The sequence below is a fragment of the Collinsella sp. HCP28S3_G2 genome (assembly GCF_052065125.1).
GTDB lineage: Bacteria > Actinomycetota > Coriobacteriia > Coriobacteriales > Coriobacteriaceae > Collinsella.
Map to the genome: position 1 here is coordinate 1 of NZ_JBQHUO010000007.1, position 57,671 is coordinate 57,671.

Here is a 57,671-nt window from a genome sequence, read left to right on the forward strand (position 1 = left end):
AGTTTGCTGCTCTACAGTCCTGCGCAAGACGGAAAGCACATTAAGTGCTTTCCTTTGCGTGCGGAACTCGCGACAAACTTAACCCGCCCCGGCCCCCGATGGCCCCAGACCTGCCAAAAAGGGACAGGTTTATTTTGGTCGGTTTTATCTGGGGTAATGCCGCGCATGCGATTATCTAAAGATCTGAATTCAGATAACTGAATAGACTATCTGACAAAATCGAAACCCGCACCAACCAGCGCTTTTGCTATTCCCGGCGGGGGCCGCGGGTAAAGTTTATCGCGAGTTCCGCACGAGCCGGAGAGCACTTAATGTGCTCTCCGTGCGAGCAGGACTGTAGAGCAGGAAACTTTATCCGCGGACCCCGCCGGGAATAGTAAAAGGGCGACCCCTGTCCAGAGTCGCCCTTGTTGAGCCGCTTATGTGTAGCTGTTACTCGGCGTCGTGGTGACGGCGGGGCTTGCGGCCTCCGTTGTCGCCGGGACGGCGCGGACGGTCGCTGCGCTCGGAGCGCTCGCGACGCGGACGCTCACGGCGCTGGAAGTGCTCACCGTCGCCCTCGGAGGCACCCTCGGCACGAGCCGGGGCCTCGGGCTTATCCAGACGATCGAGCGAAATCTTGCCGCGATCGTCGACCTCGATGACGACGACCTTAACCTCGTCGCCCACGTTGAGGACATCCTCGACCTTCTCCACGCGACCCTTGGCAACGCGGGAGATGTGCAGCAGGCCGTCCTTACCGGGCAGCAGGTTAACAAAGGCGCCGAAGGGCTGGATGGAGACCACGCGACCGGTGTACTCCTCGCCCGGCTCGGGAACCTTGATGATGAGCTTGATGCGCTCGACAGCCTGGTCGACGGACTCGCCGGTGCCGCCGACAAAGACAGTGCCGTCCTCCTGGATGTCGACCAAAGCACCGGTCTCGTCTTGGATGCCGCGGATGACCTTACCGCCGGAACCGATAACGTCGCGGATCTTGTCGGTCGGAACCTGGATGGAGACGATGCGCGGAGCGGTGCTGCGCGTGGTGTGGCGCGGCTCGGGGATCACATCGAGCATCTTCTGCAGGATGAAGGCGCGACCCTCCTTGGCCTGCTGCAGGGCGCGGGCCAGGATGTCAAAGGTAAGGCCGGTGGCCTTGTTGTCCATCTGCAGAGCGGTAATGCCCTCGGTGGTGCCGGTGACCTTAAAGTCCATATCGCCCAGGAAGTCCTCGAGACCCTGGATGTCGGACAGGACCACGGTCTTGCCCTCCTCCTGGATCAGACCCATGGCGATACCGGAGACCGGGCGCTTAATGGGCACGCCACCGTCCATAAGGGCGAGCGTGGAGCCGCAGGTCGAAGCCATCGAAGAGGAGCCGTTGGACTCCATGACCTCGGAGACCACGCGGATGGCGTAGGGGAACTCGTTCTCGTCGGGGAGCACCGGAAGCAGGGCGCGCTCGGCCAGGTTGCCGTGGCCGATCTCGCGGCGCTTGGGGCTACCCATGCGGCCGGTCTCGCCGGTGCAGAACGGCGGGAAGTTGTAGTGGTGCATGTAGCGCTTGCCCTCGGTGGGCTCGATGGTATCCAGACGCTGGCCCTCGTTGAGCATGCCGAGCGACAGGACGGAGAGCACCTGGGTCTGGCCGCGCTGGAACAGGCCGGAGCCATGAACGAGCGGCAGGTAGTTGTCCTTCACCATAATGGGGCGAATCTCATCGGCGGTACGGCCGTCGACGCGCTCACCGGTCTCGACGACCATGGTGCGCATGGCCTTCTTCTCGAGCTTCTTGAGTGCCACGGGGATCTCGCGCTCCCAAGCGGCCTGCTCCTCCTCGGTGAACTCGGCACGGATGGACTCCTTCAGAGCCTCGACCTTGCCGATACGGGAGAGCTTGTCGGCGTCGCGAAGGGCGGCTGCCATCTCGTCGTAGTGGGCGAAGATGCGCTCCTGGACCTCCTCGACGGGCTGGTCGAGCGGGTACTCCTTCTTGACGATAGCGCCGTTGACCTGCTCCCACTCGGCAACGAACTCGTCCTGAGCCCGGCAGAAGGCAGCGAGGGCCTCCTGGCCAAACTTCATGGCGGCGAGCATATCGTCCTCGGAGATCTCATCGGCGCCGGCCTCGACCATCGAGATGAAGTCGGCAGAGCCGCCCAGCTCCAGGTCCAGATCGGAGTTCTCGCGCTCCTCATAGGTGGGGTTGACGATAAACTCGCCGGTCTCCACGTTGCGGCCGATGCGCACGCACGCAAGCGGGCCCTCGAAGGGCACGCCGCCGAGCGTCATAGCCAGGGAGGCACCCATGACGTTGATGACGTCGAAGGGGTTGACCTGGTCGGCGACGAGCGAGGTGGCGACGATGTGCACCTCGTTGCGGAAGCCGTCCGGGAAGCTCGGGCGAATAGGACGGTCGATCATGCGGGCCGTGAGCGTGGCCTTCTCGCTGGGACGGCCCTCGCGCTTGAGGTAGCCACCCGGGATACGGCCGGCAGCGTACATCTTCTCGTTGAAGTCGACGGTCAGCGGAAAGAAGTCGTAGTTCTTGCGCTCCTTGGAGACGACCACGGTGTCGAGCATCGTGGTGTCGCCCTGCTTGACCAGACAGGCGCCGGTGGCCTGCTTGGCGAGCTCGCCCGACTCAAAGGTGTAGGTCTTGCCGTACAGCTCAAAGGTCTTGGATACGAGTGTCATTGTTCTCCTTTACCCCGCAGACCCCTTGCCTGCGGGCTTCTCATGTGACGCGGGCCCCCTGCCCCCGCCACGCTTCAGAGCGTGATTGTTCACGCCCTTACACAAAAAGAGCGCCCCGCTGCGCAGGACGCTCTTAGCATGTACAAATCCTTACTGGATGTTGTCGCGGATGCCCAGAGCCTTGATGAACTCACGATACTCGACGACGTCGTTCTTCTTGATGTAGGAGAGAAGACGACGACGGCGACCGACGAGCATGAGCAGACCACGACGGGTGTGGAAGTCCTTCTGGTGGGACTTCATGTGCTCGGTCAGCTCCTTGATGCGCTCGGTCAGGATGGCGACCTGAACCTTGGGGTTGCCGGTGTCGACCGGGGTGTTACCGAACTGGGCAGTCAGCTCCGCCTTGCGCTCTTTGGAAACAGTCATTGTTTCACCTTTCGTTTCGCGTCGCCCGCGGGCGACTCTATTCGCCTCGGACTGGGAAGCCGCCGGTGGAGCGAGCATCCAAGGTCGAGGTACCAACAGGTCGGTATGTTACCACAAGCGGACCGCGTATGCCCATCATCACCGACCCAACATGAATTCCATCGCGCGAAGACGCTGATCGGTGTGCGTGGCAGCCCAAACATGCGAAAGCCCCAGCAAAAAGGCGGCAGTATGGGGATCGACCCTCTCGGCCATGAGCGCATCGAAGGTCATTGACATGAGGGCGCGCAGCCATGCGACCTCGCCGGTCGACACCAGCTCGGCACCCGGAACGCTCGACGCGCACGACCCGCACATGAGCCCGCCCGCCTGGGGCGAAAAATACGACAGCATAGGGTCTCCGCACAGTACGCAGGCCGAAAAATCGGGTCGATAGCCAACGTGCGACAACAGCTTAAAGACATATGCCGCCACAAGCAGGTCCATATGTGCCGTGTCGAGCCTGCTGCCCACCAGGGCAAGTGCTCGCTGCGTAATGGCAAAGGTAAACGGGTCCTCGGCGTCCTCGAACGAGCACACGCGCGCGACCTCGGCGATCGCGCTTGCGGCGCAGGTCGTCTCGTAATCGGGCGCGGCGCCGAGCGGCGCCTCCATAAGCTCGGCCTGAGAAACCACGTCGAGCGACCGTCCGTGCGCGAGCAGCATATCGACGGTACAGAACAGCTCGCAGCGCGCCGCCAGGCGCCCGCCGGGTTTGCGCGCGCCCTTTGCCACGGCACGGACCTGCCGACCCCGCTCATCAAGCATCGTCAAGATCAGATCGGTCTCCTTGAGCTTGGTCTTATCGAGGACGAGTACCTTTGTGCGATATGTCCGTGAGCCTGCCATGAGCGCCGTGCGCCCTTAGTCCTCGGCGTTGTAGCCAAAACGGCGAATCTGGGCCTCGTCGTCACGCCAGCCGGCCTTTACCTTCACGTCCAGCTCCAAAAAGACCTGCGTGCCAAAGATGCGCTCAAGATCGCGACGGGCGTCGATGCCGATATGCTTGATCATCTCGCCGCCCTTACCGATGATGATGCCCTTTTGGCCCTCGCGCTCAACGTAAATAGTGGCATGCACGCGCAGCACCTTCTTGGTCTGCTCGAGCGCATCGCAGATTACGCCAACGGAGTGCGGAATCTCATCACGGGTGCGGCGCAAGACCTTCTCGCGCACAAACTCGGCAACGAGCGTCTCGTCGGAAGCGTCGGTACCCATGTCCTCGGGGAACCAACGCGGGCCCTCGGGCAAAAAGTGCGCAACGGTCTCGATGAAGGCATCGACGTTGAAGTTCTTGACCGACGACGTCACGATCTCATCGTCATATTCCATGAGCACGTGGGCGGCCTTAAGCTGCTCCATGACCTGTGCGGGGTCGGCCTCATCGGCCTTGGTGAGTACCAGGACCTTCTTGGAACGGGCGCATCTGACGCGCTCGGCAACCCAGGCGTCTCCCCTGCCGATCGGTTTGGTGGCATCAATCAAAAACGCGACGACATCGACATCGTTTAGCTCGAACAGCGCGCTCTTGTTGAGCTCGGACCCTAGACCGTCCTTGGGTTTGTGAATACCCGGGGTATCGACAAAAACCAGCTGGTAGCCGGGGCGATTGACGACGGCGCGCATGCGACGGCGGGTCGTCTGGGCCACCGGCGAGGTGATGGCGACCTTTTTGCCATAGCAGGCGTTGAGCAGCGTGGACTTACCGGCGTTGGGGCGACCGACCAGGGCCACGAAGCCGCTGCGGAAACCGGGCTCAACGTCGCCAAAGCCCGCGAGGCTGTCGTCCTCGTCGCACAGGGCGTCGAGCTCCTCGTCACTCATGCCCTCAAACGGGTCGAACTCCTCGACCTCGCAAGCCTCAGTCGCTTCGGCATCCACAGCATCCAGGGGCTCGTCGTCCAGCGTTTCATCGATAGGCTGCATATTGTCGGACATGAAAATCCCTTTCTAAATAAAGCCGAGCGCGTGGGCAAATACCAACAAGCCCACAATCGCGGCGGTGATGGAAAGAACGTATACGGAGGCGGCGGCGATATCCTTTGCACGCTTTGCCAGCGGATGGAATTCCTGGGTCGCCAAATCGACAATCGCCTCCATGGCGGTGTTGCACAGCTCGCCGTGAATCACCAGGCCGCAGCAAATGATAATCGTAGCCCACTCGGCAATGTCGAGCCCCACGATGCAGCCGGCAATGACAGTGCACACACCCGCCACGAGCATGACCTTAATGTTACGCTCGGTCTTGACGGCGGTAACGAAGCCCTCCATGGCGTAGGAGAACGACTTTAAAAAGGACGGATGGTCCTTGTTCGATCCGGGAATCATAGACGGCTCCTAGTCGTGGGCATGGTTGGTGATGGGGCCGACGTGAACCAGCTTGGGGTCCTCGCCGCGCTCGAGCGCCAAATCGCGCAGGATGGCGTCCTCGCGGGCCTCCATGACCTCGGCCTCGTCGTCCACGATATGATCGTAGCCCAGTAAATGCAACATGCCATGCACGAGCATCAGGCGGCACTCATCGGCAGGGCTATTGCCAAAGCCGGGGGCCTGACGGGCAATGACCTGCGGGGCCAAGATGATATCGCCGAGCTCGAGCGTCTCGTCGGCTGGGATATCCTCGTCAAAGGCCGAGTCGCATTCAAACGAGAGGACATCGGTGGTACGGTCGATACCGCGCCACTCGTGGTTGAGCTCGCGCATCTCATCCTCATCGACATACGAAAGGGAAATCTCGACTTTTCGCTCAACGCCCTCGGCAGCAAGCACGACCTCGCAGATGTGCTCTACCTCCTGCGCGTCAAGCAGCGTATCGAGCTCGGCATCGTTGCTGATCAATACACTCAACGGGACTCCTTTCGGTCGCGCACGCGTTTCTCGCGCACGTCATCATAAGCATCATATGCCTCGACGATTCGCCCCACCAAGGCGTGACGCACCACGTCGGCACGCTCGAGGTGCGAAAACGCGACATCGTCGACACGACCCAAAATCTGCTCAACGTCGGCAAGACCGCCGCGACGACCTACCAAGTCACGCTGGCTCAGGTCACCGGTAATCACAAACTTGGAGTTAAAGCCCAGGCGCGTCAGGAACATCTTCATCTGTTCGGGCGTGGTATTTTGAGCCTCGTCGAGCACCACGAAGGCATCGCTCAGCGTACGACCGCGCATGTAGGCAAGCGGGGCGATCTCGATCACGCCACGCTCCATAAGCTCATCGGTGCGCTCGCGATCCATCATGTCAAAAAGGGCGTCGTAGAGCGGACGCATGTAGGGATCGATCTTTTCCTCGAGGGTACCGGGCAAAAAGCCCAAGTTCTCCCCCGCCTCGACAACCGGACGCGTCAAGATCAGACGGCCCACCTCGTGACGCTTGAGCGCGGCAACGGCAAGCGCCATGGCCAGATAGGTCTTACCGGTACCAGCAGGACCCAAGCCAAACGTGATGGTATGCGAGCGGATGGCATCCACATAGCGCTTTTGACCGAGCGTCTTGGGGCGAATGGCACGACCGCGATACGAAAGCAGCACATCATCGCGAAGCGACGTAGCCCCGTACTCACCGTCGCGCAAGACAGCCAGGCAGCGAGAGACATCGTCGACAGACAGCGTCCGTCCGGCGGCAACCTCGCGAAAAGCATGCTCGAAAAAGCGCGCCACGAGCTCGACCTCGTCCGGGTCACCGCACACGGCGATACTGTCGCCACGGGCGACCACGTGGGCGCGAACCAAGCTCTCGAGCGCACGAAGGACGCCGTCGCCGGCACCCAAAACGCGCGAGGGATCAATTCCATCGGGAACGGTAAGTCTAATCTTCGAGGCTTCCATGAACCTCCCTGCGTGCATGGACCAAGCCGGAATCATCGACTCCGATGATAGCAACATCGAGCAGGCACGGGGCTGTGAGTCCGCAGGTATCGTCAAGACGGGCATGATGGAACGAACCGAGCGTCAGGTTGTCGCCATACTCGAGCACGGCACGCTCGACGGTGCCCACGCGACGGCGGGCGTCGGCAATGGCGAGTTCCTGCGCCGCGGCTCGCATACGACGGCTGCGCTCAGCCATAACCTCGGGCGGCACCTGGTCGGGCATATCGGCAGCAAGGGTACCGGGACGCTTGCTATAGCGGAAGACATGCATGCGCGAAAAGCCCACGCGACGGCACAACGCCAGCGACTCCTCAAATTCCGCGTCCGTCTCGCCGGGAAAACCGACGATGACGTCGCACGAAAGGGACGCCTGAGGCAAGTTGGCGCGGATCATACGCACCGTCTCCTCAAATGCCTCGGCGCTATAGGGACGGCCCATGCGATGCAGGGTCGCCGTGCAGCCAGACTGCACGGGCAGGTGCAAAAACGGGGCGATGCGCTGCGGATAGCGCGCCATGACCTTAAGCAGGGGCTCGGAGATATCCATGGGCTCGACCGAGGAAATGCGCACATGAGGAATAGACGTACGCTCCATGATTGCCTCGAGCAGCTCATCGATCTCGACGTGTTCGTCGGTCGCACTCTTGCCATCGTAGGCGCCCAGGTTCACGCCCGTCAGCACCACCTCGGGCACGCCGGCCTCCTGAGCCTCACGAACTTGTTCGAGCACAGACTCGACCGGCACGGAGCGCTCGGGGCCGCGGGCCTTCCACACAATGCAATAGGTGCAACGATGGTTGCAGCCGTCCTGGATCTTCACACCCAGACGCGAGCGACCGAGCGCATCGACCACATCGCCGTCGCTACAGGCGGCCACACTATCGGACTCAACGCCCAGCACCTCGCAGACGCGTTCGGCGACATCGATCTTAGACGGCTCCGCGATCACGCGGTCCGAAAGCTCCAGAAGCTCCTCGGGGTGCAAATTGACAACGCACCCGGTCACGACCACATAGGGCTCTTTTGGATGAGCCAGCGCATGGCGGACGGCCTTACGGGTCTTGGCCTCGGCCTCGCCCGTAACGGCACAGGTGTTAATGACAATCAGCTCCGCATCCTGAGGCTCCACCATTGCAAAACCCAGGCGCATAAGATCGGCAGTGATACGGTCGGACTCAACCCGGTTGACACGGCAGCCGAGGTTGACAACAGAGATATGAGGTGCGAGCACGCGGGCTCCTTAATCGAGGATGTCGTCGAGAGCGCTCTTAATGCGATCGGTCACCGATTTCTTGCCGGAAGCGACATCGTCGCCCGACTCGGCGGCGAAAGCCTCGAGCAGCTCGCGCTGCTTGGCGGAAAGGTTCGTGGGGACGAGCACGCGCAGCTGAACGATCAAGCGTCCACGCGAGCCGCCACCGCCGATACGGGGCATACCGTAGTTGTTGACACTCACGGTGTCGCCGTACTGCGTACCGGCGGGGACGCACACCTTGACGACCTCGTCGGGTAAAATGCCCTCAACCTTAATCTCGCAGCCGAGCGCAGCCTGCGCAATCGAGATATCGCTCACGAGGTACAGGTCGTCGCCGTTGCGTTTAAAACGCTCGTGATCGGCGACGCGCACGTTGACGATCAGGTCGCCCGAGGGCTCACCACGAAGGCCCGCCTCGCCAAAGCCGCTCACGCGCAGCTGACGACCGGTCGAGACGCCGGCGGGGATATCGATGTCGATCTTTTCGTGCGAAGGCGTGCGGCCCTGACCGTCGCAGGTCTCGCAGGGATGGTCGATGACCGTACCTTCGCCATGGCAGTCGGGGCAGGGCGAAGAGGACTGAACCTGACCCAGGAACGAGCGCTGGACCGTCGTGACATAGCCCGTGCCGTGGCAACGGCTGCACTGCTTTTCGGCCGCACCCTCGGCCCTACCGGTGCCATTGCAATCCTCGCAGGGGGCAAGGCGGTCATAGCTGATCGTCTTTTTGCAACCGAGCGCCGCCTCCTCAAGGGTCACCGAAAGGGAGATGGCCATATCGCGGCCGCGACGACGCTCGCGGCGATTTCGGGCGCCACCGCCGGCGCCGCCGCCAAAGAACGACGAAAAGAGGTCGTCCATGCCCATGCCGCCAAAGATATCGTTAATGTCGACATAGCCGGAGCCACCGGGGCCGTCGGGCGAACCGTAGCGATCGTAGTTTGCACGCTTCTGCTCGTCGGAAAGAACGGAATATGCCTCGTTGAGCTCTTTGAACTTGGCCTCGGCATCGGGGTCGTCCGAAACGTCCGGGTGTACGATACGGGCCTTCTTTAGAAACGCGCGCTTAATCGTCCGCGCGTCGGCATCCTTGTCGACGCCAAGTACCTCGTAGTAATCCCTATTTTCCGACACGACCGAATCCTTCCGACTTTCATTATTGTCACAGTGCGTCCTATACCCAAGCTGGGCCGACCGCAAACAAAGGGTTTGATGTTATTGCATTGCGTAGGGCGAAAGCATGGCACGTTGCGAGCAGCTCGCAAACCAAACCGACACGAGAGCAAACATAAATCCGTTGGCAAAACCGTTGGCAAACTGCATCGCGCCGCGCTTCCACCACAGCAGGCTGCGGTGAAGCACGCCGTCCGAGAGCACCATGAACAAGCCCATGGCAAACGGAACAAAGCACATCATGGCAAAGGCCGAGAACACGCCCGAGATGGCCGACAGCACCAAAAAAGGCGCCACGATGCCCATCAGGTAAAAACCGGTACGAGCCTTGCCCTCCAGGCGTTCGGCCTCGACATGGGCGCGCCCGACCAAATCGCCGCCCGAGGCACCGTTGGTGCCTGCGTGACCCATGCCGTCAATATGGACCTCGTCGCCATCATGCGTGCCGGCAGGAAACTCAATCGTCTGCTCGGAGGTCACACGGGTCCGCCCGCTGCCACCGCAATCGGGGCAGGGGTCGGCGACGACCTTACCGGAACCGCCGCACTCGGGGCAAACCGACTGGAACGTGCCGGCACCAAACAGGAAGGACAGGTCGACGTCGATGTGGCCGCGACCGCCGCAGCTCGGACAGGTATGTGCATGCTCGGACGAGACAGAGCCCGAGCCTCCGCAATGACCACAGGTATCGAAGCGCGTATAGCGGACGGTCTTGCGGGCACCGCCCTTGGCCTCCTTGGCGTCGAGCTTAATATCGACGACCACGTTGGCGCCGTTCTCGGGATTATAGGCAGCCTGGCTGCGACGCTGCTGGCCCCAGGCGCCACCAAAGGGAAAGCCGCCCTCAAAGGGATTGCCATAGCCTGCGCTGCCGGCGTAGCCGCCGCCATAGGGCGAAGCAGAAGGAGCGCCGGCGAAGGGATTGCCCGAGCGCATGGCATCATAGCGCGCACGCTTCTGCTCGTCCGAAAGCACGGCATAGGCCTCGGAAACCTCTTTAAACTTTTCCTCGGCATCCGGCTCTTTGTTGACGTCCGGATGGAGCTTGCGGGCCTTTTGCTGAAAGGCCTTCTGTATATCACGCGAGGTGGCGTCCTTGGAGACACCCAAGATCTCGTAGTAATCTTTTTCGTTCATCGTCGCCATGCGCGGCAACCTCCTGCTCACAGCAGCGTATATATTGCGGTAATTCTACCCGAGCGGCCTAAGCTAGACCCCAAAACAGCTCGAACAGCATATTTCCATCGAGCCAGCCCAAGTGGGTGGGCGCTAAACGGGCGCGGGCGCGACCTGCTACAACATCTTTTGAGGTGATGCGTCCCGCATGCCCCTCGACATCATCGGGCACCCAGGTGGCAAGGCCCAACTCGAGCGCACGGTCGCAGGACGCCGCCAGCTCGTCTGCAGGAATCACGCTTGCCGAGCGAACCAACAGGTCGGGCCCAATGCCACGCGTCATGCGACAGGCGAGCATCAAATCCTCCGCCGCCGCCTCGCGCTGCGACAGATACTCGGCATCAAACGTCGTCGCGGCATCGTCGCGTTGCACCAGACGCACGCGATACGCATCGCCGCGAGCGGGCACGTCGGGATAAAGCCCGGCCAAGCGATCGAAATCATCGGCGTCGAGCATGCCCGCGGCAGAGCGACCCAGGCCCAGATAGCCCCGTCCGGTCCAGTAGGCAATGTTGTGGGCGCACTCATGATCGTCGAGTGCATAGCTTGCCACCTCATACGGGTGATAGCCGGCCGCGCCCAGACGCTCGCGCGCCGCTTCCATGCACGCAGCCTGAAAATCCTCGTCGGGCTCGAGCGACTCGTCGTAACACGCCATGCGGTAGAGCGGCGTGCCTTCCTCGAGCGTGAGCGGGTACACCGACACATGTTGCGGCGCCGCTGCCAACACGCCATCGAGCGTGCGCTTCCAACTCGCTGCGGTCTGCCCGGGAAGGCCGCACATAAGGTCGCACGACACATCGAGCCCAGCGTCCTTAACCGTCGTGATGGCAGCGAGCGCCCGATCGGCATCGTGAATGCGGCCGATGGCAGTGAGTTCGGTGTTATCGAGCGTTTGCACACCCACAGAGACACGTGTGACACCAACCTTGGCAAGCGCAGCGGCAAGCTCGGCGGTCAGCGACTCAGGATTAGCCTCGCAGGTAAACTCAACGGGCTTGCACCACATGCAAATACGCCGGGCAAGCTCCACCAGACGCTCTCCCGCCAGCGACGGTGTGCCGCCGCCAACATAGACGGTGCGGACTTGCGCAAGCGCCCCGGTGTCTCCAAAGGCATCAAGGCGCGTATACAGCTGCTCAAAATAGGCATCGAGCGCAGCGCTCAGGTCGCACGGAGCAAAACTGCGTGAGTCAAAGTCGCAGTACCGACACTTTTGAGCGCAAAACGGCACATGCACGTACAGCGCGGTAACGGCCACCGTTAGGCCTCCAGCGGATGGGCGGGCACCGACTCGCCAGCGGCAAGTGCGGCCTCGCAGGCCACCACATCGCGCTCGATATCATCGACCAATGCCATGAACTCCTCATATGTGGAGCAACGCACCACCTGGGCACGCCAGGCGGCGGCATGGGGCATGCCCTTTAGATACCAACTCGCGTACGTACGGGCACGCGACATGAGCGGCAGAAGCTCATGCGTCAGCGTGAGATGCTCGCGCAGGGCGTCCAGGCGCTCGACAGAGCTGCGCACCGGCACCGGTACGCCATTGAGCGCAAGGGCGCGAGCATCACCAAAGACCCAGGGATTACCGTAGATACCGCGTGCGATAAACACCGCGCTGGCACCCGAGTTGCGCAGATGCTCCGCGGCATCCTCGGCCGAGAACACGTCGCCCGAACCGATGACGGGAATCTCGACAGCATCGGCCACCTCATCGACGACCGACCAATCGGCCTGACCCGTATAGAGCTGCGTGGCACAGCGACCATGCACCGCCACAGCAGCGGCGCCCGCCCCCTCGAGCATCTGGGCAAACGTCGCGGCATTGCGATCTTCGGCGTAAAAGCCTTTGCGGATCTTAACGGTCACGGGCACGTGCGCCGCGCCCACCGCCGCCTCGACGATCTTTTCGGCCAGCTCGGGCGTGCGCATGAGCGCCGAGCCCTCGCCTTTGGTGACGACCTTGCGAGCCGGGCAGGCCATGTTGATATCGATCAGCGACAGGCGATCGCCCACACGCTCCTCGACGGCAGCGACGGCGCTCGCAAATTGATCGGGCTTGGAGCCAAAGAGCTGTACGCAGATCTGCTGCTCCTCGTCTGCCGGCAGCACCAGGCGCCACGTCTTATTGCTGGCATAGGCAAGGCCCGCCACGCTCACCATCTCGCTATAGGCAAGATTGGCGCCGCGGCGGCGGCACATGATGCGATAGGCGGGATCGGTCACGCCGGCCATGGGAGCCATAAGGAACGGCTGCTCGGCATAGGCACCCAGCAGCCGCGTACTGTATTCGGAAAGCGCCATGGAACTACTCGTCCACCTTGAGGATCGCCATAAAGGCCTCTTGCGGGACCTCGACCGAACCGATGGCCTTCATGCGCTTCTTGCCCTCTTTCTGCTTCTCGAGCAGCTTGCGCTTACGCGAGATATCGCCGCCATAGCACTTGGCCAAAACGTCCTTGCGGCGCGCCTTGACGGTCGAGCGGGCAATGATCTTGTTGCCGATGGCACCCTGAATGGGCACCTCGAACAGCTGGCGCGGAATAATATCCTTAAGCTTGTCGCACAACCCGCGGGCCAGCCCATAGGCCTTGTCCTTGTGCACGATAAACGAAAGCGCGTCCACCTCGTCGCCCGAAAGCAGGATATCGAGCTTGACGAGCTCGGAGGGACGATACTCGTTGAACTCATAATCGAGCGACGCATAGCCCTTGGTGCGGCTCTTGAGCTGGTCAAAGAAGTCCAGGATGAGTTCGGCGAGCGGCATGTCGAAGCGCATCTCGACCGATTTGCTCGTGAGGTGGATCATGTCGGTCGTAATGCCGCGGTGCTCGATAGCGAGCTGCATGACGGCTCCCGTATACTCGGGCGGGCAGATAATCTTGGCCTTGAGGTAGGGCTCCTCAATGCGCTCGATGCGCGTAGCCTCGGGCAGATCCTGCGGGCTGCGGACATCAATCATCTCGCCGTCGGTCTTGTAGACGTGGTAGTCCACCGAAGGGCTCGTGGCGATGAGGTCCAGGTTGAACTCACGCTCCAGGCGCTCCTTGACGACCTCCATATGCAGCAGGCCCAAGAAGCCAACGCGGAAGCCAAAGCCGAGCGCCACCGAGGTCTCGGGCTCCCACACCAACGAAGGGTCGTTGACATGCAGCTTATCGAGAGCGTCACGCAGGTTCTCATAATCCTTGTTGTCGATCGGGAACAAGCCCGTATAGACCATGGGCTTGGCCTCACGGTAACCGGGAAGCGGCTCAGGGCAGGGATTCGATGCCCACGTGAGGGTATCGCCCACGCGAACGGCCTCAGGGTTCTTCAGGCCCGTGACCACGTAGCCCACCTCACCGACCGTCAGCGCGTCGACCGGAGTCTCGGCGGGACGCTTGACGCCCACGCCATCGACCAAAAAGTCGCCCTCAGCCTGCATCATGCGCAGGGTATCGCCCTTCTTGATGGAGCCGTCAAAGACGCGGACCGTGGCGACGACGCCGCGGTACTCGTCAAAATACGAATCCAGGATGAGCGCCTTGAGCGGCGCCGTCGCATCGCCCTTGGGCGGTGAGATCAAAAAGACGATGGACTCCAGCAGATCATGGATGCCCTCGCCGGTCTTGCCCGATACGCATACGGCATCGTCGGCAGGAATCGCAAGGTCATCCTCGATCTCGGTCTTAACCTCGTCGGGGTGTGCCGACGGCAAGTCGATCTTGTTGATAGCGGGCACGATATCCAGGTTGGCGTTCATGGCGAGCGTCGCGTTGGAGACGGTCTGCGCCTCGACGCCCTGCGTGGCGTCGACGACGAGCACCGCACCCTCGCAAGCGGCAAGCGAACGCGAGACCTCGTAGGTGAAGTCCACGTGGCCCGGCGTATCGATCAGGTTGAACTGATACGTCTCGCCATCGTCGGCGTCATAGGAAACGCGAACGGCATTGGACTTGATCGTGATGCCGCGCTCTCGCTCGATATCCATGGTGTCGAGCAGCTGCGATTCCATGTCGCGCTCGTCGACGGTATGGGTGAGCTCGAGGATGCGATCACTGATCGTGGACTTGCCATGGTCGATGTGCGCAACGATCGAGAAGTTGCGGATGTGGGAAATGTCAATTGAAGTATTCATGCGGACTATCTTACCCGAGCGGTACAAAAAATGGAGCCTGTTCCATAAAACAGGCTCCATTTATGCGCGTAATCTGTGTGGTGTGAAATTTACAACTTAGGCGTTGATGCTGTTCACGAGCTTGGCAAGACCGGACTTGCGGTTGGAAGCCTGGTTCTTGTGGATAACATGCTTGGCGGCAGCCATGTCGAGACGCTTGGTGACGGTCTTGAGGGCAGCCTGGGCCTTCTCGGCGTCGCCCTCGGCGACGGCGGACTGGACGTGCTTGGTCAGCGTCTTGAGCTCGGACTTGACAGCCTTGTTACGCATGCGAGCTGCCTCATTGGTGCGGATACGCTTCTTCTGAGACTTGATGTTTGCCACTTCTGGAGTTCCTTTCGAGTTCCTTGCAAAAAATGTATGACACCTCTGAGACACGGTGAGGTCATGCAAGCGCCTACTATAGCACGCTCCCCCTCAAAGGGATAGAACGAATTTGTCAAATAGACAGGTATCATCACGATTTTCTCAAGATGTTCGTAATCCAGAGCAAAAGCGCGTTCTGAGAATCGGCCGAACCCTTAAGAGCGAGCTCAACATCGACCGCACCCTCGAGCGCCGCGACGAGCTCCGCCATCGAAAAGCGGCGTGCCCAGGTCAGGTGATTCTTAACCTGCCAGGGTTGAAGCTTGAGCGTCGCGGCAAGCTCGCGACCCTGCCCACGCGCATCGAGCGCCTTGGCGACGATAAGCTCGCGAATGCGTCCGCACAGCAGCGTGTAGGTCCACACATAGCTCTTGGCGGGTAGCAGCCCAAAGAGCTCAAGCGAGCGGCGCATATCACGAGCCGAGACCGCGTTGAGAAAATCCCAGGGCTGAACTTCGGCCGTGCGCACGATCCAGCGTTCCACATCGGCAAGCTCAATTTGCGGCGCATCGACCATCTGGGCAAGCTTGGCCAAGTCGTTATCGAGCATGCGAGTGTTTTCACCCGAACGCGAGACGAGTTCCTCGGCGGCCGCCGTCGAGATCGACTTGCCGTGCTGCGTCGCCATCTGCTGCACGCGGCGCGGTAGCTCCCAGCGCTTGGTGCCGGAGCAATCGATCACGGCCTTCTTGTCGATCTTGGCGATCGCCTTATACAGGCGCGTGTTCTTGGCAAGCGAGTCGGCGATGATGAGACAGACCGTTGTGGGGCTTGGACTCGCTAAATACTCGACAAGCGGCTCCGAGACCGCCTTGGCGAGCTTTGAGCAGCCGTCAAGGATTACCAAGCGAAACTCGCTGCCCATGGGAAAAGTGTTGAGCGATCCGATAATGGACTCGATATCGGGGTCCTTGGTCATGTCGCGCTCGTCGAGGTTGAACTCGACCATACCCGACTTTTCCAGACGTGCTTTCATACGCGAGACGGCGTGGTCGCGCTTGACTCCGTCGGTACCGACGATCAGATATGCCGGCAGCAGACCGGTTTCAGACATCGCGCTCCCCTCCCGCAGGCTCTCCTGTTCGTACCGTGCCATTCTATCCCACGGGTTGGTCCCGCGCCAACGGCAGCATCACGGTCGCTGACATCGCATGGCAAAACCGGCCGCAGTCGGCGAGACGGTAATGTCGCCTCTCTCGATAGTGCATGCGAACGCGCCGCCCGCATCGCCAACGGCATCGATGCAGGCATCGGATGGATGGCCGTAGCGGTTGCCCTCGCCCGCGCTCGCAATAGAGAGCTCGGGCTTAAGGGTTTCCAGCAGGTCTGTATCGACAGAAACTTTTGAGCCGTGATGCCCCAGCTTGAGCACATCGATATCACCCACCTCCTGTACAAACTCGCACTCCTGATCGAGCTCGGCATCACCAGTGAGGAGCATACGCAGGCTTTTGCCTTCCTGAGCATAGGAGAGCAGCAAGACAAGCGAGTCCTCATTGCCCTCACCGTCAACCGTATCAAACGGCCACATCACACGAGCCCGAAATGCGCCGATATCGACTGTGTCTCCGCGAGCCACCTGCCGATACGTGACGCTTGGGCGATTCAGCACATCAGCAGGCGCACTGCCCAGCGCATCCGCCGCAACCGCAATGGTTCCTACCGAAAACCGATCTAGTACGTCGGGAAGACCGCCCCAATGGTCTTCATCCCAATGCGTCACGAAGACGGCGTCGATATGGTGGACGTTATTGCGAACCAACGCCGACACCACGCGCGCGTCGAGCCCACAGTCGACGAGCGCCACGGCGCCACCCTGACGAACCAGAATCGCATCGGCCTGGCCAACATCAAGGACTGTCACCGAAGGCGGCGCACATCGATCCCAATAGACATACGGAACGCCCGCTGCAAGCATCAAACACAGCAGCCCCACTGCCATGGGCCGTGCGCTGGGGCGTGGCCACAAGACCAAGAGGACCACCAGCGAAAAAGGCACCACGTATACCAAGGGCGTATCGGGCGGCACGCTTACGGATGCGCCCGGAACGGCAGCAAAGAGCTGCTCAAAGAACAGGGCACAGCGAGCGATAGCCATGGGCACCACAAGCGCCCCGTGACGCAAGAGCGGCACAAGCGAGCAAGGCACCAGCACAACCGAAGATGCGAGCAGCACGCTTATCACCGGACCGATCACGGCATTTGCAAGCGGGGCAATGAGCGAAAACATCCCAAATGCGGGAATGGTTACGGGAAGTGTCGCGAGCTGCGAGCACAGCGTGACGGACAAAATACTGGCAACCCCCGATGGCACGCCCAGCTCGCCCAAGGCGTAGGTAGCGTAGGGGCAAAAACAAAGGATGGCAAAAACACTGGCGCACGATAGCTGAAAACCCATCTCGAACAATACTGTCGGCCGCAGCAACATAAAGATTGTCATGGTCAAAAATAGAGCCGAAAGTCCATGCCGACGACGTCCGGCGCCGTTGACGACAAGCGTCACCGCCACCATACAGCACGCGCGCACGGCCGAGGGCGAAGCGCCCGTAAAGACGGCATAGGCAGCGAGGGCCAGCACCAACAGCCCCCTCTGCAGCCCACGAGAGAGGCGAGTCTTTTGCAGGGCGCTCTCAATCACAAACCCAACGATGGCAAGATGGCTGCCCGAGACGGCGATAAGATGTGCGGTTCCCGTTACCGAAAACAAATCGCCCGCCGGCTGAGCACGCAGCTCGGAGGAGCGTCCGCAGACAACGCCGGCAATGAGCGAGCGCGCCGGATCGGTCTCGGGCGCGATAGCGGCAAGGAGCTCGTTTCGCAGCCAAGGCAACGGCCCCGGAAAGCCCTCGTCAACCGATACCAACCGGATGACCTTAACTTTTCGAAGCTCGCCCCGAAGCACGCGTGAGCGCCCATACGCATCATTCTCAAACCGCGAAATTCGACCGACAGCATGCACATGCGAACCGGCACCGAGCTCACGGTCACACGACAGCCGTATCTCGCCCAAGCGCTTTCCACCCGCATATGAATCACAGGTATAGGAGTACGTCCCGTCATTGATGGATGGATCGCCCTGCACAACAAACTCGAGACTGCTCGCAGCTCGATTATCCAGTGCCGTCGAAGCACGCAGCGCCCCTATCGCCCAACCCGCGGACACGACCGCTCCCGCCAGGAGGCCGAGGGCCGCGGCATACAGCCATCGCCTCCACCGCGCAAGACGCATACAAAACCGAGCCGACACGATGCACGCGGCAGCCGCAACGGGAATGGCCATAAGCAATGTGACGGGCGCTGCCCGCTCTCCCAGCAGCAAATCGGCTGCTACGTTAAGTACCAAGCCGCAGCTCGCACACAAGCCAGAACAAAGGGCCATCGTCCACGGCATCAGGGGCCGCGGCGGCATCACATGCTCGCGCTCGGACACACTCATACGCAGATGCAATCTTTAATTTTGGCGAGCTTTTTCTCACCGATCCCCGATACGCGCATGAGGTCATCGACCGAGGCAAAGGCCCCGTTTTGAGTCCGCTCATCGATAATCGACTGGGCCGTAGAAGGCCCGATGCCCGAAAGCGTCTGCAATTCCGCCGCACTTGCCGTATTGATATTCACAAGCCCCGACGAAGACCCCGCACCAGCAGTCATGGCAGCACCGCTTTCGACCCCGCCGACCGCCGCAGCCGCTTGTTGCTCCCCCACCATCGGAACATAGATCTTTTGACCATCCGTGATCTTGGACGCACGGTTCAGCCCTGTCACATCCGCCTCAGCCGTAAGCCCTCCGGCGGCATCGATCGCTTGGGACACCCGCGCTCCGTCTTTGAGCCGGTACACGCCAGGCCTCGCAACGGCGCCATCGACATCGACGTACACCTCAGCAGCAGAAGAACTCTTGGCAGATGACTCATCGGCATCATCAGGTAACCCATCCCCGGCCCCGCGCACATCCGAGGCGCCCGCCTCATCACCACGCTCAAACGACACGCCGCTGGAGCGGCTACCAAAACTTGCCATCGCCAAGCCGCTCGCGGCGGCAATGACAATCAGAATCGCCACGACCATCGCCTTATGGCCGAGCAGCTTTTCTGCCCAGCGGTCCATCCGTTTAACCCGTTCGTGTTGCTCGCGTTGCGCCATAGCAAACACCTCCCAACACCATCGTGTCAGGAAACGAGCACCGTAGCCTCCACACGCCCACACCGGTTATCGAAGTCAAACCAAAAGCTGAACAAAACCTTGCAGGATAGTGTCCATTTATTCAGATACACGTCGACAAATGAACCGTTTATCGCCTAATGCCCAGATAGATTAAGACCGACGATGCAAATGCACCGCCGGTCTATACACAACATTATTCGTGATCTTGGTAAATCTCACGTGGAGCAAGCTGAGGATGTTTACGTTTTAAGGTCTTAGGGGCCTTGTACGTGTTGCTCTCGAAGTCGATGTACTCGGTCTGTTTGAGCAAGCGCTCAATCATCTCCTCGTGATCGAACAGCTCCCACGCCTCATGCACGGCATCGAGTTTTGCGTGCGTCTCGGGGCGGCGCGGCATAAAGAGCGTGCAGCAATCGGGAGCAGCCTCGGTCGAGATATCGAAGGTACCGATTTCCTCGGCACGCGCGATAATCTCCTGCTTGTCCGAACCGATCAGCGGGCGGAACACGGGGATCTTGACGGCCTCGTTGACGGCCATAATGTTCTCGAGCGTCTGGGAGGCAACCTGACCGAGCGATTCACCGGTCACGATAGCCTTGGCGCCCTCGATATGCGCAATGCGCTCGGCAACCGAATACATAATGCGGCGATACATGATCACGCGCAGGTTGCTGGGGCAGGTGACGGAAATCTCACGCTGGCAATCGCCAAACGGCACCACGTACAGGCGGCCGATCTGGACGCCCGGCGCAAGCGCACGGATAATGTCCTGCACCAAATACTCGCTCGTATCGGGTGTCTGCGGACGACCGGAGAAATGTACCGGTACGCACACCGCGCCGCGACGCGCGAGCATCCAGGTCGCCACCGGAGAATCGATGCCCGACGACAGGAGCGTCACAACCTTGCCGGCGGAACCCACCGGCAGACCGCCCACGCCGCGCTCGGAGCGCGCATACACGTAAACGCTACCCTGGACCACCAGTACGTGCACCATCGCGTCGGGGTCGTGCATCTGGACCTTTTTATCAGGGAAGGCCTCGCACAATACCTCGCCAACCTGACGATTGATATCAATCGAGGTGAGCTCGTAGTCGGTGTTAGAGCGTTTGGCATGCACCTTAAACGAATCGAAAGGACCAAACTCGCGCAGCGCCTTCACGGCGGCGGCGCAGTACTCCTGCGGGTCGCGGTTGGTGTGATATGCCAGGGACACGCGGGCAACGCCGGGGACGGTGCGAATGACACGCGCCGCCTCGTCGGCCTGATGCTCGTTAAAGGTCACGAGGATATAACCGGAAATTCGAGACACGGCATTCACGGAAAAGGCGGCCAAGGCCGCCTTGATGTTATCCATGAGGATATGCTCGAAATGTGCGCGGTTCTTGCCCTTCAGTCCAACCTCGTGATAGTGGACCAGGCAGACGCGAGCTGCCATTTAGGCTTCAGCAACCTTGTGGCCGAGCGCCTTCTTGTAACGAGCCTCGTCGTAGGAGATATCGCCGTCGACAATCTCGTCCATAGCCATCGAGATGGTATCGGCGCCGGAGAGGCCAATGGTAATGTCATCGACATCCTGAACGGCAAGCACGCGGTTGTGCTGGCCACGCAGCATGCTGTTAATGTCGCAGGCGCGCTTGGAGGCAAGCGAGGCGAGCAGGAAGCGGTTGTGATCGGTCTTCTCCAGAAGATCGTCAATACAAGGCTTTACAACGGACACGGACCTCAGATCCTTTCATGCATATCGAGAACGCGAACGAGCTCATCGGTCGCGCGGTCGAGATCGTCATTCACCACGACGTCGTCGTAGCGGTCGGCAAGGGCAAGTTCATCGGCGGCGTTTGCCATGCGCAGCTCGATCGTCTCGGGCGTCTCGGTACCGCGACCGACCAGGCGATCGCGTAACACCTCAAGCGAAGGCGGCTTGATAAAGATCAACACGGCCTCGGGGAAACGCTCCTTGACCTGCAGTGCACCCTGGACATCAATCTCCAAAATCAGAGACGAGCCAGAGGCGAGCTTGGATGCGACCTCGCTCACCAACGTGCCGTAGCAGTTACCGTGGACCTCGGCCCACTCAACAAACTCACCGTTTGCCACGCGGCGGTCGAACTCCTCGCGCGTCAGGAAAAAGTAGTTGACGCCGTCGACCTCACCTTTACGTGGCGCTCGCGTGGTAGCCGAAACCGTCAGGCCCAGGTTCGAGCGGCGCTCGCGCACACGACTGACGAGCGTGCCCTTGCCTGCACCTGACGGTCCAGAAATCACAAAGAGCTTTGAATCCTGAGCGCTCACTTATTTGGTCAGCTGCTCGAGGAGCTGCTCGCGCTGACGGACGCCGAGGCCCTGGACGCGACGGGTAGCGGAGATGCCGAGCTCCTCCATGATCTTGGCGGCCTTGGCCTTGCCATAACCGGGCAGAGACTCGATGAGGGTGGAAACCTTCATGCGGGAAGCGATGGGGTCATCGGAGTTGAGCACGGACTCGAGAGACTTCTCGCCCTTCTTGATCTGCTCGCGAAGCTCAGCGCGGGCGTGACGTGCGGCGGCAGCCTTCTCAAGAGCCTGCTTACGCTGCTCGTCGGTAAGCTGAGGGAGTGCCATTCGAACCTCCAAATAGTTGGGTTATATCTGATGCAATAATTGGCATTTTAGCACGTCAAACGCACTAAATGCCCAATCGACGGCTCCATAGGTTAGACGATACCTGCGAAAAGTGCAATATACGGAGGTCAAAGTTGAGCCCCTGACCTGTGATTCCACACAAAGGATGGGAAAGTTTTCGCAGGCACAAGGGCTAATTTGTGCTAATAAGACCCAAAAGTGGTGACTTGAGGGAATCTTTTACGCGACGTTTTCGACCAGCTCGGCGACGATGGCGTCAAAGGCCGCAACCGGATCGTCGGAGCCGGTAATAGGACGGCCCACCACGATATGGCTCGCACCGCGCTCGATAGCCTGGGAAGGTGTCGCCACACGGGATTGATCGCCCAGGGCGGCACCCACCGGACGCACACCCGGAGTCACGATCAGCGCGTCGGGGCCGAGCAGCTCACGCATGTCGTGAGCCTCCATCGGCGAGCACACGATACCGTCGATGCCGTTGGCCTGAGCGAGCTTTGCCAGGCGAGCGGCCTCCTCGGCCACGGGCGACTCGACGCCGATCTCCGCCAGCGCGTCCTGATTCATGCTCGTAAGTACGGTGATGGCGACGAGCTTGGCGCGGTCCTCGCGCGCCTCCTCGGCACCCTCGCGGCAGGCAGCGAGCATGGCGCCCGAACCCAAGCCGTGGACCGAGAGCAGGTCGGCACCGGCAAGCGAGGCCGAGCGAGCGGCACCGCGCACCTGATGCGGAATGTCATGGAACTTGAGGTCGAGGAAGACCTTAAAGCCCAAATCCTTGAACGTCTTGACGATCTCGGGACCCTCGGCGTAATAGAGCGTCATGCCCACCTTGAGCCAGGCGGCATGGCCCGAAAGCTCATGGGCGAGCTCGAGTGCGCGCTCACGGTCGCAGTCGAGGGCGACGATAACACGGTCGCGGGCATCGGTCTCTAGCATTCGAACGCACCTACCAGCTCGTTGATGTCCTTTACGCCCTGGGACTCCGCCCAGGCCTCGAGCTCGTGCGCGATCTTAAGCGAAGCACACGGGTCGACGAAGTTGGCCATGCCGACCGACACGCAGGTGGCGCCGGCCAGGATAAACTCGGCCGCATCCTCGCCGGTCATGACACCGCCGACACCGTTGATGGGGATATCGACGGCCTGGGCGACCTCCCAGACCATACGCACGGCGATGTGGTGGCACAGCGGGCCCGAAAGGCCGCCCTTGGGCTTGGCCACACGGGACCTGCGGGTGTGCACGTCAATGGCCATGCCCTGGATGGAGTTGATGACCGAAAGGCCGTCGGCGCCGGCAGCCTCGAGGGCGCGGGCGATCTCGGCGACGTTGACCGGAGCCATCTTAACGAACAGCGGCTTATCGGTCACCTTGCGGCAGGCAGCCATAACGGAAGAGGCGCCCTCGGGCGTGGAGCCCATGGCGGCACCGCCGGCGGCAATGTTGGGGCAGCTCACGTTGATCTCATAGCCGGCAGCCCAGGGGCACAGCTCGACATACATCTCGAGCGCGCGCACGAACTCATCAACGGAGTGACCGGCAACCTGGCAGATGACCTGGCAACCGTCCTTGGAGAGCTGCTCGAGCCACGGACCGGACTCGCGGGCGAAAGCGGCAACACCGGGGTTCTGCAGGCCCACGGAATTGATCATGCCGCCGGGGATCTCGGCCATGCGGGGTGCAGGATTGCCGGGCCAGGGCTCGGCAGCGCAACCCTTGGTGGTGATGGCACCCAGCTGGGAGACATCAAAGAAGTTCTGGAACTGCCAACCGTAGCCAAAGGTACCGGCTGCGGTGTTGATGGGGTTCTGCATCTTGACGCCGCCGAAATCGACGGACATGTTCACGGTACCCACTAGAAGACCACCACCTTGGAAGCATCGAACACGGGGCCGCACATGCAGGCACCCTTCATACCGTCGACCGTCTCGACATTGCAGGTGTTGCAGGCGCCAAAGCCGCAGCTCATCATGCGCTCGAGCGACACCTCGCAGTACGCGCCGGCCTCGGCGGCAGCGGCGGCGACTTTCTTCATCATAACGGCGGGACCACAGCTGGCGACGTAGTCGTAACCGCCCTTGCCGAGCAGCTCAGCGGCAGGATCGGTGCATAAGCCGTGCGCACCCAACGAGCCGTCGTCGGTGCACACGTTGACCGTGGTCCCCAGCGCGCGGAACTCATCGACGCCCACGACCTTGGACGCGGTGCCAAAACCCAGGCACACGTCAACGGCCACGCCCTGCTCGGCAAGCATGCCAGCGAGGCACAGCACGGGCGGAACACCGATGCCGCCCGCCACGAGCAGCGCCTTCCTGGTGCCCTCGGGTACCAGCCAGCCGCGGCCGCCAGGGCCCAACAGGTTGGACTTGGAGCCGGGGCCCATCTGCGACAGACGACGGGTGTCGTCGCCCACGACGGCGTACCACAGCTCGACGGTACCGGCCTCGGCGTCAGAGCGATAGAAGCTCAAGGGCACGCGAAGCAGCGAAGAGGCATCGCCGGGCACGGCGATGTTCACAAACTGACCGGGCTTGAGCGCACTTGCAAGCTTGGGGGCCGAAATAACGAGCGAGAAGATGCCGTCGGCGATCTCCTGGTTCGAGACGACCTCGAAGTCGTGCATGCGTGCAGTGGAAGGTGTGGGCATAGACGCTCCAATCCCCCATGCAGTTGCATGGACCAAACGAACAGAAAGCGCGGCACCGCAAGGGCACCGCGCACAAAAGCGATAAGGCTATGCTAGCAGATGCAGCCGTCGGCAAGCGTCTGTTTGCCGCCGACAAACACATCGGTGGCACGACCGGTGAGCGTGCGGCCGGCAAAACCGGAGTTCTCGGCGCGCGACTCGTAACCGTCCTCGCCGACCGTCCAGGTGACAGACGCGTCGAAGACGGTCAGGTCAGCAACAGAGCCCGCCTTGACCTGAACCTGATCAAGGCCCAGGATCTCACGCGGCTTAATAGCCATGAGCTCGACCATGCGGCCCATACCCATCTTGCCCGTGTTGACCAGCTCGGTGAGCACGAGCGACAGCGAGGTCTCGAGGCCGATCATGCCAAAGGGCGCGAGCTCGAACTCACGGGCTTTCTCCCACGGCGTGTGGGGAGCGTGATCGGTGACGATGACGTCGACGGTGCCGTCGATGACACCCTGGCGGATGGCCTCGGCATCCTCGTCGGTACGCAGCGGCGGGTTAACCTTGAGCGAGGTGTTGTAGGTCTCGTCCAGGTCGTTCTCGGTCAGGAACATGTGATGCGGGGTGGCCTCGCAGGTAACCTGAACGCCAGCGGCCTTGCCGGCACGCACGAGCTCCAGGCCATGGGCGGTGGAGATGTGCTGGATGTGCAGCTTGGCACCGGTCAGTTTTGCGATCTCGATGTCGCGGGCGATCTGGAGCTCCTCGCCGGCAGCCGGCCAGCCCTCAAGGGCCAGACGAGTCGAAACCTTGCCCTCGTTGATCTGGCCGTGGCCGACCAGGTCCTCGTCCTGGCAATGGCTCATGAAGACCTTGCCGAACATCTTGCCGTAGTCCATGCAGCGACGGAGCATGCCTGCACCCTGCACGCCGCGACCGTCGTCGGTGAAGGCGACGGCGCCGTGGGCGACCATATCGCCCATCTCGGACATAGCCTCGCCCTTTAGACCGCGGGTCATGGCGCCAGAAGGATAGACGCGGCAGTGGCCGACCTCGGCAGCGCGGGACTTGACGAACTCAACAACGGTACCGTTATCGGTAACGGGGTCGGTGTTGGGCATGGCGCACACGCCAGTGAAGCCGCCCTTGGCAGCTGCGCGGGTGCCGCTCTCGATGTCCTCTTTGACCTCGTAGCCGGGCTCGCGCAGGTGGACGTGCATGTCCACCAGGCCAGGGACAAGGTACTTACCGGAAAGGTCGCGGACCTCGGCTCCCTCGGCGGCGAGGTTCTCGCCGACCTCGGCGATCTTGTCGCCGTCGATCAGGACGTCAACGACCCCGTCAAGCTCGACGGACGGATCGACGACGTGGGCATTCTTAAGAAGCAAGGCCATTATCGGCACCTCCAAGCAGCAGATACAGGATAGCCATACGCACGCAGATACCGGCGTAGACCTGCTCCAGGATGACGGAGCGTTGCGGGTGGTCGGCCATATAGGAGTCGAACTCGACGCCGCGGTTGATGGGGCCCGGGTGGCAAATGATCGCGTCGGGCTTCATGAGCTTCTCACGGTCCTTGGTCAGGCCGAAGAGTTTGTGGTACTCGCGAATGGTCGGGAACGGGGCACCCTCGAGGCGCTCCTGCTGTACGCGCAGCATGTAGACGACGTCCAGCTCGGGCAGGATGGAATCGAGGTCGCTCGTCACGTGGTCGCAGCCCAGAACCTCGGGCGCCGGCGGCAGCAGCGTGCCGGGGGCGACGGCGTAGGTCTCGCAGCCCATGATCTTCAACGCGGGGATCAGCGAGCCGCAAACGCGGGAGTGGGCGATGTCGCCGACGACGGCGACTTTCAGACCGTGGAAGTCACCCTTGTGATCCCAGATGGTGTACAGGTCGAGCAGAGCCTGCGTGGGGTGATTGTGCTTACCGTCACCGGCGCAGATAACACTCGCGGGCGAATTCTGCGTGACGATGTAGGGAGCACCGGCATGTTTGTCGCGCACGACGATGCAGTCGATCTTGTAGGCGTTAAGCGTCTCGACGGTATCGACGAGGCTCTCGCCCTTGACCGTGGAGGTCGAGGAGCCGCCAAAGTTGAGGCTGTCGGCCGAAAGACGCTTCTCGGCAAGCTCGAAGGAGCTGCGGGTACGCGTCGAGGGCTCGTTGAACATATTGACGATGGTCTTGCCCTTGAGCGTGGGGACCTTCTTGATGGCACGCTCGTTGACCTCGGAGAACGCCTTGGCGGTCTCGAGGATGAGCTTGATGTCCTCTTCGGAGTACTCGGTAATGTCGATCAGGTGCTTATGATTGAACGCCACGGTACTACTCACCTCCCAGCGGCGCGGAGCCCACGTGGGAACCCGGCGCGACGTCGTTGATCTCGACAGCGGTACGGCCGTCGACTTCCTTCATATATAGGTGCACGTTCTCCTCGTGCGACGAGGGAACGTTCTTGCCGACAAAGTCCGGCGAGATAGGGAGCTCGCGGTGACCGCGGTCAACGAGAACTGCCAGCTCGATGCGGCTCGGACGGCCCAGGTCCATAACGGCGTCCAGAGCGGCGCGGATGGTGCGACCCGTGTACAGGATGTCGTCCACCAAAACGACGCGCTTGCCGTCGACGCTGAAGGGAATGTTGGTAGCGTGGATCGCGGGAGCGAAGTTAGTCGCATAGTCATCGCGATAGAAGCTGATGTCCAGGCTGCCGAGCGGAACGTCAACACCCTCGATCTCCTTGATCGCCTCGGCGAGCTTCTTTGCCAGAAGGTCGCCGCGCGTGACGATGCCGACCAGAGCGAGGTCTTCACAGCCCTCGTTGCGCTCGAGAATCTCGTGCGCGATGCGGGTCATCGCTCGGTTGACGGCGGTCTCGTCCATGATGACCGCCTTGGGGGAAGTCGTGCCCATCGATCTCCTTCCTCACATGTCTTGACTGCTGATACAGTCAAAAAAATAGATGCCCGACCGCTCAAAGCGGACCAGACACCCACAGGAAGGACTGCTCTATGGCAGCAATATAAATCCATGTGGGTATCTCGTACCCCTTTAATGGTCAAGGGATAGTGTAGCCAACCCCGAGCTTAATTGCGAGCATTAATACGGAGCAATCCGCAAACGGACTCAACGCTCCATAAACCTATATATATTTGCGGGACAAGCTTGAAAACGTCGATGCGAGCTGGCATAATCCCCTCTGCTACACGCAAATCGGATCTACGTCCAGGGCCGTAGCGTGGGCACTATCGCCATAAGAGAAATATCTCTGTGTAGATTACGCACAGGGAGCTGCTTCTGTGCTATAGTTCAGGCTTGTTTGTTAACGCGACATGTTCGTTTGTCGCCCAAGGAGGGTCAGTTATGTCCAAAGTTTGCGAAGTTTGCGGTAAGCACCCCGTTGCCGGTCGCTCCATCAGCCACTCTCACCGCGTCACCAACCGTAAGTTCCGCCCCAACATCCAGCGTGTCTACGTCGTCGTCGATGGTCACCGTCGCAAGATGAACGTTTGCTCCACCTGCCTTAAGTCTGGCAAGGTTGCGCGCTCCTAAATAAGGTCTTACCAACAAGTACCTCGGACTCTCCGGGTCAAAGACCTCGCGTTCACATAGAACTTACCAAAGGCGTCCTCTCTTGTGGAGGGCGCCTTTTTGCACTCATTGGGGACAGACTTACATGGGTGTTTTCACTCATTGGGGACAGACATGACACACTCATTGGGGACAGACTTACATGGGTGTTTTCACTCATTGGGGACAGACATGATGCGTGTCTGCGGCGCCCCGACTAGCTCCGGCCCCTGCCTCACGCAGCTTCCTTCCAGCCCGCGGTGGCCTTGGTCACACTTGTAGCGCCGATACCGGTGATACGGGCAATTTGCTTGACCGTGAGATGTGCCTGCCTGAGCCTCAGCAGGCAGGCATCGCGTTCGGGGCGTGGCAGGGCCTTAAGCAGCGTAGGATCTATGCTCGGCAGGACTTCGCGCGCAACGGAAAGGACCTCCTCATCGGGGATCCGACGGCGTGGAAGAACCTCCACCGACCAGATGCGCCCGGCAGCTTCCTTGAGATGCTCGCAATAGCAACGGGAGCCTCCGACAATATCGAGCATAGGGGCCGCATCACAAATGTCAAAGGGATCGTAGCCCAGCTGATATGCCTTGAAGCTTGACCATCGGTACGCCTCGAGTGAGTCGAGCGAACCTTTCACAGGATTGAGATGGATATAATCGAGCAGCTGCACCGCCTGCGTGTCCGACTCAACCGCAACCCGCGAATAGCGATTGTCAAACAGATGGCCCGTTCTTCCCGTTTTCCCATTGAAATACTTAGCATACGCCGTCAATGCGCACTGCATCGCCTTTGAAAGGTTGTCATAAGGGTCATCAACCATCAAATGGAAGTGGTTGTCCATAAGGCACCAAGCCAACACCGCCACTTTATGGCGCGCAAACCTGTCCGAGATATCCGACAAGAAACGATAGCGGTCGGAGTCATCTTCAAAAATAATCTGCTTGGAGTTGCCGCGGTCATAAACATGGTAATAGCCGGTGATCGAAACGGCGCGGGCACATCGGGGCATAATCTCTCCTTTCAAAACTGTACAGGCAACACCTAAAAGGAGAGAAGCAACGCGAAATGCTGAGCCTGTGATCTATTTATATCCAATAAGCGGCAATAACAGGTCCAGAACAGCGAAATGGCAAAACTATGTCTGTCCCAAATGAGTGAAAGCACTCATATAAGTCTGTCCCCAATGAGCGGGCCGATGCCAGGCGATATTTTTAATTAAAACGCTTCAGCTAGTTGAAGCGTTTTAGTGTGCCTTTTACGGGAATCTTACCGTTCGCCGAATAATTTCTTGCTATCATGCAACACGTAGGGTAAATCTCCGATCGCAAGGAGACACAAATGGTGAAAAAGTCACCGGAAAACACTACTCCCGCAATTGTGGACAACGTAGAGGCGCTTGAGGCTAAGCTCGCTCAGATGCGAGAGGCCCAGGCGCTTTTTGCTACGTACACGCAGGAGCAGGTCGACAAGATCTTCTACGAGGCCGCCATGGCCGCCAACAAGGCTCGTATCCCGCTGGCGAAGATGGCCATCGAGGAGACCGGTCGCGGCGTTCTTGAGGACAAGGTCATCAAGAACCACTACGCCGCAGAGTACATCTACAACGCTTACAAGAACACCAAGACCTGTGGTGTCATTGAGCGCGACGAGGCCTACGGCATCACCAAGATCGCTGAGCCCATCGGCATCGTGGGCGCCGTCATCCCGACGACCAACCCCACCTCCACCGCGATCTTCAAGACGCTGATCAGCCTGAAGACCCGCAACGCCATCATCATCTCCCCGCACCCGGCTGCCGCCAAGTGCACCATCGCCGCCGCCAAGCTCGTGCTTGACGCCGCCGTCAAGGCCGGCGCCCCCGAGGGCATCATCGGCTGGGTCGATGTCCCCTCCATCGAGCTGACCAACATGGTCATGCGCGATGTCGACATCATCCTCGCCACCGGTGGCCCGGGCATGGTCAAGGCCGCCTACTCCTCGGGCAAGCCCGCCCTGGGCGTTGGCGCCGGCAACACCCCGGTCGTCATCGACGACACCGCCGACGTGCTGCTCGCCGTCAACTCCATCATCCACTCCAAGACCTTCGACAACGGCATGATCTGCGCTTCCGAGCAGTCCGTGACCGTCATCGACACCATCTATGACCAGGTTAAGGCCGAATTCCAGAAGCGCGGCTGCTACTTCGTCAAGCAGGGTGCCGAGATGGAGGCCCTGCGCGGCGCCATGTTCAAGAACGGCGCTCTCGATCACCGCATCCCCGGCATGGCTGCCGCCAAGATCGCCGAGCTCGCCGGTATCGAGGTTCCCGCCAAGACCAAGATCCTGATCGCCGAGGTCACCTCCACCGACCCCGCCAAGGAGGAGTTCTCCCACGAGAAGCTCTCCCCTGTCCTGGCCATGTATCACGCCAAGGACTTCCAGGAGGCCGTCGACAAGGCCGAGCACCTGGTACTCGCCGGTGGCCCGGGCCACACCGCCTCTCTGTACGTGCATCCCGCCCAGGCCGAGAAGATCAGCCTGTTCGAGCATGTCATGAAGGCCTGCCGCATCGTCATCAACACCCCGTCCTCGCACGGCGGCATCGGTGACCTGTACAACTTTGGCATGAAGCCGTCTCTGACCCTGGGCTGCGGCTCCTGGGGCGGCAACTCCGTCTCCGAGAACGTTGGGGTGAAGCACTTGATCAACGTTAAGACTGTGGCCGAGCGCCGTGAGAACATGCTGTGGTTCCGCGCTCCCGAGAAGGTCTACTTCAAGAAGGGTTCCACGCCCGTCGCTCTCGACGAGCTGGGCAGCGTCATGGGCAAGAAGCGCGCCTTTATCGTCACCGACCAGTTCCTCTTCAAGAATGGCAACACCCGCGCCATCGAGGCCAAGCTCGACGAGATGGGCATCGCCCACGACTGCTTCTACGACGTCGAGCCCGATCCGTCGCTGCAGTGCGCACGTCGCGGCGCCAAGCAGATGGCTCTCTTTGAGCCGGACGTCATCATCGCCGTCGGCGGTGGCTCCGCTATGGACGCCGGCAAGATCATGTGGATGATGTACGAGCACCCCGAGTGCAAGTTTGAGGACATGGCCATGGACTTCATGGACATCCGCAAGCGTATCTTCACCTTCCCCGAGATGGGCAAGAAGGCCTACTTCGTCGCCGTCCCGACCTCTTCGGGCACCGGTTCCGAGTGCACGCCGTTCGCCATCATCACCGACAAGGAGACCGGCATCAAGTGGCCGCTCGCCGACTACGCACTGCTCCCCAACATGGCTATCGTCGACGCCGACAACTGCATGACCGCCCCGCGCGGCCTGACCGCCGCCTCCGGCATCGACGTCATGACCCACGCCATCGAGTCCTATGTCTCCATCATGGCCTCCGACTACACCAAGGGCCTCTCCGAGCGCGCTGCCAAGCTCGTCTTCGAGAACCTGCCCTCCAGCTTCGAAAACGGCGCGAAGGACCCGCATGCCCGCGAGGAGATGCACAACGCCTCCTGCATGGCCGGTATGGCCTTCGCCAACGCCTTCCTGGGCCTCAACCACTCCATGGCCCACAAGCTCGGTGCCTTCCATCACCTGCCCCACGGCATCGCCAACGCCATCATCCTGACTCGCGTCATGCGCTACAACGCCGCCGAGGCCCCCGTCAAGATGGGCACGTTCTCCCAGTATCCTTACCCCAACGCGCTGCACAACTACGCCGAGATGGCCAAGTACTGCGGTATCGAGGGCAAGGACGACAAGGAGGTCTTCGAGAACTTCATCACGAAGCTCGAGGAGCTCAAGGACTTCATCGGTGTCAAGAAGACCATCGCCGACTACGGTGTTGACGAGCAGTACTTCCTCGACACCCTCGACGAGATGACCGAGCAGGCATTCAACGACCAGTGCACCGGCGCTAACCCGCGCTACCCGCTCATGAGCGAGATCAAGGAGCTCTACCTGGACGCCTACTATGGCCGCGAGCCCCAGGACTACGCTGTCTGCTAGTTTTTAGCACGGTTATTTCGGCGGGGGTGAACGGGCGCACGCACGCCCCCGCCACTGCTTCTATCGCATCGTTGAAAGGATGCAATCATGCTGCTCCCCGAATCCAAGACCGAGCTCGTCCGTCGCGGCAACAAAGTCGTTTACGACCTGGGCGACAAGATCGTCAAGGTCTTTAACGAGACCAAGCCCGTCTCCGACGTGTTCAACGAGGCTTTGAATCTTGCCCGCATCAATGAGTGCGGCATCCGCAGCCCCAAGGCTCTCGAGGTTTCTCAGCTCGAGAACGCCAACGGCTGGGCGCTCGTGACCGAGAAGGTTCCGGGCACCACCCTTGCCGAGAAGATGACTGCCGAGCCCCAGCGCTTTGGTGAGTACCTCGAGATGTTCGTCGACCTCCAGATCGAGATCCACGGCTACACCTCCCCGCTGCTCAACCGTCAGCGCGACAAGTTCGCCCGCATGATCGACAGCCTCGATCAGCTCAATGCCACCACGCGCTACAACCTTCAGGAGCGTCTGGACGGCATGACCAAGGAGTTCAAGGTCTGCCACGGCGACTTCAACCCCTCCAACGTCATCGTTGGCGACGACGGCCAGCTGTACGTCTGCGACTGGGCACACGCCACCCAGGGCTCCCCTGCTGCCGACGTTGCCACCACCTACCTGCTCTTTGCCCTCAACAGCAAGGACCAGGCCGAGGCCTACCTGGAGCTCTACTGCGATCGCGCCGACATGCCCATGCAGGTCGTGCGTCAGTGGACGAGCATCGTCGCCGCTTCCGAGCTCGCTCGTAAGCGCAACGTGAACGATGAGTTCCTGAAGAACTGGATCGACGTCGTCGATTATCAGTAATATCTGAGCGATTTATTTCGCATCGGAGGCACAAAGGAAAACCCCGCAGCTCGCATGGGCTGCGGGGTTTTCCTTTTAGCAACGAATGTCCCTTAGACGCAAAAGCGGCCCTGCATCTCTACCTCGAGAGACGCAGGGCCGCTTAACAAGTGCACTAAACGCAGCGGGCTCGATTAACGGCGTGCTGCTTTCACAAGCTCGGAAACCTTGGCGACAACCTCATCGATCGCCACATCCTCGCGCTCGCCCGTGGCACGATCCTTGAGCTCGACGGTGCCGTTCTTAAGGCCGCGCTTGCCGAGCACCACCTGATAAGGGAAGCCCATAAGGTCGTTGTCGGCAAACTTAAAGCCGGGACGCTCGTCACGGTCGTCAACGACAACCTCGATACCCTCGGCGCACAGACCCTCGACGATTTGATCGCAAACAGAAGCGCACTCCTCCTTCTTGGGGTCGAGCGGAATCACCGCAACCTCGTACGGGGCAACGGAGACCGGCCAAACGATACCGTGCTCGTCGTTGTGCTGCTCCACGACGGCAGCGAGCGAGCGGGAGACGCCCACGCCGTAGCAACCCATGATAAGCGGCTTCTCCTTGCCGTCCTCGTCCATAAAGGTGGCACCCATGGCCTCGGAGTACTTGGTGCCCAGCTGGAAGACCTGGGAAACCTCAATACCGCGAGCAGCGGAGAGCGGCTTGCCGCAGTGCGGGCAAGGGTCGCCGGCAACGACGGTAACCAGGTCGGCCCACTCGTCGACGGTAAAGTCGCGCTCGGGGCAGGCACCGGTAAAGTGATAGTCGACTTCGTTGGCACCGCAGGCCCACTGCTTGGACTCGCGCAGGCTCTCGTCGCAGACCAGACGAATGCCCTCGGGCAGGTTAACCGGTCCGATAAAGCCCTTATGCAGACCGTAGGTCTGGAGCTCCTCGTCGGTCATCATGCGATAGCCCTTGCCAAAGACATGCTCGGCCTTGCAGTCGTTGAGCTCATGATCGCCCGGAACGATGGCCACAACCGGCTTGCCCTCGGCGTCGATGAGAGCCAGCGACTTGCGCGTACCGTTCTCGGGGAAGCCGAAGAACTGGGCGACGGCCTCGATGGTGCCCATACCCGGAGTCTCGACCTTGGTGAGTGTGCCGTCGCCGGGGCCCTCGGTCACAACGACCTTGGTGCTTGCCGCCTCGTCATCGGCAGCAAAGCCACAATCGTAGCAGTAGACCAGCGAGGCCTCGCCGGCCTCTGCCAGCGCCATGAACTCGACGGAAGTGTCGCCACCGATCTCGCCGGAATCGGCGACGACGGGCAGGGCCTTAATGTAGCAGCGCTCGCAGATATTGGCGTAGGCCTGCTTCATCTTGTCGTACTCCTCCTGCAGGCTCTCCTGCGTGGCAGAAAAGCTGTAGGCGTCTTTCATGATGAACTCGCGACCGCGCATCAGGCCAAAGCGGGGACGGAACTCGTCGCGGAACTTGTCCTGGATGTGATAGAGATTCACCGGCAGTTGCTTGTATGAACGCAGCTCGTTGCGCACCAGGGCAGTCACGGTCTCCTCGTGCGTGGGGCCGAGCACGAACTCGCGGCCGTGGCGGTCATCAAAGCGCACGAGCTCCTTGCCATAGGCATCGATACGGCCGGACTCACGCCACAGCTCGGCATCGACCATGATGGGCATCATGAGCTCCTGGGCACCGGCGGCGTCCATCTCGTCGCGCACGATGTTCTCAATCTTGCGAATCGAGCGCCACGCGAGCGGCAGATAGGAATAGAGACCGGCGGCCTCCTTGCGGATCATACCGGCACGGAGCAGCAGGCGATGGCTCGCAAGCTCAGCGTCGGCCGGATCCTCTTTGAGCGTCGGAGCATACAGCTTAGACATATACATTGCTCGGGTCATTTATTTCTCCTCAATAAGCTTGTCGACCTCGGCCATAAGCGCGTCGACAATTTGGTCCTCCGCTACTTTACCAATGATCTGGCCATGCGAAAAGAGCAGGCCCTGACCACGTCCGCAAGCAACGCCCAGGTCGGCATCAGAAGCCTCACCGGGGCCATTAACGGCACATCCCATGACGGCAATCGAAAGCGGCGCGGCATAGTTCTTAAGCCGCTCGGTTACTTCCTCGGCGATTGCGATCAGGTTAACCTGACAGCGGGCGCACGTGGGGCACGAGACAATCTCGGGGCCGCGGCGACGCAGGCCCAGCGACTGCAAAATTCCCCAGGCGACCGGCGGCTCCTCAACCGGATCGGCCGTGAGCGAAACGCGCATGGTGTCACCGATTCCCTCGGACAGCAGGATGCCAAGGCCCACCGAGCTCTTGATGGTGCCCTGCAGCTTGGTACCCGCCTCGGTTACACCCAGGTGGAGCGGAACGTGGGGAATCTCACGCGACAGGGCACGATAGGTGTCGAGCGTCGTTTGCACGCTATGGGCCTTGGCCGAAAGTACAATGTTCGTAAAGCCGCGGTCTTCAAAATGCTTGACAAAACGTTCGCTCGACATCACGAGCTTTTCGGGCTGCGTGAGGTCGTCGCGCTCAGCGATATCCTGCTCAAGCGAACCAGCATTGACGCCGATACGAATCGCACAGCCCGCGGCACCCGCAGCATCGATCACCGCGTCAACCTTGGCCCAATCGCCGATATTGCCGGGATTGATGCGCAGCTTGGCAGCACCGGCCTCAACGGCACCAATGGCGAGCTTATGGTTAAAGTGGATATCGGCAACGATCGGCACCGGAGACTCGGCGCAGATGGTGCGGAAACCCTCAAGCGCGGCCTCGGTGGGCACGCTCACGCGCACGATATCGCAGCCAGCCTGCGCCAACGCGCACACTTGCGCAAGCGTTGCCTGGACATCAGCGGTATCGGTGCAGGTCATAGATTGGACCACCACCGGCGCGCCTCCACCGATCTGCACGCCGCACACATGCACGGGGCGCGTCAACTCGCGAGGCAAAGGATGGGATAAAGACAATCCAAACACTCCACTACAGAATAAATCGAAGGATGTCGGAACGAAGCATATAGACAAACAGCAGCGCAAAGAGCGCGATGCCCACATAGCTCACAATCGTCTGGACCTTGAGCGGAAGCTCGCGGCCCGCAATCTTTTGAATGATCTCGATGACCAACTTGCCGCCATCGAGTGGCGGGATGGGCAGCAGGTTCATAAAGCCAAGCGAGAACGAAATGAGGGCGGCAAACGAAAGGAACGTGGCAGGGCCGGCAGCAGCAGCTTGCGAGGACATAACGCTAATACCCACGATCGAAGAGGACTGATCGAGAATCTCCATCGTATGCTGAGGCTGGAGCAGGCGCATCACGCCCTTCGCTGTCTGCACGACATAGGAGAACGACAGGCGAGCCGACGTGATGGGGTCTAAACGGACCACCTGCGTAGAGACATACACACCTAGGCGTTCGTCCTCTTTGAGCGCAACCGTGGTCGAATGCTTCTTGCCGTCACGCTCGTACTCAATGGCTATATCGTCCTTACCGGCAGCCTTGCCAATGGCATCGTAAACGTCCATCCAGGTAGAGCACGATACTCCGTCGACCGAAAGAATCGCGTCGCCATCCTCGATTCCCGCCGCGGAGGCAATCGAGCCTTCATCAACCTGGCCGATCACATTGGTGTCCACCGGCACCGTGACACCCGCGATGGAATAGATGCTCATAAGGAGCAAAAAGCCCGTCAGGATATTGACGATAATGCCCGCAAGCAGCATAAAGGCACGCTTGACAAAGCCCTGACCCAAATAGGTGTGCGAGCGCTCGCGTGCAAGGAATTCGGCCTCGCCGCACGGCAGTTCCCATACATCGCCCTCGGCAGTCGCGTGCTCGCGATCGAACCGACGGCCGTCAAAGGTGGTATAACCCGCCGCATCACGCGGCAGGGTCTGGTACTTGGTGGGATAGTAACCAGGCGAAGGCCTTTCTCCTTCTTCATACCAAGGAGCTATGGAGCCCCAACCCAGCAGCAAAGCACAGGCCTCGAGCACATCCACCTCGGACAGCTCAAGCTCGACGGCAAGATCGGCCACCGTCACACGGCCGTGGCGATAGATGGCGGCAAGCACGCGATCGGCATACGAGACATCGGTCGGATCCATGCCACAGATGGCAGCATACCCACCCAGCAACAGCGGGGTCACGCCAAACTTGGTGCCGATCCGACGAGACGTATGGTGGATATCAAAGCGACACGGCAGGCCCAAAAAGAACTCAGTCACCCGGACGCCGCAGGCACGCGCCGCCAAAAAGTGGCCGCCCTCGTGCAAAAACACGAGGACGGAAAGCATCAGCAGGCCCCAAAAGACCGATGAGAGAACGCTCAGAACAGTTTCCATAAAACGAAAAGCAATCCTTATGGGTTAAAAACGGGTTGTGACGAGCACTTGCGCGGCCTTTTCACGCGCCCACGCATCGATACCGCGAAGCTGTTCAAACGAATCGACCGTCTGCGCATCATGCGCATCCATACAGGATTCCACAATGCGATCGATATCGGTAAAACTGCAGCCATCATGCAGGAAGGCATCGACGGCGAACTCGTTGGCGGCATTGAGCACGCACGGCATGGTGCCGCCCGTCTTGCCCGCACGCTCGGCCAGCGCCAGGCAGCGGAACGTATCCATGTCAGCCGCATCAAAGGTAAGCTGACCCAACTCGCGGAAATCGATGCGCGGAGCCGGAGTATCCCAGCGCTCGGGATACGAGAAGGCAAACTGGATGGGAATGCGCATGTCAGATGCCCCGAGATGCGCCATCACGGAGCCGTCGGCAAACTCGACCATCGAATGGATCTTTGACTGACGCTGAACGACCACGTTGATAAAGTCGAGGTCGCAACCGAACAGGTGCATCGCCTCGATACGCTCCAGGCCCTTGTTCATGAGGGTAGCGGAATCAATCGTGATCTTGGCACCCATAGCCCACGTAGGGTGCGCCAGGGCATCGGCGCGCGTCACACGGTCGAGTTCCTCGCGCGAACGGCCAAAGAACGGACCGCCCGAGCAGGTAAGCCAAATACAATGGGCCTCGCGCGGATTCTCACCCAGATAGCATTGGTAAATTGCAGAGTGCTCGGAATCGACCGGGATAAGCTGACCGGGCTGAGCCAACGGCATCAGCAGGTCACCGCCAACAACGAGCGACTCCTTATTGGCAAGGGCAAGACGCTTATTCGAGATCAAGGCCGCATGGCTTGCCTCGAGACCAGCCGCGCCAACAATAGCGACAAGCACGCAGTCAACATCGTCGCGACGCGCGAGCTCGCAAACCGCTTGCGCACCTACGCCGAGCTCCGTTCCCTCGGGCAACTCCTGCAGCACGGCGTCATCGCCATGAGCGACATCGGCCACGGCAACCGCCGGAACCGAGAACTCGCGGGCAGCGGCAACGAGCTCAGTGGTACTGGAATTAACGGAAAGCGCCGTCACCTGCAGACGATCGGCATGCTGACGGCAAACATCGAGCGCCTGAGTGCCGATAGAGCCCGTACAGCCCAGGATGGCAACACGGAGACGTCCATCGGAGCCATAGGTCGTCTGGAAGGACATTACAGCACGCCTCCGATCATCAGCATCAGCTGCGCGGTGATGCAGCCGAAGATAAGCGAATCGCTACGATCGAGCATGCCGCCGTGGCCCGGGATAAGGTTACCGGAATCCTTGACGCCCACACCGCGCTTGATGCGCGACTCGATAAGGTCGCCGATAACGCCCAGGATGGACACAACCACGCCACAAAGCAGCGCATAGGGCAAGCTCAGCTTATAGAGATGCGTCACCCACAAAATGAGCCAGATGAGAACCGAGCCCAAGATGCCACCAACAAACCCCTCCCAGCTCTTTTTGGGAGAGATCTTGGGAACCATCTTGTGTTTGCCGATACGGCTGCCTACGATGTAGGCAAACGAATCGGAGACCCAAAGGGACGCGCAAACACCCACTGAAAGCAGGGCGCCGGCAAAACCGGGCACGGCATCGCGCAGCAGCACAATAGCCGACAGCATAAAGCCTGTGTAGATAGGACCCATGAGCGTCACGGCCACATCAGAGATGCGGGTACGCGGCGACCAAACATACCAAATGCCCACCGCGAGCATCAGTGCAAAAAGCAGGGCGTTCAGCAAAAGCGAATCGCCAAGCGCCGATAACGGAAAGAGCACGGCGGCAATAATGCCCAGATGCTCGTTGGCGACCTTGCCGTCGAGCCTCGTCATACGGAAAAACTCAAAGCAGCAAAGCCCGCTCATGACAGAGACAAAAATGGCGGTGGGCACGATACCCAAAACCAGGCACAGGATAAAGACGACAGCGTAGACGATACCGGCGGCGGCACGGGTAATAAAGCCCGCAAGCCACGAACCGGTGCCGCCCTTCGCTGCAGGCGCTCCCGGAGCGGCAGCTTTGCGCGCAGGCGTCTTGGGAGCAGATGCCTTGGGACGATCGGACACGATTAAGCCTCCTCGGTCTTGCTCAGTCCACCAAACCTACGGTCACGGCCCTGATAGGCCAAAATGGCGTCGACAAGGCCCCAACGATCAAAGTCAGGCCAATAGGTATCGGTGACATAGAACTCGGAATAAGCCACCTGCCACAGCAGATAGTTCGAAAGGCGAAGCTCACCAGAGGTGCGAATGACCAGCTCGGGATCGGGAAGACCGGCGGTGTACAGGTGCGAAGCAACCATATCATCGTCGATAGCAGCAGGGTCGATCTTGCCGGCGGCAGCATCGAGCGCAAGCTGACGGGCGGCACGGGTAATCTCGGCACGGGCGCCGTAGTTGACGGCAAGCGCCAGCGTCATACCGGTGTGATCGGCGCACTCGGCAAGACCGCATTCAAAAACGTCGCGGGTCTTCTTGGGCAGCGCGGAAATATCACCCAAAAAGACAACACGCACGTTTTCGCGCTTCAGAAGCGGCAGCTCATCGATAAACGTCTTGGCAAACAGATGCATCAAGACGTTAACCTCATGCTGCGGGCGGTTCCAGTTTTCGGTTGAAAACGCATAGGCGGAAAGCACGTCGACGCCCAGACGCACGCAGGCGGTAATGATCTCACGAAGGGAGACGATACCCGCCTTGTGGCCCTCGGTACGGGCAAGACCTCGTGCCGTAGCCCAGCGACCGTTACCGTCCATGATGCACGAGATATGGCGCGGAATGTTATTGAGGTCAAGGTCGGAAAAACCGACGCCCGCAGGGGCGTCGGCAAAGTACTCGACCAGTTTGTTCTCGTCGTATTGCACCTTAGATCTCCATGACCTCGGCTTCTTTTTCCTTCAGAAGCTCCTCGACCTTGGCGACATACTCGTCGGTATGCTTCTGCACCTTGGCCTGTTCGCGACGGACATCGTCCTCGGTGAGCTCCTCATCGCGTTCGAGCTTGTTGTTAAAGTCGCGACGAATGTTACGGATAGACACCTTGGCCTGCTCGGCGTACTCGCGGCACTCCTTGACGAGCTCGCGACGGCGCTCCTCGGTGGGAGCCGGGAACGGAAGGCGAACAACGGTGCCATCGGAGTTGGGGGTAATACCCAAATCGGAAGCGCCGATGGCCTTGACGATGGCGTTGATAAGCGCCTTATCCCACGGCTCGATGAGCAGCATGTGGGCCTCGGGGGTCTTTACGGCGGCAACCTGCGTGACCGGCGTGGGAACACCGTAATAATCGACGGTGATGTCGGACAGAATGTTAGCGTTGGCTCGGCCGGTACGGACCTTGGAGAAGTTATGCTTGAGGGACTCGAGCGACTTGTCCATGTGGGCGGTGATGTTCTCTGCCATGCTTAATCCTCCTGATAGACGAGCGTGCCGACGGGCTCACCCGAAAGCGCGCGCTTGACGTTGTCCTCGCCATCTATGTTGAGGACCAAAATGGGCATACGGTTATCCTGGCACAGGGCCGTAGCCGTGGAATCCATAACCTGCAGGCCGCGGACGAGCACCTCGTGATAGGTGATCTTGTCAAAGCGGACGGCATCGGCGCACTTGACGGGATCCTTGTCGTAGATACCGTCGACCTTGGTGGCCTTAATCAGAATCTCCGCACCGATCTCGCAGGCGCGAAGGGCCGCGGCGGTGTCAGTCGTAAAGTACGGATTGCCCGAGCCGGCCGCGAAGATAACGACATTGCCCTTGGAGAGGTGATTGATGGCGCGACGACGAATATAGGGCTCGCAAATCTCGTTCATCTGGATGGCACTCATAACGCGGCAAGGAACATCGTTATGCTCGAAGGCATCCTGCAGGGCGAGCGCGTTCATAACGGTTGCAAGCATGCCCATGTAATCGGCCTGAGCACGCTCCATACCGCCGGCAGCTCCAGCCATGCCGCGAAAAATATTGCCGCCGCCGACAACGATGCCGACCTCATGGCCAACGGCGAGCAGCTCCTTGACCTGCTTGGCAAGATGGTCGGTAATCTTGGGGTCGATGCCATAGTGGCCATCGCCCATCAGTGCTTCGCCGGAAAGCTTCAGAAGCACACGTTTATATCGGATGTCGGACAAAGCGATCCTCCTTTAATTAGACTCTCAATATGATATCAAAGGCTCTGCTTAGAGCCATGAAAAAGCAGGCTGTGAGTAAAACCCACAGCCTGCTCATTACCAGCTACAAGAGCTTATTTACTCGCCACGGACCAGACGGTCGAAGGCAACGACGGTAATGGTATCGCCGAGCTCCTTGGAGACCTGCTCAGCGTACTTCTTGATGGTGAGGGAGCTGTCCTTGATGAACTCCTGCTCGGTGAGCACGGACTGCTTGTAGAACTTCTCCAGGCGGCCAACAGCCATCTTCTCCTGGATGGCCTCGGGCTTGCCGGACTCGGCAGCCTGAGCCATGTAAATCTGCTTCTCATGCTCGACGGTCTCGGCCGGAACCTGATCGCGGGTAGCGCAGATCGGAGCGACAGCGGCAACCTGAAGGGCAACGTCGTGGGCAAAGGTCTTGAAGGACTCAGCCTGAGCGGTCTCAGCCTTCTCGAAAGCAAACTCGACGAGGACGCCGATCTTACCACCCATGTGGATGTAAGAAGCAAGAGCGCCGTTCTCGGCCTTGCGGGCGGCGAAGCGGGAGATCTTCATGTTCTCGCCCATGATGTGAATCATCTCGGTGAGCTCGGAGGAAACGGTCTCCTCGCCCATCGGCTTCTCGAGCAGAGCGTCGACATCGGCCGGCTCGGTGGTGGCGACAACCTCGGCGACCTTGGAAGCAAAGCCGGTGAACTTGGCGTTGGAGCCGACGAAGTCGGTCTCGCAGGAGAGCTCGAGCAGAGCGCCGGTCTTGCCATCCTCGGAGACGAACGCGGCGACAGCGCCCTCGTTGGTCTCGCGGCCAGCCTTCTTGGCAGCCTTAGCGAGGCCGTTCTTACGCAGAACGTCAACAGCGGCGTCCATGTCACCGTCAGCCTCGACGAGAGCCTTCTTGCACTCCATCATCGGGGAGTCGGTCATCTCGCGGAGCTGCTTGACCATAGCGGCGGTAATCTGGGCCATTGTGGTTCCTTTCAAAGAGATGAAAAAGACTTAATTAGGACTGATTTACTCGGCCTTGGGCTCAGCGGCCATCTCGGCCTCGGAGACCTGCTCCTTGCCGGAGCCAGCGAGGCAAGCGTCGGCCATGAGCTCGCACATAAGGGTGACAGCGGAGATGGCGTCATCGTTGCAGGGGATGCCGTACTCGACCTCGTCGGGATCGGAGTTGGTATCGATCAGAGCGACGACGGGGATGTTCAGGCGCTGGGCCTCCTTGATGGCGTTCTCCTCGCGCTTAGTATCGATGACGAAGAGAGCCTGGGGCAGACCCTTCATGTCGCGGGCGCCACCGAGGTTGGTCTGGAGCTTAGCGAGCTCCTTACCCAGAACAGCCTGCTCCTTCTTGGGCAGCACTGCCATGCGGCCGTCCTCGACCATGGCCTCGAGCTCCTCCATGCGGTTGATGCGGGAGCGGATGGTGACGAAGTTGGTCAGCATGCCGCCGAGCCAACGCTGGTTGATGTAAGGCATGTTGGCGCGCTCAGCGGCGTTCTTGACGGCCTCCTGAGCCTGCTTCTTGGTGCCGACGAACAGCACGTTGCCACCCTTGGCAACGTTCTTGACGAAGGTGTAAGCCTGGTCGGCGTCAAGAATGGTCTGCTTGAGGTCGAGGATGTAGATGCCGTTGCGCTCACCGAAGATGAACGGCTTCATCTTGGGGTTCCAGCGACGGGTCTGGTGACCGAAGTGGCAGCCGGCCTCGAGCAGGGTGCGGATATTAATCTTGGTAGCCATGTTAAACCTCCTGTGGTTTGCCTCCGCGCGGGGTCATCCTCCAAAACCAACCCGGACATGTGCTACCAAAGCCCGGGCACCACGGTATGAAGTAGCCGCGCGTGCGTGATAAAAACCTGTTGCCGTGAAGCAACCCGATGAATGATAGCAGGATTACATCTTTCTGCCAACCCGAAATCAAAACCACACACACGGACGCGCGATCGATTGGATAGAACCCCTCTCCTGCCTTATTCGCCGCGCGGAAGAGCTTGGGTAACGGCGCGTTTGAGCCGATCGGGCGTGAGATGCGTATAAATCTGCGTGGTGGACAGGCTTGCATGCCCCAGCAACTCCTGGACAGAGCGCAAGTCCGCTCCGCCCTCGAGCAAATCGGTCGCAAAAGTATGGCGCATCGCATGCGGGGCGATATCGGAAGGAATGCCCGCAAGCGTCGCCAACATATGAAACCGTCGCCTAAGCATGGCGGCGCTCATACGGTTGCCGCGTGCCGAGATAAACAGCGGATGCACACCGTTCGTACCGTCGCCACGCTTTGCGTGAGCAAGAAGCTCCGGTCTTCCTTCCTCAATATAGCGGCGGGTCGCATCGAGAGCACGCCGATACAGGGGCACGATACGCTCTTTGCTCCCCTTACCCCAAAGCCGCAGCGTTCGCTCGGACCAAGCAATGGACTCAACATTGAGTGCCGCAAGCTCAGAGATGCGAGCCCCAGATGCATAGAGCAATTCGAGCATCGCCGCATCGCGCAGTCCCGCAGGCGTTGAAACGTCTGGCGATGCAAGCAGTGCCTTAACCTGCTGGGTGGTCAGCACCCCGGGCAAATAGCGTGGAAGCTTGGGCGAGGCAATCGCAGAGACAGCGTCTCCATCGATAAGACCCTCGGCAGCCATCCATCGATAGAACGAACGAATGGCAGACAGGTGCGCCGCAATCGTCCTGGGCGCCACCTGCTCGCGCGACAGCTCCGCCAGATACATGCGAACGGTACGTACGTCCGCCGTGCGTGCATCGATATCCCCACGCTCGCACCAAGCGGCAAAACGCTCCAGACGAGAGCCGTAAGCGATAACAGTGTTAGAAGAAAGCCCCTCGACGCGTGCAATATAGGCTATGAACGAGTCGACGGTATCGTACAGGTCAAAGGCTATGGCCGGTCGCCCCCAAACAGGTCGGAGCGCGATTCCAGATAGGAATCCAGGGCCTTAAGGGCGCGATCCGCATAGGCCTGATAGCGATCACGTTTGCTGCGGCGTTTACCGTCCTCGAGGGGAGGCACCAGGCCAAAATTAACATGCATGGGCTGATATCCGACCGTAGCAGGATCGGTCGCATAGCCCACGAGCGCGCCAAGGGCGCCCACGCGCGGCAGCTCGACAGGAGCAACCTCGATAGCCTCGGCATAGGTATTGAGCGCAGCGAGGAGACCCGTCGCGACCGCTTCCATGTAACCCTCCGTACCGGTAATCTGGCCGGCAAGGCGCACGCCCGTGCCGGGCACGGCGAAGGTCCCATCGAGCACATGGGGAGCATCGACAAAGGTATTGCGATGCATGACGCCATAGCGGAAAAACTCGGCATTCTCCAGACCGGGAACCATATGAAAAACGCGCTTCTGCTCGCCGAAGGTCAGGTTGGTCTGGAAACCCACCAGGTTATAGGCGGTCTTCTCCTTGTTCTCGGCGCGCAGCTGAATCGCCGCCCAGGGACGGCGACCGGTGCGCGGGTCGGTGAGCCCGACGGGCTTCATAGCGCCAAAGCGGATGGCATCCTTGCCCGTACGCGCAACCTCCTCGGCTGGCTGACAGGCCTGGAAGAGGTCCCCGCCCTCAAAGTCCTTGAGCACCACGCGATCGGCCGTGGTAAGCGCCTCGATAAAGGCCTCGTACTCCTCCTTGTTGAGCGGGGCATTGAGATAGTCGCCACTCCCCTGCTCCTCGTAGCGCGACTGCGAAAACAGCACATCCATATCGAGCGTCGAGGCATCGACAATCGGGGCCGCGGCGTCAAAAAACGCCAGGGAATCACCACCGACGAGCTTCATGACCTCCCCGCTCAACGCCGGCGAGCACAAGGGACCCGCGGCGATAACCACATGGCCCTCGGGAATCTGGGTGACCTCGCCGTGAACGACCTCGATATTGGAGCGGGCGTCAACCTCGGCCTCGACGAGCTCGGAGAATTTAACACGGTCGACCGCCAAGGCGCCACCAGCGGGAACGGCAGCGCGATGAGCGCAGTCGAGCAGCACCGAACCCATACGCTCGAGTTCGGCCTTCAACAGGCCGGCGGCGGAATCGGGTCGGGTCGACTTAAACGAATTGGAGCAGACGAGCTCCGCCAAGTGATCGGTATGGTGGGCAGGAGAGGTCACCAGCGGCCGCATCTCGCACAGCTTTACGGCAAACCCGCGATCTGCCAGCTGAATCGCGCATTCCGATCCCGCCAGACCGCCACCGATAACCGTCACTTGATCAAACAGCATCTGCAAACACCTTTCTAATTGACACGCTTTCCATTGTGACCGAAGGGCGTCTGAGCGTGAAGCGCAAACTTTGAGGGCGCATACCTTCCATCCATCATGCGCTCGATGAGTCCCTCGAGCTCGAGTGAACCCAGGAGTTTGAGCACGCCGACGGCATCGAGGGAGACGAGCGCGGCAATGTCATCGACCTTGAGCGGCGAGGCGATGAGCGCGTGCATCACGGCCTGCTGCGTGGGGTCCAGATCGGCGATACCGGGCGCATCGGGACGCGAATAACGCAGGGTGCCGTATATTCGCGAGATAGCCATCTCAATAGACTCCTCGTCAACAATGCAGCAGGCCCCGTTGGCGATGAGGTAGTTGGTCCCACGCGACTCTGGTGACAAAATGGAGCCCGGTACCGCGAGCAGTTCGCGCCCCAGGTCCATGGCGGCCTCTGCTGTCGAGAACGTGCCCGAGGGCATGCCGGCCTCCGACACGAACAGCGCCTGCGAAAGCGCGGCAATCACCCGGTTACGCCGCGGAAAGGCAAACTTGCGTGGCCCCATACCCCAAGGCGAGATGGACACGACCGCGCCGCCCGTATCGATCGTGCGCGCGATGAGCCCTGCACTCGAGCGCGGGTAAACCACGTCGGCGCCCGTACCCAACACCACGACGTGCCTGCCACCAGCGTTGACCGCGGCCCAACCCGAGGCCTGGTCGCAGCCGACCGCACCGCCCGAGACCACCGTCACCCCCGCCTCGACCGCAACTTTCGCGGCCAGCTCTGCCACGGCAAGGCCGTACGGCGAGGCCTTGCGAGCGCCGATGATGGAGAGCGAGGGCGTCGACAGTGCGGCGGGGTCGCCACGCACATAAAGCGTCTGGGGTACATCGGAGAGCTCCAAAACGGTAGCTGGATACAACGCATCACCGGGATGCAGCTCAAAAGTCTCCTCGGGCATTACTGGTCCCTCCTCCCCTGGTACATCGCCGCCTCGAGCACGTGGTCTTGGGTTACCCGCTCACTTTCGGCAACATCGGCAATCGTGCGCGCGATACGCACCAAGCGCACGATGCCGCGACCGGTAAGATGCGTGCGCCTCGACAGGCCGAGCACGCACTTTTCCGCCGCCCCATCGAGCGCAAAGGTCGAAACGACGCCGTCGATGGAACGTGACTCATCGTCCTCGGCCTCGGCATCTGCATCGTCCATACGGGACTCGCGCCAGGCGCGAAATGCCCGACCCCGCACAACATAGTCACGCAGTTCAGCTGACGACATACCCTCGGCGCCCTCGATAATTACCTGCGGGTCGGGTCGGGTCACGTCAATCATAAGGTCAATACGATCGGCCAAGGGACCACGTAGCTTAGACCGATAGCGCTCAACCATCGAAGCCGAGCAGCGGCACGGTACCTCGCGATCGCCCAAAAAGCCGCAGGGACAGGGATTGCTCGCGGCAAGCAGCTGGAACCTCGAGGGAAACGTGAAAGCCCCATCGACGCGTACGATCTTGACGTAGCCGCGCTCTATGGGCTGACGGAGTGTCTGCAGCACGCTGTTGGGAAACTCGGCAAGCTCGTCTAAAAAGAGCACGCCGCCGTGCGCTAGGCTAATCTCGCCCGGGTGCACCGGCCGTCCGCCGCCAATAAGGCCCGCAGTCGAAATGCTGTGGTGGGGGCTACGGAACGGCCGGTGTCCCGCCAGCAAACCATCGATGTTCTCGCCCAAGACCGAATGGATGCACAGCGCCTCTTGCTGATCCTCGAGAGAAAGCTCGGGCAAGATACCCGTCATGCGGCGTGCGAGCATGGTCTTGCCCGAACCAGGCGAGCCAATCATAAGCAGGCCGAGCTCCCCCGCCGCCGCGAGCGCAATGCCGCGCTTGGCAACCTCCTGCCCCAGCACATCGGCATAATCAAGTTCTGGCTCAAACGACGCCTCGACACCCTCGGAATCCAGATAATGCCGAGCCGCCTCGCCCATACCGCGGGCGAGCTGAGACAGATGGTCGATAAAGCCACAGTCCACACCGGCAAGCGGCACATGTTGATCCGACCTTCCCGCAATAAAGGACAGGCCCATATCACGCGCCAACAACTGAAACGCAACCTCGCCTTTTACGGGCAGCACGCTACCATCCAGCCCGAGCTCACCGGCAATAAGGCAATGGTCTAGATGGTCGCGGGGAATCTGCCCATCGGCCGCCAGTACCGCGATGGCAATCGGCAGGTCAAAACCACTGCCCGTTTTACGGATGTCGCCCGGAGCCAAGTTGACGGTAATGCCCGCCCGTGGAATCTCAAATCCCGCCGAGCGCATTGCGCAGCGTATGCGGCCACGCGACTCCATCACCTCCATACTTGGAATGCCAAGCATTTGGATACCCGGAATACCGCCGGCAAGCGAGACCTCGACCGTGACGGGAATCGCCTCAACGCCACGAATACATGCAGCGTGGACGGCAAAGGTGTCAAACGCCATCACGATACCTGCCAATCGAATGCGTTGTATTGATGCTCAATCTCCGCAATATGACCGCCGCGGATAGTAACGCCCACCGCGTCGAAGCGAATCGCCTTAAGGGGATAGTGATCCATAAGGTAACAACTCGCGATACGGCGGTAGCGACGCTGCTTCTGGGCGTCCACCGCCTCCTCGGGAAAGACCCGCGTGTTGCAATCTAGGGCGACGCGCCTTGTCTTGATCTCAGCCATCACCACGACATCATCAAGTTCATCAAGCAGTACCAGATCGGCCTCGCCCTCGGGACACCGGTAGCCCTGTTCCAAGAGGGCATAACCGCGCTCGCGAAAGTAATCGATTGCAATAAGCTCGCCCAGCATGCCCAGTTCTCGAGGACTGAGGCCCTTAATGAACCCAGGCGTAATCGACGCGCAATCAATCTCCCCGCTCTCCCAAAGCTCTTTGAGCTGTTGCGTCTTGCTCTTTGCACTTGCGGCGCACATGGGGTCTCCTTTCCCGCGCACGATATTGACCCGATCATGGGGCCGCCTTTCTTGCGGGTAAGTACCAAAAGAAAACCAAAGTCCAACCAAAAACAAACAAAAAAGGGACCGCATGCAACAATTGCGTTGCATGCGGTCCCCACCAGCTGGTTTATAAAATCCCAGAAGTCCCTGTCTCCATATTTGCCTTAAAAAAGACGCTCCGTCTGCAAAAAATTTCCGCAGAAGCTCACACGATGCAACGGAGAAAGGCCATGTTTACGAATAGCCTCAATGTGCTCGGGGCTCGCATAGCCCTTTGACTCAGCAAGATGATATTCGGGATACTCGGCATCGTACTCGACCATCATCTCGTCACGCGTGACCTTGGCCATAATGGAAGCAGCGGCGATGCAGGCGATTTTGGCATCTCCCTTGACCACATCGCGCTCATTGGGAACGGCGCCCAAGGGGTTACCGTCCATAAGCACGCAATCGGGCTCGAGCCCCGTATCCGCCACGGCGCCCGCGACGGCAGCGCGGATGGCGCGGGCCATGCCCATCTCATCGATGTCCGCAGGCGCGATATGGCAAAAACCAATGGCCGTAGCCACCTCGGCAATCTGCACCGAGAGCAGCTCACGACGGGCAGGCGTGAGCTTTTTGGAATCGTTAATGCCCCAAACGCGCGGCTCCATGGGAAGGCAGACAGCGCAGACCGTCAACGGGCCGGCGACAGAGCCGCGCCCCACCTCGTCAACACCAACGACCACGCCATCGCCGCCGAGCTCATGCATCAGCTCGTACATGCCGTTGACGCGCTCGCGCTCGGAAAATTCCTTGGCATGGCGCTTAAGTGCGCGTTCGCAAGCCTTGATCACCTGCTGGCGCGGATCCTCGCGATAGTGCTCCACGAGGGCGGGAATCTCCTCGAACGTGGCACTCGCCAGCTCGCCGGCAACCTGCGATGCCGAAATCGAGCTCGTCATATTGGCCATACCAGGCCCTCCTTGCATGGAAATCAGATAAAAAGAAGGGCCACCCGAAGGTGGCCCTTGTGTCCAAACGAGTGGACAGACGCTGCGATCTTCTTAGCGCTTCTCGGGGATGCGAGCAGCCTTGCCCACCTTGTCGCGGAGGTAGTACAGCTTGGCGCGACGGACGCGACCATGACGGACGACCTCGAGCTTGGCGATCTTGGGGCTGTGAAGCGGGAAGGTACGCTCAACACCGACACCGAAGGAAATCTTGCGGACGGTGAAGGTCTCACGGGCACCGGCGCCGGCCATGCGGATGACGTCACCCTGGAAAACCTGGATGCGCTCGCGGTCGCCTTCCTTAATGCGGTAGTGAACCTTGACGTTGTCGGCGACGCGGACCTGCGGGATGTCCTCGCGGATCTGCTGACGCTCGATTGCGCGGATGTAATCCATGTGCAATTCCTTACTCTTCTAGAGGTGCCGTACCACCTTGGCCGGCACGTAGTTGAACAAACGTATTCGAGTATACACGCCACGACCTTGGCTGCAAGAACTATTTTGCCCGTAAGCAAAAAGACAAAAATACGCACTCTTTCTGCACTTATGCGCCGTCCGCAGCATCAGTCGTCGGCGTCGTCACGGTCGTTCCGGGCGCGATATAACCGTATTCGAGCAGCACCGAAAGCGCATGCTGCTTCCAGGTGGCAAGCTCTTCGTCATTATAGTTGTCATGAGCCCATTCGTTCATCGCATCCTCGGCGTCTTGGGGCACCAGGTCCTGGCTGTCTGCCATCAGGTACAGGATGCCTAAGATGTCGAAGTCCTGCTTGGTCATCTCTTCCTTGTTAGATGTGCCGATGAGGCCGTGATCGATACCGTAGCGGCAGATATCGGTCAAAACGGTAACGAGGCCCGTAGGAATCGGCGAGGCATCTTTTGCGGCAGCGGGCGCGGTGTCGTCAGTCACTGCAGTGGCATCGTCGCTCGCCGGAGCAGAGTCGGCCGCGTTCGCATCGGAAGCCGCCTGCTCTCCCTGGGCAGGAGCCGCGCTATCCGTCGTTGCCGAAGAATCCCCCGAAGAAACGGACGTAACGCTCACCGGTGTCTCGACCACGGTCGTCATCGGGTCGACCGGTGCGGGTGCGGCGATGACCTCGGCCCAATCGGAATACACGCCGTCAATAAAGGCGCGAACATGGAAGGTGCCCGGTTGCGAGATGGTCATCGTGCCGTCCGTCGCAACCGAAATGCCCTTGCTCTCGAGCTCCTGGGCCTCCCAGCTGCAGACCCTATCGACTTCCTTGCCCGTCGTGTCATAGACCGTAGCCGTTAGGCCGTCGATGCCGTTGAGATTCTCCTCGACTCCGACGACGGTCTGTGCCGAGCCCTCGAGTTTGATGCTGCCGTTAAACGACTCGGGCGCCACGTCGCTTACCTTATATTTGTAGGCCGCGGCGTCGATCTCGTCATTGGTCGAAACATGCCCGTTCACGTCCACATAGGTGTCCTCGGGGATAAAGTACTTTACGTAGGCGGTGCCGGCCTTTTTACCCACCACGACTTGCTCGTGGGTGACAGGGTCGGTCTGGATCTCGATGACGTCGGACTTGCATTTCTTGCCGTTTTTATCGACCACGCGCCAGTCGCCCGACGACTTCACAAAGCCGTAATAGTCAACATCGTCCTCGTCCCTTGCACGCACGCGATAGGAAGAGATGGGGTCTTCGTCTCCCACCGTAAGCCTTCGGGTCTTATCGGTCTGCAGCGATACGAGAATCTTGGAAATGGGCTTAATGGGCTGCGGCGTGCCCAACTGCGTATCGACCGTCACCGACTCGAACGACAGATTGGAACCCGTAATGGACATGGGGTAGGTGGCTGCCATGTCGTTGAGCACATTGCACGTGCGCGGGGCGCCGCCGTTGCGCGATGGCACCTCGCGATCGGCCAGGACAGAATTCCAATCGATGGCGCGCACCATGTGGTTGTTGGTGCGATACGACCAGCTCGTAACGTTTCCGGCGGTGGTATCGTAGCCGTCGTCGCCACGATGGGCGATTGAGCGCAGGAACAGGTTCTGCACGGCGTCGGTCGACTGATCGCCAAAGGTGGTGTAGAACGAGCGCTGGTCATAACCGGCGGTATGGAACTCCTGCACGGCGGCGTTGTCGTCGTAGCACTCGCCGTTCATGTTAAAGATAATCACGTCGAACGTCACGCCCACCGGCTGGTCATAGTCCTCGGACAGCGTCGTGGTAGAACTCGTCTGCTTGCTATTGACCTGCGTGTGCGCAGGGATCGTCATATCGACGGTGACCGACTGATTGACCGTTGTGGTGATCGACTGTTCCTCGGTCTTGCTCGCCTCCCACAACTGGGACATCGTGGCTTCGGCCGAAAACGAGGTCTCGATCTCCTCGCTCGCTGTTGCGGGCACGCCCAGCGACTCCTTGAGGCTCACCGATGCGCCCCACGAGCCGCCTTTGGAATACGATGTGGATTCAGAAGTGCTCGTGCCGACCGTCTCCTCGGTACCGCGGGCGAGCGTGATGCTCTGCGAGGCGTCCTCATAGCCGACGTTAAGAGCCGAGGTAACGAGCTCCTGCTCAGTCTTAGAATCGACAAAGGAATAGCCCGGCGCGTCCTCGGGCGCGCAGTTAAGCTTGTTCATGCTGTTGAGCTGCTGAACTCTAAAGTTATAGAACGCGATGCCAAAGCCATTGAAATCATACTGATAGGTGCCGCCGAGCTTGTCGACACAAGCAATGGTGGCATAGATGACGTCCTGCTCAGTCGTGTCTTTCGACAGTCCGTCGAGCGGCACGTTTTCACGGAAATCGGAGCCCTTCAGCTTGTGACCGATACAGCCGGCGATATCGTCGGTCAAGCGATCGTAGACAGCTTTGAGGCTTTTTGCCGATGTCAGACCACTCTGTTTCGATTTGTCGGCGCCGTCGGAATGCTCACCGTTGCCGCCCGAAAGCGCATCATACAGATAGATGTAGTGACCCTTACCGAAGTCCTTCTCAAAGCCCTTGCCGGCGTGGTCCCAGTACAAAAAGTCCCCGGAGTCGTCGCCTCCACCATAGCCAAGGATGTTATAGGCAAGCGATGCCCAGTTGGGCAGCACCTTTTTGACGGCGGCCGTGTAGAACGAGACGTTGTCGTACATCGAGGTACGGCCCTCGAGTTTGCCGTCATCGATATCAACAAACGTGCAGTCGCGATCGTTGACCGTAATGGTGAGCGGGTTGACCACGTCGCCATAAAGCTCGTCGCGCGATTCATCCTGAAGGGCAAAACCGGCCGTCGGCATCCCGCAAAGCGCCGTGACCGCAACGACCACCCAGCACAGGGTCATCTGTGCTCCCCGACGCGCTCGTTGCAAATACCTGGTGAGGTTTTTCATCGCAGTCCTCCCGTCAGTTGCCAATGTATTGAACCAATAGAATCAATATAAAACGCCGCCGCGTCCACAGGGAGCGCGGCGGCGCGAAGGGGGGCGTAAGAGGCGCAAATGGAACACGACTCAGTTAAGCGGAACGCTTGGCCTCGAGCTTGGCCTGAGCGGCCGCCAGACGCGCCAGGGGTACGCGATAGGGCGAGCAGGACACGTAGTCCACATCGGCCACGTTGAACAGGCCCTTGATGGACTTGGGGTCGCCGCCGTGCTCGCCGCACACGCCAAAGTGCATATCGGGGTTGGCGGCGCGACCCTTCTCGACGGCCATACGCACCAGCTCGAGCACCGCCGCGTCGATGGTCTCGAAGGGATTATCCTTCAGGATCTTCTTGTGCATGTACAGCGGGATGAACTTGGCCTCGGCGTCGTCGCGCGAGAAACCGAAGGTTGTCTGGGTGAGGTCGTTGGTGCCAAAGCAGAAGAAGTCGGCATGGTGGGCGATCTCGTCGGCGACCATGCAAGCGCGCGGCAGCTCGAGCATCGTGCCCACGGGAATATTGAGCTCGACGCCCTCCTCGGCGGATACCTCGGCGATCACGCGCTCGATGACCTCGCGGGTCTGGACATGCTCGGCTGTGATGGAAACGAGCGGGACCATAATCTCGGGGCGCGGGTCGACGCCCTCCTTGATAAGGCGGGCAGCAGCCGTGGCGACGGCGCGAACCTGCATGAGCGGCAGATCGCCAAAGACAACGGACAGGCGCACACCGCGCAAGCCGAGCATCGGGTTGGACTCAACCATGCCGTCGATTCGACGCAGGCGGGCACGCAGGGTGGCAAGCTCTTCCTCGCTGGCGCCGGCGGCTTCCTTCTTGGTGATGGCGACCTCGAGCTCGCGAGGATTATCCAGGAACTCATGCAGCGGCGGATCGAGCAGGCGAACGACCACATCGCGACCGGACATGGTCTTAAACATCGCCAGAAAGTCCTCGGTCTGAACCTTGAGCAGGTCGGCCAGGGCCTGCTGCTTCACGGCCTCGTCGTCGGACAGGATAAAGCTCTGGATAATGTTCTTGCGGTCGCCCAGGAACATGTGCTCGGTGCGGCACAGGCCGATGGCCTCGGCGCCAAACTCGAGTGCGAGCGCGGCATCCTCGGGGTTGTCGGCATTGACGCGCACGTGGTTGGCGTGACCGTCGGTCTCGTCCAGGCGAATCTCGTCTGCCCAGGACAGAATGGTGTCCAGGTCGCCGGTGAGCTCGGCGGAGACCAGATCGACGGCGCCATCGACGACGATACCCTGGGTGCCGTCGATGGAGATGATGTCGCCCTCGTGAAGCACACGGTCGCTGCCCTCGATGCGCACGACCTTCTCGGCGGCGTCAATATGGAAGCGCTCAACGCCGCAGACACAGGGCGTACCCATACCGCGGGCGATAACGGCGGCATGGCTCGTCTTGCCGCCGTGGCTGGTAAGGATGCCCTCGGCAGCGACCATGCCCTTCAAGTCGTCGGGGTTGGTCTCCCAGCGGACCAGAATGACCTTATGGCCCTCGTTGGCGCGCGCGACGGCATCGTCGCTCGAGAACACGACCTCGCCTACGGCGGCGCCGGGGCTGGCGTTAAGGCCGCAGGCCAGGGCCTCGTACTTCTTGGAGGAGTCGAACTGCGGATGCAGAAGCTGGTCGAGCTGCGCGGGATCGATGCGACTCACGGCCTCCTCGCGGGTGATGAGGCCCTCCTCGACCATCTCGATGGCGATGCGCAGCGCGGCGGTAGCGGTGCGCTTGCCCACGCGGGTCTGAAGCATCCAAAGTTTACCCTGCTCGATGGTGAATTCGATATCGCACATATCGCGGTAATGATCCTCGAGCGTCAGGAAAACGCGCTCGAGCTCCTCACCAGCAGACTCGAGGCCCGGGGTGGTCTTGAGGTCGGCGATGGGCTCAGTGTTGCGGATGCCGGCGACGACGTCCTCACCCTGGGCGTTAACCAAAAAGTCACCGTAGAACTCTTTGGTGCCATCGGCCGGATTGCGCGTAAAGGCGACGCCGGTCGCAGAGGTCTCGCCTTTGTTGCCAAAAGCCATGGCCTGGACGTTGACGGCGGTACCGAGCTCGTCGGAAATGCCATGCTGTTTGCGGTAGATGCAGGCGCGCTCGTTCATCCAGCTGCCAAAGACGGCCTGGATGGCAAGGCGCAGCTGGAGCTCCGGATCGTGCGGGAAGACGGGCTTGCCGTCGACAACCTCGAGCTCGGGATACAGGGCAGCCTCGACGTTCTCGGAGAAGATGCCCTTGAAGGTCTCGACGAGCTCCTGCAGGTCCTCGGCCGAAAGCTCGGAATCGACGCGAACGCCGGCGACCAAGCGAGCCTGGGTCAGGGCGTTCTCAAACAAGTCGGCATCGACACCCATAACGACGTTGGAGAACATCTGGATAAAGCGGCGGTAGCTATCCCAGGCAAAACGCGGGTTTTGCGTCTGGGTAATGAGGCCCAGAACGGAGTCGTCGTTAAGACCCAAGTTGAGGACCGTGTCCATCATGCCGGGCATGGAGAACGGAGCACCCGAGCGAACCGACACGAGCAGCGGGTCGGATGCGTCACCAAGCTTCTTGCCGCAGCGGGCCTCGAGATCGGCCTCGGCGGCAACGATCTCATCGAGTGCGCCTTCGGGCCACACGTTGCCGGCGCCGGAGTACTCGACACAGGTTTGGCAGGTAATGGTAAAGCCACCGGGAACAGGCAGGCCGATGCGGCTCATCTCGGCAAGATTTGCACCCTTGCCGCCAAGCACGAAGTTCATGGACTTGTCGCCCTCAGTGACACAGGTGCCCTGGGCGTCGGTTCCAAAACGGTAAACCCTCTTGCAATCGCTCACGATACTCCCCTTCCATGCGCTGTCGCGCACGACCGTGGTAACGAATCGACCCGCCGGATGCGAGCCGTGAGGGTACTATACGGCGGGTATTGGAAGTGCTTGCGTAGAGGGTGCGAGGTTTGGTAAACGTGGTAAAACTGACGGTAAACGGTAGATAAAGGTGGTTACCTTATGAAGATACCAGTGTACGAGACTTGCAGGTTAACTGAAAGAACTTTGCTAAATCGCTTTACCATAAGTAGCTAATTTGGGACGGGGCTTTTTTAGCTACCCCGTCGGCAATCGACCAAAAAGCTCGCGGCCTCAGCCGAGGTAGCTAAAAAAGCCCCGTCCCAAATTAGCTACTTTTGTTGAGCGCGGCGAGCGGCACGACGGGCTCGAGCTTCTTGGATTTCCTCCAAATGACCGATGATCTCGGATGCACTCTCCTCAATCGCCTTACCGTCGGTACGCACCACAAAGCAGCCTAGGCGCTTCATGAGGGCACGGGCTTCCTCAAGCTCGCTGCGCACACTCTCGGGCTCGGCATAGGAGCCGGCGACGGCGCGGGCGTAGTCATCGCCCAAGCGGCTGTCGCGAATCTCAGAAATTACGTCAACGGTCGAAATCAGGCCGAACAGGCGCATCGGGTCGACCTCGTAAATCGACTTCGGCGGCTCCATGCCGTGCGCCAGCGGAACGTTTGCGACCTTGTAACCCTGATAGGCCAAATACATCGACAGCGGCGTTTTGGACGTACGCGACACGCCCAGCAGCACGATATCGGCCCCCGAAAGGTCGTCGCAACCGCGCCCGTCATCGTGCTCAACGAAATACTCCATAGCCTCAATGCGGTGGAAATAGCGGTCATCCGTTTTATGAATAACGCCCGCAACGCCCTTGGGCGGCACACCGATGAGCGACGAGAGCACGGCAAGGGTCGGACCGATCAGGTCGACAGAGCGAATATGCAGCATACCCAGGTAATCGAGCACGCGGGCGCGAAGCGCCGGATCGACGATAGTGTGGAACACGGCGATATCACGATGGTCCGCATCGACGCGCGGGCCCACAAAGGACTTGACCTGCTCCACCGAGTTCACTTTGGGCAAGCGCAAGAGACGAAAAGCCCCTTCATCAAATTGCCCGGACGCCGCAAGCACCACCTCACAAGCGGTATCACCGAGCGAGTCGGAGATAACGATAACGGTGGGACGAGCGGTGACCGGGCAATCCATGCGGGGCTCCTTTTGCGCTTATGCGCAGGCTGGCTTACTTTTTGCGGGCAAGCTCACCGATGTTGGCGATGCCAGAGAAAACGGCCTCGAAGCGGTTGAGCAGCTTAAGGCGATTATCGCGGAGCTGCTCGTCCTTGTCCATGACCATAACCTCGTCGAAGAAGCGGTCGATGGGGGCACGCAGGGCGGCAAGGGCGGCAAATGCGGCCGGGTAATCCTCGGCAGCAAGGGCGCCATCGACAGCGGTCTGAGCAGCCTCGGAGGCATCGGCAAGCGCGAGCTCGGCCTCACCCATCAGGCTGCGATCGTACTCCATACCCAGCTCGGGCTTGGAGATGTGCGCGGCGCGGGCATAGGCAGTAGCCAGGTTGTCGAAGGTCTCGGCATCGTTCTTACGAGCCTCGTCGAGCGCGGCGCAGCGGGCGAAGAAGACGGACGGAGCGATGATGTGCACCGCGGAGACGGCGGCGACGGTATCCGCCGGAATCTTCTCGTCGCGGGCCA

The 57,671-nt window shown here is 60.4% G+C and carries 52 protein-coding genes (1 of these 52 running past the window's edge); 3 read left to right on the forward strand and 49 right to left on the reverse strand.

All coding sequences use genetic code 11. The annotated features are described in order from the left end of the window. Positions 1-432: 432 nt before the first annotated feature. From ACTNB2_RS05330 to pyrR, 27 genes are all read right to left on the reverse strand, one after another. Positions 433-2,679, reverse strand: coding sequence for a polyribonucleotide nucleotidyltransferase (locus ACTNB2_RS05330; protein WP_441041555.1), 2,247 nt, complete (start codon positions 2,677-2,679; stop codon positions 433-435). 150 nt (positions 2,680-2,829) lie between these two features. Beyond that, on the reverse strand, positions 2,830-3,108 hold the full coding sequence (gene rpsO, locus ACTNB2_RS05335) for a 30S ribosomal protein S15 (protein ID WP_441041557.1): 279 nt from the start codon (positions 3,106-3,108) through the stop codon (positions 2,830-2,832). A 138-nt stretch (positions 3,109-3,246) separates the two neighbouring features. Further along, on the reverse strand, positions 3,247-3,996 hold the full coding sequence (gene recO / locus ACTNB2_RS05340) for a DNA repair protein RecO (RefSeq protein WP_154516310.1): 750 nt from the start codon (positions 3,994-3,996) through the stop codon (positions 3,247-3,249). 15 nt (positions 3,997-4,011) lie between these two features. Next, on the reverse strand, positions 4,012-5,085 hold the full coding sequence (gene era, locus ACTNB2_RS05345; protein ID WP_441041558.1) for a GTPase Era: 1,074 nt from the start codon (positions 5,083-5,085) through the stop codon (positions 4,012-4,014). Positions 5,086-5,097: 12 nt separating this feature from the next. Beyond that, positions 5,098-5,475, reverse strand: coding sequence for a diacylglycerol kinase family protein (locus ACTNB2_RS05350; RefSeq protein ID WP_427726826.1), 378 nt, complete (start codon positions 5,473-5,475; stop codon positions 5,098-5,100). A gap of 9 nt (positions 5,476-5,484) precedes the next feature. Further along, the gene (gene ybeY, locus ACTNB2_RS05355; protein WP_427726828.1) at positions 5,485-5,994 is read right to left on the reverse strand and encodes an rRNA maturation RNase YbeY; all 510 of its coding nucleotides are present in this window, start codon (positions 5,992-5,994) and stop codon (positions 5,485-5,487) included. Continuing rightward, complete coding sequence (locus ACTNB2_RS05360) at positions 5,991-6,977, reverse strand: PhoH family protein (protein ID WP_427717503.1); 987 nt, start codon at positions 6,975-6,977, stop codon at positions 5,991-5,993. The genes ybeY and ACTNB2_RS05360 overlap by 4 nt, the downstream gene beginning before the upstream one ends. Further along, positions 6,958-8,250, reverse strand: a complete 1,293-nt coding sequence (locus tag ACTNB2_RS05365; RefSeq protein WP_370450600.1) for a MiaB/RimO family radical SAM methylthiotransferase — start codon at positions 8,248-8,250, stop codon at positions 6,958-6,960. The genes ACTNB2_RS05360 and ACTNB2_RS05365 overlap by 20 nt, the downstream gene beginning before the upstream one ends. A 9-nt stretch (positions 8,251-8,259) precedes the next feature. After that, positions 8,260-9,408: a molecular chaperone DnaJ gene (gene dnaJ, locus ACTNB2_RS05370; RefSeq protein ID WP_441041560.1), complete on the reverse strand. Its 1,149-nt coding sequence runs from the start codon at positions 9,406-9,408 to the stop codon at positions 8,260-8,262. Between the two features lie 81 nt (positions 9,409-9,489). Next, positions 9,490-10,593: a DnaJ domain-containing protein gene (locus tag ACTNB2_RS05375; RefSeq protein ID WP_427717509.1), complete on the reverse strand. Its 1,104-nt coding sequence runs from the start codon at positions 10,591-10,593 to the stop codon at positions 9,490-9,492. A gap of 58 nt (positions 10,594-10,651) precedes the next feature. Next, positions 10,652-11,884 carry a coproporphyrinogen-III oxidase family protein gene (locus ACTNB2_RS05380; protein ID WP_441041562.1) on the reverse strand — a complete coding sequence of 411 codons (1,233 nt, stop codon included), beginning with the start codon at positions 11,882-11,884 and terminating at the stop codon, positions 10,652-10,654. 2 nt (positions 11,885-11,886) lie between these two features. Further along, positions 11,887-12,930 (reverse strand): tRNA dihydrouridine synthase DusB, encoded by a 1,044-nt coding sequence (dusB, locus tag ACTNB2_RS05385; protein ID WP_441041564.1) that lies wholly within the window; start codon positions 12,928-12,930, stop codon positions 11,887-11,889. A 4-nt stretch (positions 12,931-12,934) separates the two neighbouring features. Next, on the reverse strand, positions 12,935-14,746 hold the full coding sequence (lepA, locus tag ACTNB2_RS05390) for a translation elongation factor 4 (RefSeq protein WP_441041566.1): 1,812 nt from the start codon (positions 14,744-14,746) through the stop codon (positions 12,935-12,937). Between the two features lie 96 nt (positions 14,747-14,842). After that, complete coding sequence (gene rpsT / locus ACTNB2_RS05395) at positions 14,843-15,109, reverse strand: 30S ribosomal protein S20 (protein WP_022094714.1); 267 nt, start codon at positions 15,107-15,109, stop codon at positions 14,843-14,845. A 133-nt stretch (positions 15,110-15,242) separates the two neighbouring features. Beyond that, on the reverse strand, positions 15,243-16,205 hold the full coding sequence (holA, locus tag ACTNB2_RS05400) for a DNA polymerase III subunit delta (protein WP_427747932.1): 963 nt from the start codon (positions 16,203-16,205) through the stop codon (positions 15,243-15,245). A 78-nt stretch (positions 16,206-16,283) separates the two neighbouring features. Beyond that, entirely contained in the window at positions 16,284-18,587 is a 2,304-nt protein-coding gene (locus ACTNB2_RS05405) for a DNA internalization-related competence protein ComEC/Rec2 (protein ID WP_441041568.1), read from the reverse strand. Then, positions 18,584-19,294: a helix-hairpin-helix domain-containing protein gene (locus ACTNB2_RS05410; protein ID WP_441041569.1), complete on the reverse strand. Its 711-nt coding sequence runs from the start codon at positions 19,292-19,294 to the stop codon at positions 18,584-18,586. The genes ACTNB2_RS05405 and ACTNB2_RS05410 overlap by 4 nt, the downstream gene beginning before the upstream one ends. A gap of 214 nt (positions 19,295-19,508) precedes the next feature. After that, positions 19,509-20,753 (reverse strand): tRNA uracil 4-sulfurtransferase ThiI, encoded by a 1,245-nt coding sequence (thiI, locus tag ACTNB2_RS05415; protein WP_427794782.1) that lies wholly within the window; start codon positions 20,751-20,753, stop codon positions 19,509-19,511. Next, the gene (locus tag ACTNB2_RS05420; RefSeq protein ID WP_370450597.1) at positions 20,754-21,035 is read right to left on the reverse strand and encodes a DNA-directed RNA polymerase subunit omega; all 282 of its coding nucleotides are present in this window, start codon (positions 21,033-21,035) and stop codon (positions 20,754-20,756) included. Between the two features lie 5 nt (positions 21,036-21,040). Then, a complete protein-coding gene (gene gmk / locus ACTNB2_RS05425; protein ID WP_427794783.1) occupies positions 21,041-21,610 on the reverse strand; it encodes a guanylate kinase in 570 nt (189 codons plus the stop codon). After that, positions 21,611-21,919 carry an integration host factor, actinobacterial type gene (mihF, locus tag ACTNB2_RS05430; RefSeq protein WP_006236130.1) on the reverse strand — a complete coding sequence of 103 codons (309 nt, stop codon included), beginning with the start codon at positions 21,917-21,919 and terminating at the stop codon, positions 21,611-21,613. A 240-nt stretch (positions 21,920-22,159) separates the two neighbouring features. After that, positions 22,160-22,876 (reverse strand): orotidine-5'-phosphate decarboxylase, encoded by a 717-nt coding sequence (gene pyrF / locus ACTNB2_RS05435; RefSeq protein ID WP_427747926.1) that lies wholly within the window; start codon positions 22,874-22,876, stop codon positions 22,160-22,162. Continuing rightward, positions 22,870-23,778: a dihydroorotate dehydrogenase gene (locus ACTNB2_RS05440; RefSeq protein WP_154516266.1), complete on the reverse strand. Its 909-nt coding sequence runs from the start codon at positions 23,776-23,778 to the stop codon at positions 22,870-22,872. Before ACTNB2_RS05440 ends, pyrF begins: the two co-directional genes overlap by 7 nt. Positions 23,779-23,792: 14 nt before the next feature. Further along, positions 23,793-24,560 carry a dihydroorotate dehydrogenase electron transfer subunit gene (locus ACTNB2_RS05445; RefSeq protein WP_441041637.1) on the reverse strand — a complete coding sequence of 256 codons (768 nt, stop codon included), beginning with the start codon at positions 24,558-24,560 and terminating at the stop codon, positions 23,793-23,795. 116 nt (positions 24,561-24,676) lie between these two features. Next, positions 24,677-25,966, reverse strand: a complete 1,290-nt coding sequence (locus tag ACTNB2_RS05450) for a dihydroorotase (protein WP_154516264.1) — start codon at positions 25,964-25,966, stop codon at positions 24,677-24,679. Further along, positions 25,950-26,894 (reverse strand): aspartate carbamoyltransferase catalytic subunit, encoded by a 945-nt coding sequence (locus tag ACTNB2_RS05455; protein WP_441041570.1) that lies wholly within the window; start codon positions 26,892-26,894, stop codon positions 25,950-25,952. Before ACTNB2_RS05455 ends, ACTNB2_RS05450 begins: the two co-directional genes overlap by 17 nt. 4 nt (positions 26,895-26,898) lie before the next feature. Next, positions 26,899-27,483 carry a bifunctional pyr operon transcriptional regulator/uracil phosphoribosyltransferase PyrR gene (gene pyrR, locus ACTNB2_RS05460; RefSeq protein ID WP_138374176.1) on the reverse strand — a complete coding sequence of 195 codons (585 nt, stop codon included), beginning with the start codon at positions 27,481-27,483 and terminating at the stop codon, positions 26,899-26,901. Positions 27,484-27,933: 450 nt separating this feature from the next. On the opposite strand from pyrR, the gene rpmB reads away from it, so the two are divergent. Further along, positions 27,934-28,122 carry a 50S ribosomal protein L28 gene (rpmB, locus tag ACTNB2_RS05465; protein WP_022094725.1) on the forward strand — a complete coding sequence of 63 codons (189 nt, stop codon included), beginning with the start codon at positions 27,934-27,936 and terminating at the stop codon, positions 28,120-28,122. A 253-nt stretch (positions 28,123-28,375) separates the two neighbouring features. On the opposite strand, the gene ACTNB2_RS05470 is transcribed toward rpmB, so the two are convergent. Then, on the reverse strand, positions 28,376-29,152 hold the full coding sequence (locus ACTNB2_RS05470) for a transposase (protein ID WP_427793454.1): 777 nt from the start codon (positions 29,150-29,152) through the stop codon (positions 28,376-28,378). Between the two features lie 329 nt (positions 29,153-29,481). On the opposite strand from ACTNB2_RS05470, the gene adhE reads away from it, so the two are divergent. Both adhE and ACTNB2_RS05480 read left to right on the forward strand, forming a co-directional pair. Then, a complete protein-coding gene (adhE, locus tag ACTNB2_RS05475; RefSeq protein WP_154516260.1) occupies positions 29,482-32,130 on the forward strand; it encodes a bifunctional acetaldehyde-CoA/alcohol dehydrogenase in 2,649 nt (882 codons plus the stop codon). Positions 32,131-32,217: 87 nt separating this feature from the next. Then, positions 32,218-32,982, forward strand: a complete 765-nt coding sequence (locus ACTNB2_RS05480; protein WP_154516259.1) for an aminoglycoside phosphotransferase family protein — start codon at positions 32,218-32,220, stop codon at positions 32,980-32,982. A 173-nt stretch (positions 32,983-33,155) separates the two neighbouring features. Here ACTNB2_RS05480 and ACTNB2_RS05485 read toward each other — a convergent pair whose 3' ends face one another. The 21 genes from ACTNB2_RS05485 to glyS all read right to left on the reverse strand — a co-directional run. Further along, complete coding sequence (locus ACTNB2_RS05485; protein ID WP_441041639.1) at positions 33,156-34,865, reverse strand: proline--tRNA ligase; 1,710 nt, start codon at positions 34,863-34,865, stop codon at positions 33,156-33,158. A 12-nt stretch (positions 34,866-34,877) separates the two neighbouring features. Continuing rightward, on the reverse strand, positions 34,878-35,960 hold the full coding sequence (ispG, locus tag ACTNB2_RS05490) for a flavodoxin-dependent (E)-4-hydroxy-3-methylbut-2-enyl-diphosphate synthase (RefSeq protein WP_441041573.1): 1,083 nt from the start codon (positions 35,958-35,960) through the stop codon (positions 34,878-34,880). Between the two features lie 13 nt (positions 35,961-35,973). After that, positions 35,974-37,335, reverse strand: a complete 1,362-nt coding sequence (locus tag ACTNB2_RS05495; RefSeq protein WP_441041575.1) for a M50 family metallopeptidase — start codon at positions 37,333-37,335, stop codon at positions 35,974-35,976. Between the two features lie 24 nt (positions 37,336-37,359). Beyond that, positions 37,360-38,547 (reverse strand): 1-deoxy-D-xylulose-5-phosphate reductoisomerase, encoded by a 1,188-nt coding sequence (gene dxr / locus ACTNB2_RS05500; RefSeq protein ID WP_441041577.1) that lies wholly within the window; start codon positions 38,545-38,547, stop codon positions 37,360-37,362. Next, entirely contained in the window at positions 38,547-39,446 is a 900-nt protein-coding gene (locus ACTNB2_RS05505) for a phosphatidate cytidylyltransferase (protein ID WP_441041579.1), read from the reverse strand. Before ACTNB2_RS05505 ends, dxr begins: the two co-directional genes overlap by 1 nt. 2 nt (positions 39,447-39,448) lie before the next feature. Beyond that, entirely contained in the window at positions 39,449-40,243 is a 795-nt protein-coding gene (locus ACTNB2_RS05510) for an isoprenyl transferase (RefSeq protein WP_441041581.1), read from the reverse strand. A gap of 1 nt (position 40,244) precedes the next feature. Continuing rightward, a complete protein-coding gene (frr, locus tag ACTNB2_RS05515) occupies positions 40,245-40,781 on the reverse strand; it encodes a ribosome recycling factor (RefSeq protein ID WP_006236112.1) in 537 nt (178 codons plus the stop codon). Between the two features lie 2 nt (positions 40,782-40,783). Further along, the gene (gene pyrH, locus ACTNB2_RS05520; RefSeq protein WP_154516255.1) at positions 40,784-41,506 is read right to left on the reverse strand and encodes a UMP kinase; all 723 of its coding nucleotides are present in this window, start codon (positions 41,504-41,506) and stop codon (positions 40,784-40,786) included. A 117-nt stretch (positions 41,507-41,623) separates the two neighbouring features. Next, positions 41,624-42,493, reverse strand: coding sequence for a translation elongation factor Ts (gene tsf, locus ACTNB2_RS05525; protein ID WP_022094736.1), 870 nt, complete (start codon positions 42,491-42,493; stop codon positions 41,624-41,626). A gap of 45 nt (positions 42,494-42,538) precedes the next feature. Beyond that, positions 42,539-43,267 (reverse strand): 30S ribosomal protein S2, encoded by a 729-nt coding sequence (gene rpsB, locus ACTNB2_RS05530; protein WP_055285135.1) that lies wholly within the window; start codon positions 43,265-43,267, stop codon positions 42,539-42,541. Positions 43,268-43,497: 230 nt separating this feature from the next. After that, positions 43,498-44,451 carry a tyrosine recombinase gene (locus tag ACTNB2_RS05535; RefSeq protein WP_441041640.1) on the reverse strand — a complete coding sequence of 318 codons (954 nt, stop codon included), beginning with the start codon at positions 44,449-44,451 and terminating at the stop codon, positions 43,498-43,500. Next, positions 44,415-45,752, reverse strand: a complete 1,338-nt coding sequence (trmFO, locus tag ACTNB2_RS05540) for a methylenetetrahydrofolate--tRNA-(uracil(54)-C(5))-methyltransferase (FADH(2)-oxidizing) TrmFO (RefSeq protein ID WP_441041583.1) — start codon at positions 45,750-45,752, stop codon at positions 44,415-44,417. The genes ACTNB2_RS05535 and trmFO overlap by 37 nt, the downstream gene beginning before the upstream one ends. A gap of 14 nt (positions 45,753-45,766) precedes the next feature. Further along, positions 45,767-46,699, reverse strand: coding sequence for a DNA-processing protein DprA (locus tag ACTNB2_RS05545; RefSeq protein ID WP_441041584.1), 933 nt, complete (start codon positions 46,697-46,699; stop codon positions 45,767-45,769). Further along, positions 46,699-48,222 carry a YifB family Mg chelatase-like AAA ATPase gene (locus ACTNB2_RS05550; protein WP_154516248.1) on the reverse strand — a complete coding sequence of 508 codons (1,524 nt, stop codon included), beginning with the start codon at positions 48,220-48,222 and terminating at the stop codon, positions 46,699-46,701. Before ACTNB2_RS05550 ends, ACTNB2_RS05545 begins: the two co-directional genes overlap by 1 nt. Further along, positions 48,222-48,707 carry a YraN family protein gene (locus ACTNB2_RS05555; RefSeq protein WP_154516246.1) on the reverse strand — a complete coding sequence of 162 codons (486 nt, stop codon included), beginning with the start codon at positions 48,705-48,707 and terminating at the stop codon, positions 48,222-48,224. The genes ACTNB2_RS05550 and ACTNB2_RS05555 overlap by 1 nt, the downstream gene beginning before the upstream one ends. A gap of 188 nt (positions 48,708-48,895) precedes the next feature. Further along, positions 48,896-49,684, reverse strand: coding sequence for a ribonuclease HII (locus ACTNB2_RS05560; RefSeq protein WP_441041587.1), 789 nt, complete (start codon positions 49,682-49,684; stop codon positions 48,896-48,898). 93 nt (positions 49,685-49,777) lie between these two features. Beyond that, positions 49,778-50,119 carry a 50S ribosomal protein L19 gene (gene rplS / locus ACTNB2_RS05565; RefSeq protein ID WP_117583231.1) on the reverse strand — a complete coding sequence of 114 codons (342 nt, stop codon included), beginning with the start codon at positions 50,117-50,119 and terminating at the stop codon, positions 49,778-49,780. A 148-nt stretch (positions 50,120-50,267) separates the two neighbouring features. Further along, a complete protein-coding gene (locus ACTNB2_RS05570; RefSeq protein WP_441041589.1) occupies positions 50,268-53,027 on the reverse strand; it encodes a hypothetical protein in 2,760 nt (919 codons plus the stop codon). 172 nt (positions 53,028-53,199) lie between these two features. After that, positions 53,200-55,950, reverse strand: coding sequence for a pyruvate, phosphate dikinase (gene ppdK / locus ACTNB2_RS05575; protein ID WP_370450592.1), 2,751 nt, complete (start codon positions 55,948-55,950; stop codon positions 53,200-53,202). 341 nt (positions 55,951-56,291) lie between these two features. Beyond that, the gene (locus tag ACTNB2_RS05580; RefSeq protein WP_154516238.1) at positions 56,292-57,167 is read right to left on the reverse strand and encodes a pyruvate, water dikinase regulatory protein; all 876 of its coding nucleotides are present in this window, start codon (positions 57,165-57,167) and stop codon (positions 56,292-56,294) included. 34 nt (positions 57,168-57,201) lie between these two features. Further along, a protein-coding gene (glyS, locus tag ACTNB2_RS05585) for a glycine--tRNA ligase subunit beta (RefSeq protein ID WP_427726887.1) crosses the window boundary here: on the reverse strand, positions 57,202-57,671 show its 3' end. It continues 1,627 nt past the right edge of the window; only the last 470 of its 2,097 coding nucleotides appear in the window; its start codon lies beyond the right edge, outside the window; the stop codon is at positions 57,202-57,204.

What these genes read in the sequence shown, in the direction of transcription:
- dxr (WP_441041577.1), bottom strand. Translation starts at nt 38,547, where the DNA reads ATGTCCTTCCAGACGACCTATGGCTCCGATGGACGTCTCCGTGTTGCC.
- thiI (WP_427794782.1), bottom strand. Translation starts at nt 20,753, where the DNA reads ATGGCAGCTCGCGTCTGCCTGGTCCACTATCACGAGGTTGGACTGAAG.
- ACTNB2_RS05485 (WP_441041639.1), bottom strand. Translation starts at nt 34,865, where the DNA reads ATGTATATGTCTAAGCTGTATGCTCCGACGCTCAAAGAGGATCCGGCC.
- ACTNB2_RS05350 (WP_427726826.1), bottom strand. Translation starts at nt 5,475, where the DNA reads ATGATTCCCGGATCGAACAAGGACCATCCGTCCTTTTTAAAGTCGTTC.
- mihF (WP_006236130.1), bottom strand. Translation starts at nt 21,919, where the DNA reads ATGGCACTCCCTCAGCTTACCGACGAGCAGCGTAAGCAGGCTCTTGAG.
- ACTNB2_RS05405 (WP_441041568.1), bottom strand. Translation starts at nt 18,587, where the DNA reads ATGAGTGTGTCCGAGCGCGAGCATGTGATGCCGCCGCGGCCCCTGATG.
- ACTNB2_RS05495 (WP_441041575.1), bottom strand. Translation starts at nt 37,335, where the DNA reads ATGGAAACTGTTCTGAGCGTTCTCTCATCGGTCTTTTGGGGCCTGCTG.
- ACTNB2_RS05480 (WP_154516259.1), top strand. Translation starts at nt 32,218, where the DNA reads ATGCTGCTCCCCGAATCCAAGACCGAGCTCGTCCGTCGCGGCAACAAA.
- ACTNB2_RS05570 (WP_441041589.1), bottom strand. Translation starts at nt 53,027, where the DNA reads ATGACCCTGTGCTGGGTGGTCGTTGCGGTCACGGCGCTTTGCGGGATG.
- ACTNB2_RS05580 (WP_154516238.1), bottom strand. Translation starts at nt 57,167, where the DNA reads ATGGATTGCCCGGTCACCGCTCGTCCCACCGTTATCGTTATCTCCGAC.
- ACTNB2_RS05375 (WP_427717509.1), bottom strand. Translation starts at nt 10,593, where the DNA reads ATGGCGACGATGAACGAAAAAGATTACTACGAGATCTTGGGTGTCTCC.
- era (WP_441041558.1), bottom strand. Translation starts at nt 5,085, where the DNA reads ATGTCCGACAATATGCAGCCTATCGATGAAACGCTGGACGACGAGCCC.
- ACTNB2_RS05360 (WP_427717503.1), bottom strand. Translation starts at nt 6,977, where the DNA reads ATGGAAGCCTCGAAGATTAGACTTACCGTTCCCGATGGAATTGATCCC.
- rpsB (WP_055285135.1), bottom strand. Translation starts at nt 43,267, where the DNA reads ATGGCTACCAAGATTAATATCCGCACCCTGCTCGAGGCCGGCTGCCAC.
- dusB (WP_441041564.1), bottom strand. Translation starts at nt 12,930, where the DNA reads ATGGCGCTTTCCGAATACAGTACGCGGCTGCTGGGTGCCTATGCCGAG.
- ACTNB2_RS05330 (WP_441041555.1), bottom strand. Translation starts at nt 2,679, where the DNA reads ATGACACTCGTATCCAAGACCTTTGAGCTGTACGGCAAGACCTACACC.
- ACTNB2_RS05560 (WP_441041587.1), bottom strand. Translation starts at nt 49,684, where the DNA reads ATGGCCAATATGACGAGCTCGATTTCGGCATCGCAGGTTGCCGGCGAG.
- pyrR (WP_138374176.1), bottom strand. Translation starts at nt 27,483, where the DNA reads ATGGGCACGACTTCCCCCAAGGCGGTCATCATGGACGAGACCGCCGTC.
- frr (WP_006236112.1), bottom strand. Translation starts at nt 40,781, where the DNA reads ATGGCAGAGAACATCACCGCCCACATGGACAAGTCGCTCGAGTCCCTC.
- lepA (WP_441041566.1), bottom strand. Translation starts at nt 14,746, where the DNA reads ATGAATACTTCAATTGACATTTCCCACATCCGCAACTTCTCGATCGTT.
- rpsO (WP_441041557.1), bottom strand. Translation starts at nt 3,108, where the DNA reads ATGACTGTTTCCAAAGAGCGCAAGGCGGAGCTGACTGCCCAGTTCGGT.
- tsf (WP_022094736.1), bottom strand. Translation starts at nt 42,493, where the DNA reads ATGGCCCAGATTACCGCCGCTATGGTCAAGCAGCTCCGCGAGATGACC.
- ACTNB2_RS05550 (WP_154516248.1), bottom strand. Translation starts at nt 48,222, where the DNA reads ATGGCGTTTGACACCTTTGCCGTCCACGCTGCATGTATTCGTGGCGTT.
- holA (WP_427747932.1), bottom strand. Translation starts at nt 16,205, where the DNA reads ATGTCTGAAACCGGTCTGCTGCCGGCATATCTGATCGTCGGTACCGAC.
- rpmB (WP_022094725.1), top strand. Translation starts at nt 27,934, where the DNA reads ATGTCCAAAGTTTGCGAAGTTTGCGGTAAGCACCCCGTTGCCGGTCGC.
- rplS (WP_117583231.1), bottom strand. Translation starts at nt 50,119, where the DNA reads ATGGATTACATCCGCGCAATCGAGCGTCAGCAGATCCGCGAGGACATC.
- ACTNB2_RS05450 (WP_154516264.1), bottom strand. Translation starts at nt 25,966, where the DNA reads ATGGCCTTGCTTCTTAAGAATGCCCACGTCGTCGATCCGTCCGTCGAG.
- ACTNB2_RS05440 (WP_154516266.1), bottom strand. Translation starts at nt 23,778, where the DNA reads ATGTCCGTCGATTTCGGCGGCGTCAAGATGCAGAACCCCATCAACACC.
- ACTNB2_RS05410 (WP_441041569.1), bottom strand. Translation starts at nt 19,294, where the DNA reads ATGGCGCAACGCGAGCAACACGAACGGGTTAAACGGATGGACCGCTGG.
- ACTNB2_RS05470 (WP_427793454.1), bottom strand. Translation starts at nt 29,152, where the DNA reads ATGCCCCGATGTGCCCGCGCCGTTTCGATCACCGGCTATTACCATGTT.
- recO (WP_154516310.1), bottom strand. Translation starts at nt 3,996, where the DNA reads ATGGCAGGCTCACGGACATATCGCACAAAGGTACTCGTCCTCGATAAG.
- pyrF (WP_427747926.1), bottom strand. Translation starts at nt 22,876, where the DNA reads ATGCTAGAGACCGATGCCCGCGACCGTGTTATCGTCGCCCTCGACTGC.
- ACTNB2_RS05545 (WP_441041584.1), bottom strand. Translation starts at nt 46,699, where the DNA reads ATGCCCGAGGAGACTTTTGAGCTGCATCCCGGTGATGCGTTGTATCCA.
- trmFO (WP_441041583.1), bottom strand. Translation starts at nt 45,752, where the DNA reads ATGCTGTTTGATCAAGTGACGGTTATCGGTGGCGGTCTGGCGGGATCG.
- adhE (WP_154516260.1), top strand. Translation starts at nt 29,482, where the DNA reads ATGGTGAAAAAGTCACCGGAAAACACTACTCCCGCAATTGTGGACAAC.
- ACTNB2_RS05445 (WP_441041637.1), bottom strand. Translation starts at nt 24,560, where the DNA reads ATGCACGACTTCGAGGTCGTCTCGAACCAGGAGATCGCCGACGGCATC.
- ACTNB2_RS05555 (WP_154516246.1), bottom strand. Translation starts at nt 48,707, where the DNA reads ATGTGCGCCGCAAGTGCAAAGAGCAAGACGCAACAGCTCAAAGAGCTT.